We start from the raw sequence: 57,671 nt of genomic DNA on the forward strand, positions 1-57,671 counted from the left end.
AGTAACTCGAAACATTTTTTTATTTCTGAAAACTATTTTTACATTTTTTTTGTTCCAATACCAAGAGGAAAGTTAGAGGTACAAGGTTAGAAGAAAGAAAGAAGTTTTTGGTTTGATGATGGGGCTTTGCCAGCATACCCAGATGGGTGTTGTTGTGGTTGGGATTATATCCAATAGCCACTTTTTAAGCACTAACTCAAGCGGTTTTCGATAATTTTTTACCCCCTAAAACTACAACTTTCTAAATGGTCATTTACAATTCCTGTGGCTTGCAAATGGGCATATACTACGGTGGTACCCATAAATTTGAAGCCTCGTTGTTTCAAATCTTTGCTAATTTGGTCAGACAATGGGGTGCTTGATGGCACGTCTGATAATGTTTTTGGGCGGTTGATGAGGGGTTGGTTATTTACAAATTGCCAAAGATATTGGCAAAAGCTTCCAAATTCTTCTTGTATTTTTATAAAAGCAGCAGCATTTGTTACAGCAGCCCTAATTTTTAATTGGTTGCGTACAATTCCTTTGTCTTGAAGTAATTCGGCAATTTTAGTTTCAGAATAATTTTTGATAATTTGATAATCAAATCCATCAAAAGCTTTTTTAAAATGGGCTCTTTTATTTAAAATAGTGAGCCAGCTTAATCCTGCTTGAAAGGTTTCTAAAATTATAAATTCAAACATTTTTTGATCGTCATGTACTGGTACACCCCATTCGGTGTCATGATATTGTTTGTATAATTCGCTCGACAAACACCAAGGGCAACGGTTATTGTTTTCCATAAAAATAAAACGGATTAGAAGGATAAAGCAAGGATTTTATAGCAAACGATTTGGTGGTTTGTTTGAATTTAGTACAATAAAAAAGGTGGAATGAATCCACCTTTTTTGCCCCAAATCTACCATAAATTTAACCTACTATTTTATGATGTTGTAAAAGTAATATAAGCCTATTTAACCTCCAAATAAATTAGGTAACTAACCTAAAAAAACGATAAAATACACATTTTAACATTTTTAATAGGCTCTAGCATCTTTTCCTTCATAAAAATTCATGAAAGCCCTATTCACTACCCTGTTGCCTCCTGGCGTTGGGTAGTTGCCTGTAAAATACCAATCGCCCAAGTTTTTAGGGCAAGCAAGATGTAAGTCTTCAACCGTTTGAAAAATAATTTTTACTTCGGCTTTGATGTCTGCCGAGGTAAGCATTTTTGCAATTTGGTCTGATATTTCTTGAGGTTCAAAAGGGTCATATATTTGTGTTACATAATTAACCATTTCAGCATCTTTCAAGTTTTCTTGAGCCTTGCATTTGTCGTACACTTCTTGTACAATGTGGTACATGTTTCGTTGTTTCAATAGTTCGAGGGCTGCTCTAAAAGCAATTAAACCTTCGAGTTTTGCCATATCAATACCATAACAATCAGGGTATCTAATTTGTGGAGCCGATGATACAATAACGATTTTTTTCGGATTCAATCGATCCATCATTTTGATGATGCTCATTTTTAGGGTAGTTCCTCTAACAATGCTATCGTCTATAATAACCAAATTGTCGTTTGGTTGTATTACGCCATAGGTAACGTCATATACATGTGCTACCAAATCGTCTCTGCTGGCATCTTCTGTAATAAAAGTTCGTAGTTTGGCATCTTTGATAGCTACTTTTTCCATCCGAATTTTTACTTCTAGCAATTCTTGTAGCGTTTCTTTTGTAAGTTTGTTTCGGTTTGCTAAAATATAATTGTTTTTGCGTTGGTTCAAAAAATCTTGAGCTGCCTCTACCATGCCATAAAAAGAAGTTTCGGCAGTATTTGGAATATAAGAAAAAACGGTGTTATCTGTATCGTCATCAATGGCCTTTAAAACGGCTGGCAAAATAAGTTTACCTAATTTTTTTCGTTCTTGATAAATTTCGGCATCACTGCCTCTTGAAAAATAGATTCTTTCAAACGAACACGCTTTTTTGATGGTTGGTGTCAATATTTCTTGTGTACTTACAAGTCCGTTTTTTTTGATAATCAATGCGTTGCCAGGTTCAATTTCTTGTACTTTGTCAAATGCAACATTAAAAACGGTTTGTATTACGGGTCTTTCCGAGGCCACTACTACAATTTCGTCGTCTTTATAATAATAAGCAGGTCGGATTCCAGCAGGATCTCTAAACACAAAGGCATCTCCGTGACCAAGTAAGCCAGCCATGGCATAGCCACCGTCTAAATTTTTTGAAGCACGATGCAATATTTTGGCCAAATTCAAGTTTTCGGCTATATATGGCGAGGCTTCTCTTTTTGTCAATCCTAAATTTTTACACTCTTGATACAGTTGGGTAACTTCATTGTCTAAAAAATGACCTATTTTTTCCATGACAGTTACGGTGTCTGTCATTTCTTTTGGATGTTGCCCTAGTTCGACCAAGCCGTTAAAGAGTTCTTTTACGTTGGTCATATTGAAATTTCCTGCCAAAATCAAATTGCGGTGCATCCAATTATTCTGACGCAAAAAAGGGTGTACGCTTTCGATACTGTTTTTACCAAAAGTACCATACCGAACATGTCCCAAAAAAAGTTCGCCAATATAAGGGATATTGGCTTTTTGCAAAGCGATATCGTTGGCATATTCGGGGTGTTTGGTAAGCTCTTCGTTGATGCGGTCGTTAATTTGAGCAAATACGTCTTGAATGGGTTGTGCCTGGTTTGATCGCACACGACTAATATATCTTTCGCCTGGCTCAACATCCAATTTTATGCTTGCAAATCCAGCACCATCTTGGCCTCTATTGTGTTGTTTTTCCATCAAAAGATACATCTTTTGAACCCCATAAAAAGCCGTTCCGTACTTTTCTTTATAAAATTCAAGGGGTTTTAATAGCCTAATTAAGGCAATGCCACATTCGTGTTTTAATTGATCGCTCATTTAAAATATTGTTTTAAAAAAAAAAGCCTCAAACAAATTGAGGCTATTAGTTATGTATTGGTTTACCTATAATTTATATGTAAGTGAAACGTTAGCAATACTCATTTTTTGTACATTCAAATTTGTGAATTGATTAAAAAAACCAGGATTGATATCTAACTCTCTCATTCCCATAAAATATTTTGCTTCGATTGAGAATTTTTTATAAAAATTATATGAAATTCCAGCTGTTGGTCCATAGTTGAATTCATACAAATAACGATCTGGTTTTGTTGTTTCGCTTTGTACCCAGTCGCCAATGACTCTACTTCTTGTAAAGTGTGCAATATAACTTACTTGTGGCCCAGCAAAAACACCTAATTTTTCGGTAATTTTATAATTGAAAACCAAAGGAATGTTCCAAGTAGATATGGTTAATTTGTGTAACGCATCTAATTGCCATTCAGATTTTGATCTAAAATAATCAATTTCAGGTTGAAACGATAATTTGCTTGTTAAAGGTACATCAACGGCCAATCCAACTTGGTATCCAACAAATGCTCCTTTCCAATCTGAACTATACATGGGTAAATTAACGCCAGATTTTACAATAAATGATGGGTTTTTGTCTTGAGCTAATGCAACGTTACATATCAATAAAACTAATGTTAAAAGGGATAATTTCTTCATCTTTTTTCGTGTGTATTTGGGTAAATTATTTGAATTATTTTTTTTGTAAAAGTATAAATTTTTTTTTAATTTGAATTAATATGAAGTTAATTTTTTGAATTTTTCAAATCGTTTGGCAATTTCTTCAGAATCAAGTTGCAACATTCTTTCTGTTCCAAATTTTTCCACACAAAACGACGCTAAATTCGACCCATGAATAATAGCATTTTTCATGTTTTCAAACGTAATATTATCACTTTGTGCAATGTAACCTGCAAATCCACCAGCAAAAGTATCGCCTGCTCCTGTTGGATCAAACACTTCTTCTAATGGTAATGCTGGTGCAAAAAAGATGTCTTCGCCCTGAAACAACAATGCTCCATGCTCTCCTTTTTTGATAACTACATATTGTGGCCCCATAGTATGAATTTTGGCAGCTGCTTTTACTAAAGAATACTCGCCAGAAAGTTGTCTGGCCTCTTCGTCGTTTATAGTAATTACATCAACACGTTTTATAACATCGAGTAATTCTGGCAAAGCACAATCCATCCAAAAATTCATGGTGTCCAAAACAACTAATTTAGGCTTGGAGGTCAGTTGGTCCAACACACTGCTTTGCACTAAAGGGTGTAAGTTCCCTAGCATGACTACATCGGTATTTTTGAAATTTTCTGGAACTTTAGGCTGAAAATCGGCCAAAACATTCAATTGTGTATCCAAAGTATCTCGAGAGTTCAAATCGTTGTGATAGCGACCGCTCCAAAAGAAGGTTTTACCCCCTTTTACTATCTCAATGGCCGAAATATCAATTTTTCGAGTGCTTAGCAAATCTAAATATTCTTGTGGAAAATCATCTCCAACAACAGATACAATAGCGGCATCTACATTAAAGTTTGATGCTGATAATCCAATATAGGTTCCTGCACCGCCCAATATTTTATCGGTTTTTCCAAAAGGAGTTTCAATGGCATCAAATGCTACTGTTCCTACTATCAATAATTTACTCATTTGAAATAGTTAATTTTTAGGTTGCAAATATAGTTTTTAAGTTTTGTTTTTTAAAACATTTCATCAAAAAATAAATCAAAAAAAGAATTTTGTTTTATTTGAGAAAGGTATTATTTGCAAAATATTTTAAAGATTAAAACTTATGCCAACTTGAAAATTAAATTGGTTATTATAATAATCAAAACCTGTTGCACTGTTGTTGTATCGTGCAATAGGAAAAGCGGCCTCGCTATATACGCCAAAACCGTCTGTAAAGAAATATCTTGCCCCAACGTGGCCACCAAAATTTTTCAAACTTAAATCCAATCCAGGATATACATCTATTTTTGGGTTCAACTTTAAAACGCTTCCTATGTTGGCATTAAAACGTGCTTTCAAATCGACTCTGTCAGAAAATCCAGCTTTTGACCCCAATACCTCTTCTACAGATAGCAAATAACCTGCAACAAAACCATAAGACATATTTTCTCCAATTCCAAAATCTGATGAAACAGTAATTCCTGTTCCGCCACTTTGAAAATTAACACCAACTTGCCCTTTGACATCTCCTTTTCCTTTAAATGCTTGGGCTTGTATTTGACCTATTGCGGCAAAGGTTGCTATAACTACAATTGCTAATTTTTTCATGTTTAAATGGATTATTTAGTTTAAATTATTTTAATTTTGGTGCAAATGTACTGTTTTTTAACTTAATTCCTACCTTTTTCATTAAAATATAATTCACAAAGCGGTTTACTTTGCCAAAATGTTTTGCTATCCACGTCTAAAATGGTGAGTGGCCCCCAAAAAGCCGCTCCAGTATCTATATTCCAAACATTGGCTTTTTGTAGTGGTGTACTGCTTCCAATTCGGGTTACTGGAGTGTGTCCAATGTATATTTCGTCGTATAACAGTAGCCTTTTGGGATAAGTATCGGCATCGGCACTCATTTTGGGGTCTAATGCTAAAGCCATTTCCCATAATGTTCTGTCCCAATAATACATTTTTGAAAAATATTCATTTGCTACTCCGTTTAAGTTTGTAAACCCTGCGTGGATATACAACCTATTTTGAGGATCTATATAATAATCTACTAAGTTTTCTAAAAAGGCAATATGCTGTTGAATGGTAGCACTAGCTACTTTGGCATAGGCCAATACCGTTGCTTCGCCTCCATGCTGAAACCACATTTTGTTGCTTATTTCTTGAGCACCTGATTGCAACCATTCCAACAAAAGTTGGTCGTGATTGCCTCTTATAAATATACAATTATGACTGTTTTTTAGTTCGATCAAAAAATTTAAAACCTCGGGCGACTGGCTCCAACCATCTACATAATCGCCCAAAAACACCAACTGATCCTCTGGGTTTGCATGAGCGAGTTGTAAAACTTCCTGCAACCCGAGTAGCCCTCCGTGAATGTCTCCAATAACTAATGTTCTCATAATATGAAAAGCAATTTGATTAGCCCACAAAAGTCTTGTTTTTAATTCAAATCTGCAACATTTGGCAATGAAATTAAAGGGCATTCTAAATTATTTTGTTTTGCAAAATGATGTAACACAATTTTATTTTAAATAAATTTCATATATTTGCGTGTTAAAAAATAACCTAAATGATATGATGTTGAAATATTAGGCTTTTTTTGGTGAAAAACACAACTATTATAGCATTGTTTTTTGTTGGTTGTAACTACATTAAACTACAAAACGCAATAGTATATAAGAATTATTATAAATATAAATATACATTTATGAACGAAACCAAAAACATTTCTCGCTCAAGGGCTCAAGAATCGTCGGCTGCAATTGAAAGATTATACATTACTATTCGACATTTATTTAATAGAGGTTTTTATAAACCTATGGGAGTTTCGGGCGAAACTTTAAAAGAAGCTTTGTTGTCCTTACGTCCAGAAATTTATGGTTCTATTGCCGACGAAAAAGTAGAGTTAAATGGTTTGTTGTATGTTATAGAACGTTTGCCCGTTGGGATAGAAGAATGTCGTTTTATCAATTTAACATCAGAAGAAGGGTATTCTAAATCGCATTTTCAACCCATAGTGCCTCCAAAACGTCGCAGAAATTGCTATCGCATAGACGAAGAGCAAATGAATATCGTAATTACAAGGGGGCGATCGGATATTTATGATATTTTAACCCATTTGACCTTTATATTTATTGAATCGCACAAGATAAAAGACCGTATTTTATTGGACGAAAATAATAATGAAGTTACTAGAGATTGGCAAAAAATAGAACAAATTGTTATTCAAAATAAAAAATTAACTCAAATAGACAAAGAAAAAGCCATTTCACATTTGTCAAATATTTTGGGTAGAACATTTGAGGAGGTTTTGGATATTTATGATGATTTTGGCACGTTTGAAAAACCCAATCGTTTCCTACATATTATTTACTGGTTGGGCAAACTAGCCATAGAGGAATCTGTTGAAAACAACAAGCGAACCATTACTTTTAGTCCTATTTTAAGAGAACGTTTGGGGCATCATATTCATGGCGAAATTTGGGCCACAAACATCAAAAAAGTGTTAGAAGCCCATCAATTGTTGCAAAGACCTATACATATTATTAGTGCCAATATGCACTCGGTAATGAACTCCTTGTTTGCAACCTATGTACTTAAAACCAAATTTAAAGATAAGTCGGATTTTGATATTTTTGAAGAACTCAGTAAATCTGGTGCCAACGATGTTCGGAACAAGGTAACCGAATTTGCCTCAAAACATGGTATGATAGCAATACCAGACACATCGGGAACTAACATTGATGTACAAATTTTTGATACTGCCAAAATAGATTGGGCAAAATCAGCGTTTCCAAATGCCAAAACGGGCGAAAAGAAACCCGTGATTATTGTAATGGACTATGCTTTTGGAGAACAAGCCTATGAAACGATTGATGAATTATTGAAACCCTACAAGAAAGACATTTTTTTAAATGTCGAATCGGTTTCAATTATGGGCAAAGCCGGAATTTTAGAAGGTGGTAAAGGCGACATCATGATACCTACGGCACACGTAAACGAAGGTACGGCCGACAATTATCCTTTTGAAAACGAATTAACTCCCGAAATGTTTGACGGAAATGATATTCCTGTTTTTGCAGGGCCCATGATAACCGTTTTAGGAACCTCGTTGCAAAACCGAGATTTGTTGAAATTTTTTCATGAATCAACCTGGAAAGCCATCGGACTAGAAATGGAAGGCTCTTATTATCAAAAAGCCATTCAATCAGCATCAAGAATTAGAAAAAGCATTCACCCAAATGTAAAAGTAAGGTATGCTTATTATGCATCGGACAACCCTTTAGAAACGGGAAGTACGCTGGCATCTGGCGGACTTGGAACAACAGGTGTAAAACCAACCTATTTGATCACTATCAAAATATTGGAACAAATTTTCAATATCAATTAATATTTTAAAATGAATACAAACTCAAATTCAACAACCGATCAAGATATAGATTTATCAGTTTTAACTGATAAAGTAAAATCATTTTTTGGTAACATTGCCTTTTCTTTGTTCAAATGTATATTGTTTTTAAAAAACAATAGTCGTGTTTTTGCCTTTTTAATAATAGGTGGAGGCATTTTGGGCTATACAATAGACCATTTTTCCAAATCATACAGACACGAACTCATCGTTACGCCTTATTATGGTAGTGTTGATTATTTGTACACCAAAATAGATTATTTGCAAACCAAAATCAATCAAAACGATCAAGCTTTTTTTAAATCAATAGGTGTACAAGAGGCTGAAAATGTAAATGAAATCGAAGTAGAACCAATAATTGATTTGTACAATTTTATTAATAATGGCACGGCCGGCAATAAAGATGAAAATTCGCAAAATTTTGAAATGATCAAGTTACTTGCCGAAGAAAGCGACATTAATAAAGTGATAAAAGAAAAACTGACCAGCAAAAATTACAACAGACATTTGATTACCATTTCGACCAAAAAAGTAGTTTCTGAAAAAAATACCATAACGCCATTGTTATTGTATTTGAATAATGATGCTTATTTGAATAAAATCCGAGCGATTTATACGGCCAATGTAAAAGATAAAATTCAAAAAAACGAAGAGGTTATCAAACAAATAGATGGTTTGCTCAACAGTTTTGCTGCCACATCAAATAGTACGCAACAAAACAACAAGCTGGTATATTATAATGAAAACACCCAGCTCAACGAATTAATTGCTACTAAAAATGGCTTAATTAGAGATATTGGATTACAAAAAATAGAATTGATTAATTTAGATTATTTTATAAAAGCCACAAGTACCGTGGTTAATTTGAAAAACACCTCAAAGATATACCAGAAAAAAACAATCTTATTGCCAATAATATTTGTAATTGGCTATATACTGTATAGTTTTTTAAGTTTATTTTATAAAAAACAAGCCGCAAAATTAAACCCTGTTTCATAATAAAAAACCAATCAACCCAAAAATGTAATTATCAACATCGTCAGTTTTTGCAAAGTTTAAAACGCTATTTGGATAATTGCAGAATAACCAATAAAAATAAAAACTTACAAATATGAAAGGAATCATTTTAGCAGGAGGCTCTGGCACAAGGCTACACCCCCTCACGATTGCTGTAAGCAAGCAGTTGATGCCCATTTATGATAAACCAATGATTTATTATCCACTTTCAACGCTGATTTGTGCGGGGATTAGAGAAATACTTATAATATCTACGCCACACGATTTGCCTTTATTTAAAAAATTGTTGGGCGATGGTCAAAAATATGGTTGCCGATTTGAATACGAGGTACAAGAACATCCAAATGGGTTGGCCGAAGCCTTTATTATTGGCAAAAAATTTATTGGCAATGATAAAGTAGCTTTAATATTGGGAGATAATATTTTTTATGGTTCCGGATTGGGAAGACTTTTGCAAAACAACAACAATCCAGACGGAGGCATCATTTATGCCTACCATGTTCATGATCCTGAAAGGTACGGAGTTGTAGATTTTGATAACAACGGAAAGGTGCTTTCTATTGAGGAAAAACCTGCTGTTCCAAAATCCAATTATGCCGTTCCAGGCATCTATTTTTATGATAACGATGTAGTGGCTATTGCCGAAAATATACAGCCAAGCCACCGAGGCGAAATTGAAATAACCGACGTAAACAAAGAATATTTGAAAAGAGGCAAACTTAAAGTGAGTATTTTAGACAGAGGAACGGCTTGGTTTGATACTGGCACTTTTGCCTCGCTAATGCAAGCCGCCCAATTTGTACAAGTGATAGAAGAAAGACAAGGACTCAAAATAGGATCTATAGAAGAGGCCGTGTATCGTATGGGTTTTATAGACAAACAACAACTGGAAGCCTTGGCAGCTCCACTATTGAAAAGTGGTTATGGCACACAATTAATGGAAATAGCAAAAGAATCATAATCGGTTAGCAACAAAAAAACATGAATTTTATACCAACAAAATTAGAAGGGTGCTATATTTTAGAACCCCAAATATATCAAGACGAAAGAGGCTATTTTATGGAAAGTTATAACCAACAAACTTTTCAGGCGGGCATCAATCAAGACATAAAATTTGTTCAAGACAATCAATCATTTTCATCAAAAGGAGTTTTGAGGGGGATGCACTATCAAACGGGTATCCATGCTCAAGCCAAGCTCGTTCGGGTGTTGCAGGGCGAGGTGTTGGATGTAGCGGTAGATATTAGGCCAGAATCTAAAACTTTTGGACAATATGTTTCGGTTTTATTATCGGGCGACAATCAAAAGCAGTTTTTTATCCCACGTGGTTTTGCACATGGTTTTTTAGTTGTAAGCGAAACGGCCACATTTTTTTACAAATGCGATAATTTTTACAATAAAGAATCTGAAGGAGGCCTTATTTTTAACGACCCAACAATTCAAATCGATTGGGAATTTCCAACAAGCGATTTGATTATTTCTGATAAAGATAAAATTTTGCCAACCCTTGAAAATGCTCGAAAAATATGGTAGTACTTGTAACGGGTGCCAATGGACAACTAGGACAATCTATGGCCCATTTGTCTGTTAGATATGCACAAATTGACTTTGTTTTTTGTGATTCAAAACAAATGAATATCACCGATTTTGAAGCTGTAAAAGCCGTTTTCAAATCAGTAAATCCAGATGTTTGTATCAATACAGCGGCCTATACGGCAGTAGATAAGGCCGAATCCGACCAGGAAAATGCCATCAAAATTAATGTCAAAGGAGCACAAAATCTAGCATTGGTATGCAAAGAGTTTCACACTAAATTGATTCATGTTTCTACAGATTTTGTTTTTGACGGACAGCATCAAAAACCTTATACCGAAATAGATATTCCAAAACCAACGGGCGTTTATGGACAAACCAAGCTCGATGGCGAACTGGCTATTGCGGCTGTTTTTAGTCAGTATTATATTGTTAGAACTTCGTGGGTATATTCGCAATTTGGCAATAATTTCATGAAAACCATGCTCCGTTTGGGTGCCGAACGGGATACTTTGTCGGTTGTAGAGGATCAAATTGGAACACCTACTCATGCCCTAGATTTGGCAGATGCCCTAATTCAAATGGCTCTTTTTACCGATCAAAATAATGAGTTCCCACAATATGGAATTTACCATTTTAGTAACGAAGGGCAGTGTAGTTGGTTTGATTTTGCTCAAAAAATATTTGAAATCCATCAAATGTCAATTGATGTGAAACCCATCCCAACGCAAAGTTACCCAACACCCGCCAAACGTCCTGCTTATAGTGTTTTGGACAAAACAAAAATCAAAACAGTATTAGGAATTACTATAAAAAACTGGGACGATAGGCTTAAAGAAACCATTTTATAAAATTGTCACAATAAAAAAATCCGCAATTGCTGCGGATTTTTTTTATCTTATGTATAAATGGAACTAATACCAAATATACATATAAAATAGTTCCGTAGCCCAGCTATGCAANNTATATTTGGTATTAAAAATGATAGTATTTTATTTTTTAAAAATATAAAAAATTACTGCTTTTTTTAGTTGAACTAAACTTTCATGATTTCGGCATCTTTTATAGCCAATACATCATCAATTTTTTTAATATAAGCATTAGTAAGTTGTTGCACCTGATCTTCGGCAACTTTACAAACATCTTCAGAAGTACCTTCTTTTTCCAGTTTTTTAATATCGGTATTAGCATCTTTTCGAGCATTTCTTATACCAATTTTAGCATCCTCGGCCTCTGATTTGGCTTGTTTGGCCAAGTCTCTTCTACGCTCTTCAGTAAGTGGTGGCACACTAATAATCACAACATCGCCATTATTCATGGGATTGAAACCTAAATTGGCAATCAAAATGGCCTTTTCTATGGTTTGCAACATCTTTTTTTCATAAGGCTGAATGGTAAGCGTTCGTGCATCGGGCACATTAATGTTGGCTACTTGAGACAAAGGTGTTTGAGCACCATAATAATCAACAAAAACACCGCCCAACATGGCTGGCGAAGCCTTGCCTGCTCTAATGTTTAGAAACTCTTTTTCTAAATGAGCCAAAGTGCCTTCCATGGATTCTTTTGTACTATCTAAAATAAAATCTATTTCTTCTGTCATTTTATATGCTATTTTATATTTTTCTGCAGTTTGTTTTTATATATTCACAATAGTTCCAATATTTTCGCCTTCGCAAATTTTCAATAAATTTCCTTGCTTGTTCATATCAAAAACTACAATAGGCAATTTATTTTCTTGACTTAAAGTAAAAGCGGTGGTATCCATAACATTTAAACCTTTTTTCAAAACGTCTTCAAACGAAATATAATCAAATTTTATGGCCGACTTGTCTTTTTCAGGATCTGCAGTATATACGCCATCTACTCGTGTACCTTTTAAAATGACATCGGCATTTACTTCAACCCCTCGCAATACAGCAGCCGTATCTGTTGTAAAATAAGGGTTGCCCGTGCCCGCACCAAAAATTACAATCCGACCTTTTTCTAAATGTCTAACGGCTCTTCGTTTGATGTATGGTTCGGCAATGGCTTCAATTTTTAGGGCTGTTTGTAGTCTGGTAAGCATGCCTCTATCTTCTAACGCTCCCTGAAGTGCCATTCCATTTATTATGGTGGCCAACATTCCCATATAATCGCCCTGAACCCTGTCCATACCTGAACTAACTCCCGAAACCCCTCTAAAAATATTGCCTCCACCAATAACAATGGCTATTTCTACTCCTTTATCATGTATTTGTTTGATTTCTTCGGCATATTCGGCTAATTTTGATGGGTCTATACCATATTGCAAATCACCCATTAAGGCTTCGCCGCTCAATTTTAAGAGTATTCTTTTGTATTTCATGGTGTGTATCTTGATGGTGCAAATATAATAATATTCTTTTTTTATTATAAAAAAAATGTATCTAAAAATTTGACAACAACAAATAGTCTAATTCCAATATATTTGGTATAAATTTTTACCAAAAAAAAACTGCTCTGTTTTAGAGCAGTTTGCATTTTTTTTGAATAATATTTTGGAAAAGCTTTTGCAAATACTATTGTTGTTTTTTCATTTCTTTTTCAATCATATCATAAAACTCGTCAATTTTTGGCAATACCACAATACGAGTTCTACGGTTTATGGAGCGGTTTTCGGCAGTATCATTGGCTTTTAGTGGGATAAACTCACTACGTCCTGCGGCAATCAATTGAGCTGGATTTACTTTCAAATCTTTGGTCAAAACCCTGATGATAGCAGTAGATCGTTTAACACTCAAGTCCCAATTGTCCAATAATAGAGCATTGCCAGAAAAAGGTACGTTGTCTGTATGACCTTCTACCATACATTCAAAAGTAGGTTTGTCATTAATTACTTTGGCTACTTTGCCCAGAATTTCTTTGGCCCTGTCGCTCACATTATAGCTGCCACTTTTAAACATCAACTTGTCTGAAATGGATATAAAAACCACTCCTTTTTCTACGTTTACTTCGATATCTGGATCAGAAATTCCCACAGAACTTTTCAAGCTCGTTACCAAAGCCAGCGTAACACTGTCTTTTTTAGTAAGAGCGTCTTGCATCCTGCTGATTTTCAAATCTTTCTCTTTGATAGTTTCCAAGGCTTTTTCAATATTCTGAGCCCCTTTTGTAGATAAGGTGGTCATATTGCCCATGTTGTTTATCAAATCGGTATTGTTTTTTTTCAGGTTATCGTTTTGCTCTCTCAAGCTGGTAAGCGTAGCATTCAAACCTGATTTGTCCTCCAAACACGAATTTAATTTTACGGTTGCGGTGTTCAACAAGTCCTGAATTTCTTTGTTTTTGGTTTCAAGTTCCGCATATTTCTTTTTAGATACACACGAAGTCATCATTGCAAGGGCCGAAAGGCAAATAAAAATTTTTTTCATTTCAGTAAATTTAGTTTATAGCTATGTGAAGCAACAAATTATTAAAAATGTTGCCAAAATATCATATAAGGCATCATGCAAAAATACATTTTTTTATAAACTGAAATGCTTTTTGAAGCGTTAATTTTTTGTGAAAAATATAAACGGGGGGGTTATTAGTTAAATACTACATTCAATTAGTAAGTTATTTATTTACGAAATTTATGAAAAAACTTAATTTATTATATTGGCTTTTATATACAATACAATAAAAGTTGGCTCAGTATTTGCTTCAATAATTACTGATTTTTCAACAATCCCAATATCTCCTTTTTTTGCAACAAAAATAGTTTTTATTTGAGAATTTGTATTTGGTTTGATAATTGTATCACTAATGTTTGCTAAAGTGCAACCACAACTTGTTTTTACATTTTTTATTTTTATAATGTCATTAGATAAATTTCTTAAATAAAAAGTGTTTCTAGCGGTATCACCGACTTTTATATTTCCCAAATATTTTATTTTCTCTACATCAAATTGTACAATCTTTTCTGTCTTATTTTTGCAAGACAATAAAACAAGTAAAATAATAATAAATATGTAATTATTTTTCATTTTTAATTAAGTTGTAAATATTATTATAATTTTCATTGTTTTTTATATTTAAACTGCCAAAATATTTTATTTTTCTATCTTTCCCAACAATTATATAGTTTGGTACACTATTAAAACCTAATTTTGAGAAAATTGATTGGTCGCAATAATAATTTGTGAATGTGAATCCTTTTAAATATTTTTCGCTAACTAGAACATCGTTCCAAGAGTTATAAATATTAATTGAAATAAATTCAATTTGATTATCATTTTCAAAATCATTTTTAACTTTTTCAAATTTAGGAAAAGCATCAATACAATTACCACAAGTTATACTCCATAAATCTATAATTAATATTTTATGACCGTTTTGAATATTTACTTTTTTACCAAACTTATTTTTGATATTCAACTCTGGAAATTCTTTGTTAATATTATCATTTTTATTATAAATAGAGTAGTATAGATTTAACATGTCGCTATAGCAATATATAGATAAAGTAAAAAAAAACACATAAATTAACAATATGATTTTTTTCAAATGGTTGTATTTATGAAGAAATAACCCTGTTGAAGTAGCAATAACATAAATATAATAACCCAAAACGCCAGGCATGGCTATGTTAAGATATATACCACAAATTACAGTGAATGATAATATAACGAAGGGAATAAAAATTAAAAACAAACCCAATTTTTTAAAAGGGTTTGTTTTAATTAAATAATATGTGAAAAATACATTTATAACACCCGTAGTAATAAAATTAGCATATAAACCATGTATTCGACCAATAAAATTAAAGTAATATAAGACAAGTAATACAATAATAAAAGATAACTTGGGTTTCATAAATTTTAATTTTAAAAACATTTTGGGTTTTTTAATTTTTTTAACATGTAATTAGTAGTAAATAAAACATTTACCGTTACAATCAAAAAACATTAGGAATCCACATCCGCCCCAATTCTGTGTAGGTTCACAGTCTGAACGTCTACAAGTTCCAAGACCAGAACAAGACCAGATAGAACCAATATTACATGTACATTTAGATTTTGGGCCAACAATATTATTTTCTAACACAATTTCTCTAGAAATTATTTGATCATTACTTTTATTTGAGAGTGTATAAAAATTATTGTAAATAAATTCTTCAGAAAATACTGCTATTGATTTTTTAAGGAATGTTTTTATATAAACATTTTTAAAAATCTCTCGATTGTCATTCATAGAATCATTATTAAATAAACTAACACTCAATTGACTTTTTAAATCGTTTAATAAATTCAGTTGCTGTTCTGTTAGTTTATCATTATGAATAATTTTTGTCAATCTATCATTCCAAATTTTAAATTTATCTTCTTTGCTTAATAAGTTATACATTATTTTTTGTGAAATAATGTTTTTTTCTTTCAACACTTCGTTTATTTTTGTATTTACTATTTGAGCACTATTTTGAGAATTCGCATTTTCATTATCAGAACACGAAAGAAATGTAAACATGATAAAAGCAAATAAAAACATTAATTTTTTCATGATTGTAAAGTTTTACGCCCAGTTATAAAACTTGGGCAAGTTAATAAAAAGATTTTAGTTTAACAAAGTTTTTTCTCGAGATAATTTGTTGAGGCAAATATCAAATTAACTTTTGGGTAAAAAAACAACTTATACGAAATAAATTATACTTTTAGGAAAAATATTTATACTTTTGCGACAATAACAAATTCATTAAACCATGGAAAGTAATATTATAGCTAAAAAAATTAAAGAAATAAGGTTAGAAAAGAAAATATCTGTTGAAGATATTGCAGTAGCTTTGAATATTTCAGCTAATGCCTATCGTAAAATTGAAATGAATTACACTAAACTCACAATTGACAGGTTATATGATATCAGTAAAATATTAGAAGTTAGTACTGCACAACTATTGGATATTGCTACCAAAGAGGTTTATAAACAGGAAAACAAAGATAATGCCACGGGGTATTTGCAAAAGATTGAACATTTTTATCATGAAAATAAAGAACAACATGAAAAAATGATAGCTTTATATGAAGCACGACTTAAGGATAAAGATTTGGTTATAGAACAGTTGCTCCAAAAGCAATCTTAATGATTATTTTTTATGGTATTTTAAATTTATTAAGCTGAAAATTGTATTTGCTAGCTGAATCTAGCTAACTTTGACACTTATTTATTTGTATAAGTCTGGATTAAACAGTATCTTTGCAGCCAAATATTGGACCAACCTCTGGCGAAACCCGTGAATGTTGAGCTGATAAAACATTAAAATACTAAAAAAATGGCAGATTTATTGAAATTCGTACAAGACGAATTTGTTACTAAAAAAGATTTTCCAGTGTTTGGAGCTGGAGACACAATCACCGTGTATTATGAAATTAAAGAGGGTGAAAAAACAAGAACACAGTTTTTTAAAGGTGTTGTAATTCAAAGAAGAGGTTCTGGACACACAGAAACTTTTACGATTCGCAAAATGTCTGGAGCAATAGGAGTGGAGCGTATTTTTCCAATCAATTTGCCAGCGTTGCAAAAAATTGAAATCAACAAAAAAGGTGCTGTTCGTAGAGCAAGAATTTTCTATTTTAGAAACCTTACGGGTAAAAAAGCTAAAATTAAAGATAAAAGAAGATAAACACTATTTGCTATCGAAAATAGGAAGCGTTATGCCACAAACAAACACAACACTTCCAAAAGCGATATCGATAACAAATAAAGCCTCAACATTGTTGAGGCTTTTTTTTGATATTTTTTAAAAACAATTTTTATAGAATTGATAATTAAGGGATTGTATTTTAAGAAATTCACAATTCAAACGATATAGTGAGCCAAATCATTATTTTTTCAATAAAATTATTTATCTTTGTCCACTAAAAAAATTAAAAAATAAACCAAAAAAGAAACAAAAATATGGCAAAAATTAAAGTAGCCCATCCTGTGGTAGAATTGGATGGCGATGAAATGACAAGAATTATTTGGGCTTTTATCAAAGAAAAATTAATCTTACCTTATTTAGATTTAGATATTAAATATTATGACTTGGGTATAGAAAGCCGTGAAGCTACTAAAGACCAAGTAACTATTGACTCTGCCGAGGCCATAAAAAAATACAATGTAGGAATTAAATGTGCCACTATTACCCCAGACGAAGAGCGAGTAAAAGAATTTGGACTTTCAAAAATGTGGAAATCGCCAAATGGTACAATTCGTAACATTGTGGGAGGTACAGTATTTCGTGAGCCTATTATTATGAGCAACGTTCCAAGATACGTTCAAGGTTGGACAAAACCTATCGTTATTGGTCGTCATGCTTTTGGCGATCAGTACAAAGCTACAGATGTTGTTGTAAAAGGAAAAGGCAAACTAACAATGACTTTTGTTCCAGAAAATGGCGAAACCCAATCATGGGAAGTATATGATTTTGAGGGCGATGGTGTGGCCATGTCTATGTACAACACAGACGAAAGCATTTATGGATTTGCACACTCTTCGTTTCAAATGGCTTTGACCAAAAAATGGCCTTTGTATTTATCCACAAAAAATACAATATTGAAAGCTTATGATGGAAGATTCAAAGATATTTTTGAAGAAGTATATCAAACAACATACAAAGCTGATTTTGAGGCCAATGGCATGATATACGAGCACCGTTTGATAGACGATATGGTGGCTTCTTGTATGAAATGGAACGGAGGATTTGTATGGGCTTGTAAAAATTATGATGGCGATGTGCAGTCGGATACGGTTGCTCAAGGTTTTGGATCGTTGGGTCTTATGACATCTGTTTTGGTAACACCAGATGGTAAAACCGTAGAGGCCGAAGCAGCTCATGGAACAGTAACCCGTCATTATAGAATGCACCAACAAGGCAAAGCTACTTCTACAAATCCAATTGCTTCTATTTTTGCATGGACAAGAGGTTTGGAGCACAGAGGCAAATTAGATGACAATCAGGCACTTATAGATTTTTGTACCACACTAGAACAAGTTTGTATAGACACTGTTGAAAGTGGTAAAATGACAAAAGATCTTGCAATGCTTGTAAAACCAGAAGGACTTACAGAGGCTGACTACCTAACAACTGAAGGATTTTTGGAAGCCATCAAAACAAATTTGGATGCTAAACTAGCATAAATATTTTTTATAAAAGGTTAAAAAAAACCGTTTTCTTTATTGAAAACGGTTTTTTATTTATATCAAACACTCCTATAAAAGAGGCTAATCTATGGGTTCTTTTTTGCTAAAACGAGTCAAAAAAATAGATCCGTAGCCCTTGCTAAGCTACGATTTTTTTGACAATTTTATAAAAGAGTTTGGTATTATTTTTCTAAAGCAAAACGTCGAGCAACTTCGACCCAATTGATTACATTAAAAAAAGCTTCGATATAATCAGGGCGACGGTTTTGATAGTTCAAGTAATAAGCATGTTCCCATACATCCATACCCAAAATAGGAGTACCGCCACAACCTACTCCAGGCATAAGGGTATTGTCTTGATTAGGTGTACCACATACGTCTAATTTGCCCCCTTTGTGTACACAAAGCCAAGCCCATCCAGACCCAAATTGTGTAGCACCCGCCTTTGCAAACTTGGCTTTAAACTCTTCAAAAGTTCCAAAATCTCTTTCAATAGCGGCTAACAAATCACCTGTTGGCAATCCCCCACCGTTTGGCGACATTACTGTCCAAAACAAGTTGTGGTTATAAAAACCACCTCCATTGTTGCGAACCGCAGCATTGTTTTTGTCTAAATTGATTAAAATATTTTCTATCGTTTTGCCTTCCAAATCCGTTCCCGCAATGGCTGCATTTAAGTTGGTGGTATAAGCATTATGATGTTTAGAATGGTGAATTTCCATTGTGCGTGCATCAATGTGTGGCTCAAGCGCATCATACGCATAAGGTAATTGAGGTAATTCAAATGCCATAATTAATTGTTTTTAGGTTTATTAAATTTTATTCAAAATTAAGCAATATTATTTGGATTCAAAATACAGTTGAGATAAAATTATGATAAAATTAGCAATTGTGTTGTAGTACAATATAATACACAGCTTTTTTGTTAAAAAAATAGTTTTTTGATATAGTAAGAAACAGCATTACATAAAACATTTAACACAACAAAATCAAGAGGAACAGATACTGCATCGTGAAACAAATCCAAACAAACAACCTATTTTGTATGCCTTTGTGATAATTGTTACACATCATAAGGAGGCACTGTGCTAACTTTACCAATTTTCAGACAACATTTTTTAATGATTGCTTCACACCCTGAACAACATCATTAACTAAGAAATAATTTTTTATCAAAATGAAAAAACTAATTTTCAGCAATTGGCATTTTATGCGTTGGGTACGTTTGGTAGCTGGTTTGGCTATGGCATACCATGCTATTAGTACGGAGTCGTATTTTTTCTTATTTTTTGCAGGTTTTTTTTTAATACAAGCACTATTTGATATAGGCTGTGGTGCTAACGGCTGTAGTGTACCAAAATCGAATTAATACAAGTTTATGGAACAACAAATCAAACAACTCATCGAAAATAGGGATGCTATATTGATCAATTTCAAGGCGGCAACCTGCGATCCATGCGAAATGATTACACCAACGCTTCAGCAAGTAAAAAAGGCTATTGGACAACGTGTAGCGGTATATACCGTGGATATTGATGAGGTACCTCATTTGGCTAATCAATACCATATCCATTCTTTGCCTATGTTGGTTTTGTTTTTTGAAGGGGAAAAAGTGTGGCAATCTACGGCTGTATTGTCTAAAGAAGCCATAATCAAAAAAGTGTTAGATTATACACATTAAGCGAAGGTTCATTAAAAGACCGTGTTTGCTTTAGGGATAGTATTGGAAATCTTTTAGAAGCCAGCCCCCAAAGGAGGAGTTGTAATGCACGAATATAGTATCTGAATGTGGTAATCAAAAAAGATTATTTAACAATATAATATTTCTTTTGGAGTTCAATGAACGTTGTTTGCAACGGATAGCCCGACCCTTGGGGAACGCCCAAAAAGTTATTTGTTGATGACATGCTGTTTTTTTTGTGTGTGGTGTACCATTAAACGGATATTTGATTTATGAAAATTAGAATTTTCTTGTTACTATTTTACGTAATGACTTTGACAACTTTGCCGTCTGTTCGAGCTATCAAGTTATGGATGGGCCATTCGTGCGAAAAAATGGAGCTAGACAAACCAGATTGTGAAAAAAGTAAATTTATTATGAGTTTACAATTTAATCCGATGCAAATTATAAATGAATTCTTTTTTCATTCTATTTCTTTTTATGATTTACACAATACACCTACGAAAAAATCGTATTACGAAACCCTTTTTATTCAAAAATACCAACATAATATTTGGCATCCACCTAAATTTTTCATTCCATCATGACGTTTAATTTATTTAAATTCGTATAATAAAATACGATTTAACTTATTATTTATTTTAAAATGAAAAAAATTTCTCAATTGCTTTTGGTGCTATTTTGTTTGAGTACAAAGGCACAAACTACTTTTAATTATGATGTAGTTTTAACTCCAATTTCTGTTCCAAATTTACCAGGATTGCATTCGTATGCCTTTGGTCAACACAATGGAAAATGGTTGATTATCGGTGGAAGGAAAGACGGGATTCATGCTCGTCAACCCTTTAATGCCTTTCCAAATGCACAAAATAATTCGACTATTTATGTGGTTGATGTGGCAACCCAACAAGTTTGGACGGCTTCTGTAACTGCTTTATCCACAGGACTTAAAGAACAATTACAAGCTACAAATTTTAATTTTTATCAAGACGAAGACACGTTGTATATTTCGGATGGCTATGCTTTTTCGGCAACGGCAAATGATCATAAAACGTTTGCTAATTTAACAGCGGTTGATGTTCCCAATTTGATAGCTGCCATTGTTGCAGGCACTTCAATTACGCCTTATTTTAAACAAATTACCCATTCAAATTTTGCGATAACAGGAGGGCAACTGGGTAAAATTGGGTCCACATTTTATTTGATAGGAGGGCATCAATTTGACGGCAGATACAACCCAATGAATCATCCTACTTTTACACAAACCTATTCCAATCAAATACGAAAATTTTCTATCAATAATTCGGGAAACAGTTTGAGTTTTTCCAATTATGAAACGGTAACCGATGGGGTTCATTTGCACCGAAGAGATTATAATTTGGTACCACAAGTGTTTCCAGATGGAACATTGGGCTATACGATTTCATCAGGCGTTTTTCAAGTGTCATTTGATTTGCCATTTTTGTATCCAGTTGATATTAAAGCAGATGGGCATTATCCACAGACCAATTTCAATCAATATTTGAGTCATTATCATTCGGGGAAAGTGGGATTATATGATGCGACTTCCAATGAAATGCACAATTTATTTTTTGGAGGTATGAGTCAATATTATTATAATGGAAGCACCTTGATTCAAGATGACAATGTGCCTTTTGTGAAAACAATAAGTCGTGTGAGTAGAAATGGTTCTGGAGCCTTATTTGAGTATAAATTACCGATAGAAATGCCTAATTTAAAAGGCTCAGGTGCTGAATTTATACCAAATAAAAACGTACCTCATTATAGCAATGAAGTGATTCAATTGGCAGCAATTTCAGAAGATGAATTTGTAATTGGTCATATCTATGGAGGCATATTAAGTAGTTCCATTTCTGCCTTTACCGACAATCAAACCTCGAACACCTCCGCAGACCCAACGGTTTATGAAGTGAAATTAGTAAAAAATGAAACTTTGAGCACTGCAGCTATTGATGGGAAAAATCCGTTTAAAGTTCGGTTTTCACCAAATCCAACCACAAAAGATACGATTCAATTGGGATTTGATATGCCCTACGCTGCCACAGTTAATTATATGATCACTACATTAGACGGGAAAGTAGTTGAGGAAGGGGAAATAGAATCGATTCAGGCAGGAAAAACGACTATGAATTTTAGCCTTGCAAAAGCGAAAAATGCCAATATGGTTGTGGTTACTTTTATATTTGATGGAAAATTTTATGTTTCGGAGAAGATAATCAAAGTAAATTAACCATAAAAAAGGCTGATATTTATTTATCAGCCTTTTTTTAATTATTTTAGGTTCTAATAAAAAAAATCTTAATAATTAATAAAAAATAATAAATCTTATTTTTGGTTTCTATTCAAATGTTTTTTAATTCAAAAAAAAATGTGCACTTAAATTTCTTATGAAAATATAGCTTCTTATTTTTCAAATAAAAATGACAAAAATTGGATTATTTGCAACTGGTATTCAACAAACTGATCTAAAAATGAGCCGTACTTGCACAACAAAGACTGTTTTTAGTTTTACAGTAGGCCTTAAATATATTTAATGACGTGTAATAAAGTCAAATTTAAATTAATTTTTTTTGAATTTCAAGTGGTTTTAGTCGTCATTTTAGGTCAACTTTTTTTTGATAAGAAAAAAAATCAAAAAGCCTTTGAGTTCAATCACTTGGCATTCCATGATAAACTAGCTATTGGAAAAAATTATTATTAAAAATGATTCAAAATACAGAAATTATAATTAAAAACTATTACTATATCATGATAAACATTGTATCTAATGCGTTAAGCAAGGGTTTAAATGCTACCTTTGTCTTATCTAATATTAATACATTATAGCATGAAAAAAGTAATTCTATTAACAACTTTATCAGTTGCCTCGTTAGGTATGGCACAACAAACAGGAAAATGTCCTGTTACAGGAATGTCTGGAGCTTCAGAAAAAGAGGGAGCTGGCCATGAAAAGCATGTTCCTTCGGATGGTAAGGGTACTACTCATTCCAAGAGTAACAAAGAATGGTGGCCCAACCAATTGAATTTGGATGTATTGCGTCAAAATTCTAGTTTGTCCAATCCAATGGGTGCAGAGTTTGATTACGCAAAAGAATTTCAAACATTGGATTACAACGCTTTAAAGAAAGACTTGCAAGACTTGATGACACAATCTAATGATATGTGGCCTGCCGATTTTGGAAATTATGGCCCTTTATTTATTAGAATGGCTTGGCACAGTGCTGGAACCTATCGTTCTGGAGACGGACGTGGTGGGTCTAGAGCTGGACAGCAGCGTTTTGCCCCTTTAAATAGCTGGCCAGACAACGTAAACTTGGATAAAGCCAGAAGATTGTTATGGCCAATTAAACAAAAATACGGAAGCAAAATTTCATGGGCAGATTTAATGATTCTTACAGGAAATGTAGCGTTAGAATCAATGGGTTTCAAAACGTATGGTTTTGCTGGAGGTAGAGTAGATGTTTGGGAACCAGAGTCTAACGTATATTGGGGTTCTGAAAACAAATGGTTGGATCATGCAAGAAGCATTGACGGGGATTTAGAAGATCCGTTGGCTGCAACTCAAATGGGATTGATTTATGTAAACCCAGAAGGGCCTGCAGGAAATCCAGATCCGCTTTTGGCCGCCAAAGATATTAGAGAAACATTCGGAAGAATGGGAATGAATGATGAAGAAACTACCGCTTTGAATGCAGGTGGCCATACTTTTGGTAAAACACACGGTAAAGGCCCTGCTAGTAACGTTGGCGCAGATCCAGAAGCTGCGGGTATAGAAGAGCAAGGTTTAGGATGGAAAAGTGCCTACAAATCTGGTAAGGGTACCGATGCCATTTCGTCTGGATTAGAAGTTACTTGGACTGCAACACCAACACAATGGAACTTTGGGTTTTTCAAAATATTATATGATAACGAATGGGAATTAACCAAAAGCCCCGCTGGTGCTCACCAATGGGTAGCTAAAAACGGAAAAGCTATCATTCCTGATGCTTTTGACAAATCTCAAAAACATTTACCTACTATGCTAACAACGGATTTATCGTTTCGATTTGATCCTGAATATGCAAAAATATCAAAACGTTTTTATGATAATCCGAAAGAATTTGAAACAGCATTTGCAAAGGCTTGGTTCAAATTAACGCACCGTGATATGGGGCCAAAAACTACTTACCTAGGGCCAGAAGCTCCAAAAGACGATTTGATTTGGCAAGACCCAATTCCTGCTTTAAATCATGAAGTAGTAAACACGAATGACATCAAAGCATTAAAAGCAGCAATTGCAAAATCTGGTTTAACTCTAAGCGAAATGGTAGCAACAGCTTGGGCATCAGCATCAACTTACCGTGGTTCTGACAGAAGAGGAGGCGCAAATGGAGCAAGAATCCGTTTAGAGCCACAAGTAAACTGGGCTGCAAATAACCCAAAACAACTTGCAAAAGTGTTAGCAAGTCTTGAAAAAATACAGAAAAATTTTAATGCAAAAAGTGCTACTAAAAAAGTATCTATGGCCGATTTAATTGTATTGGCTGGAGTTTACGGAGTTGAAACAGCTGCTAAAAATGCAGGTTACACAGTTCATGTACCTTTTACAGCAGGAAGAATGGATGCCACACAAGAGCAAACAGACGTACAAGGTATGGCAGTTTTGGAGCCAACAGCTGATGGTTTCCGTAACTATTTAAAAACCAAATATACCGTTGCAACAGAGGCATTATTGGTTGATAAAGCACAATTATTAACTTTAACTGCACCAGAAATGACAGTTTTAGTGGGTGGTTTACGTGCAATGAACGCTAATTTTGATGGTGCTAAGCATGGCGTTTTCACTAAAGAAAAAGATAAATTAACCAATGATTTCTTTGCTAATTTATTGGATATCAATACCACTTGGACTGCTATTGATGACTCAAAAGAGGTTTTTGAAGGAAAAGACAGAACAACTGGTGCTGCAAAATGGACAGCTACTCGTGCCGACTTAATTTTTGGTTCAAACTCAGAGTTACGTGCTTTGGCTGAAGTATATGGAAGCAACGATGCAAAAGCAAAATTTGTAAACGATTTTGTTGCCGCTTGGAACAAAGTCATGATGCTTGATTTTTTTACAGCAAAAAAATAAAAAAATCACATTAAATACCAAAAGCCGCCTCCGTTATGAGGCGGCTTTTTTATGAATTGCAAATTTAAAATCTATCTCAAATCAAAATTAACAATAGGTTTGTAACATAAGTCACAGGTTGCAGTTGTGTATCTTCCTACTTTTGTACTATTAAATACAAACAACATGAAGTATATAATAATTTTGATAAGTTCAATATTTATGTTTGGATGTCAAGAAAAAAAAGCACAATCAAACCAAAACCTTTCTGAAAAAAGAGTTGTCCTAACCCATCACGAAGGCAAACAATTAATGGAAACCCACTGTTACACTTGCCACAGTCCGAAGGCAGCAGCGACAGCAGGCAGAATTGCACCTCCGATGATTGCAGTAAAAGAGCATTATTTAAAAGTGTCAAACAATAAAAAAGATTTTATAGCTTTAATACAAAATTTTGTGCAAAATCCAACAACAGATAAAGTTCATTTGAAAGGAGCTTTTGATCGATTTGGTCTAATGCCAAAGCAAGCATATCCTGAAGCAAGCATAGAAAAAATAGCTGATTTTATGTATGATTACCAAATAGAAGCACCAGAATGGTTCAAAGCCCACTGGGAAGCCCATGGCAATAAAAATTGGACACAATCAGAAAATATATATCAGGAAGCGTCTGCCCATAAAACTTTAGATCATATTGGGTTAGACTATGCGCTTGAAACCCAAAAAATATTAGGTAAAAACCTTATGGGAACTATTCAAAAAAAAGGAACATTGCAAGCACTAGCTTTTTGTAACCATCATGCAATACCATTAACAGATAGTATGGCAACAAAATACAATGCCGTAATCAAAAGAGTATCAGATAAAAATAGAAATCCAAACAACAAGGCTAATGCAGAGGAACAAAAGTACATCGAAAAATTTAAAGCTGATATGATTGCCAAAAAAGAAATGAAACCCGTAATTATTGAAAGAGGAAAGCAAGTACAATTTTATTATCCAATAGAAACCAATATGATGTGCTTGCAATGTCATGGAAAACAAATAAAGCCTGAAGTGGGCAATCAAATTAAAAAATTATACCCAAAGGACTTGGCCGTGGGCTATGTAGAAAACAATATAAGGGGGCTATGGAGTATAACATTTAAAAAACAATAAATGAAAAAAGTAGTAATATTATTTGTAAGTTTGATACTATTGAATAGTTGTCAAAACGAAGCTGCGGACAAAACCAGAAAAGAAACAGGTTTAGAAAAATTGATAAATGGAAACAAAAGATTTATCGAAGGACAATCGCTCAACATCCACCATGATTTAAAAGCCGTTACCAATAGTAGTAAAAAACAACATCCCTTTGCAGTGGTGCTTACTTGTTCAGACAGTAGGGTTGATCCAGACATTATTTTTGATCAAGGAATAGGGGATTTATTTGTTGTCAAAAATGCAGGAAATGTAATTTCTGATATAGATTTTGGCACAATAGAATATGCCGTCGAACATTTGAATGTAAAACTCATTGTGGTTATGGGACACACCGATTGTGGTGCTGTAAAAGCTTTTGTGAGCGATAAAAACAAATGTTTCAAAAAACACCACACCCATATTGACGACATTTTGAGTTCCATAGACCATGAAAAGGAAATAAAAGCAATTCCAAAAATAAGCGATAATTATTTGAATAGTTGTATCAAAGCCAATACCTTGCATGCAGCTACCTCGTTAAGCAAAGACGAGTTGATCAAAGAACACCACGTTCAGGTAGTTCAGTTGTTGTATGATGTCAAAAACGGAAAAGTTACCCCATTATAGACACCTTCTTTTGAAAAAAACAACCAAAGATTATCTAATGGTAAGCATACAGTTCCTCTTGTTTGGATTGTATGCTTTTGATGTTTTGCCCCATTTTGAAGCCCATAAAACACTGATTGATATGGGGTTGATACTAACTGTTTTCGGAGTTTTAGTTGTATTGATGGCCGTTTTGCAATTGAACACGAGTTTAACCATATTTCCTACCCCAAAAAGCCATTCGACCTTGTTGTCCAAGGGAGTTTTCAAGTATTCCCGACACCCTATTTATAGCGGTATTTTGATGTTGGCAGTTGGAAATGCCATCTCGCAAACATCATATTATAAATTGATTATCAGCGGATTACTTGTTGTGTTGTTTTATTTCAAATCACAATATGAAGAGCAACAACTAGCTAAAAAATTCCCAGAATACCAAGACTATCAAAAAAAAGTGAGAAGGTTTTTTTGAGAAATTCCGCAATAAAAATATGACTTATTTTATTAAAAATAGTTTTGGTAATTTACATTCTTTAATCTAAATTTGTAACCCTTGAATAAGGTTAAACAATTTGGTTATGAATGAATATATGACGCTTTCAGAAACATCTGACTATATAGGTAAAAGTAAAGAAACATTAAGACGTTGGGATAAAGAAGGAAAGCTAACAGCAGTTCGGGAACCCATGAGCAATTACAGGATGTATAGAAAATCAGACGTGGATACATTGTTTGCCGATTTTCTGGATGAAAACAATCAAGAAACAGTTTCTAATTTTGTAGAACCACATCATGAATATACTGTGCTCGAACTTTTTGCAGGCGCGGGAGGTTTAGCCGTTGGAATGGAAAAGGCTGGCTTAAAATGTGTAGCCTTAAATGAAATGGATAAATGGGCTTGTCAAACTTTAAGAAAAAACAGACCGAATTGGAACGTTTTAGAAGGCGATATCAAATCCTTTAGTTTCACCGAATATGAAAATAAAGTGGATATTGTAACAGGTGGTTTTCCTTGTCAAGCCTTTAGTTATGCTGGAAAAAAATTAGGACTAGCAGATGCAAGAGGCACTTTGTTTTATGAATTTGCTAGAGCGGTAAAAGAAGTAAATCCTCCCATTTGTATAGGCGAAAATGTTCGTGGATTATTAAGCCATGAAAACGGAAAAACCTTGCAAGGCATGATTTCTATTCTGGACGAAATTGGATACAACGTAGTTCCTGTTCAAGTTTTGAAAGCGATAAATTTTAATGTTCCACAAAAAAGAGAACGATTGATTTTAGTTGGAATTAGAAAAGATATTGACATAAAATACGAATATCCAAAGCCTTATAAGAAAATTTACAATTTAAAAGATGCCTTGAAAAAAGGAGAATTATTTGATTGTGATGTACCAAAATCAGAAGGTTCAAAATATCCAAAAAGTAAGATTGATGTTTTAGATTTGGTTCCACAGAAAGGCTATTGGCGGGATTTACCATTAGAGATTCAAAAAGAATTTATGGGCGGAAGTTTTCATCTTGGAGGTGGAAAAACGGGTATTGCCAGACGTATTGGTTGGGACGAACCTTGTTTGACTTTAACTTGTAGTCCAGCACAAAAGCAAACCGAAAGATGCCACCCAGAAGAAACAAGACCGTTTACCGTTAGAGAATATGCCAGAATACAAACTTTTCCCGATGATTGGGAATTTGAAGGCTCTGTGGCACAGCAGTATAAGCAGATTGGAAATGCCGTTCCAGTGAATCTAGGAAAAGAAGTAGGTTATTCAATTGTTAAATTTTTGAATAGTTATTATAATTTAATGAAAAAATAAAGTATGAAAAATGAAATCTCAGGCGTAATCAAAATAGGTCAATTGAAAAGAATTCAACAAGTTTTACATGAAAATTGGAAAGATGACAATCGATTTGAAAACATTAATTGGCAAGAAAAAATAGATTTTGTTAAAAAAGGAAGGGGAAATTTAATCCCTGTCTATATTACTGTTGATTTTATAATTCAAAATCCTATCCATCAATTGCAACATTTCGGTTTGAATTCTAATATTATTCAGGTTAAGAAAAACATTGAACTTATTTTAAAATATTTGCTTTTACAAGAAAATTATAACTGATCAAACCCTAAATAATAACTATAATTTTCAAAGGTAATTTGATCTAAAATGGTTCTTTTTGAAATTTCTGTTTCTATTTTAATTTCCTCTAAAGCCGAGTTTTCTTTTTCTGTTGCTATTTTTTCAATGGATTCTAAATAATCATTTATTGCAATTGGTAAGCTTTTATACAATTGAAAAAGAGCATCATTTTGACCTGAAAGTAATGCGTAAAATTGGTCGCCTGAAATTTTATAAACCCTACTATGTCCGTATTCTTTTCCGTTTATATCTCCTTTCCAAAGTTCACAAAAACTCGTTTTTGCTAAAACTTGTACCCAATAACATTTAGATTTTTTATAATCATCCGCATATCTAGATAGCTTTTGAAATAGTGCTTCGGCAGAACTACTATTCATAGTATTGTGTTTGTTTTTAATATCTGCAAACAAACTATTATCCGTTGCCTTAATGTCAAACCCACTCAAATTGCCCACTTCAAAACCTGCAATTCCGCCCAAAATTTGTTCGTGAAAAGTGCCTATTGAATTGTTGATGGATTTGTCAATTTGTCTCAATATTTCTGCCCGAATCAAGCTTTCTTCGTCAATAGCATTGAATTTGGCATCAAAAGTTAATTTAATGGTATCTACTTTATTGGAATAAAAATGCTTTTTTGAAACATTATTTTTGGCTTTCAAATAAGCGGTATGTAAATTGGCTACACACTTTAAAAAATGATCATCAGAAACAAAATCGACATATTTGTTTTTCATGTGGCTGTTTTTTAGGCAAAATTACATTTTTTTTCTGGTGTTGCAAGTGTAATCCATCTAAATGGGCATTGCAAAATAAATAATTGCTTTTCAATACAATCTAAAAAGATGTTTAGTATTTTTGCTAAAAAAATGATTTCAAATGATTAGTATTATACCTTCCGAACTCTCGGTTTCCGAGCTCCAAGGCTACCTTCAGGGGGCAGTTGCTCCTAGACCCATTGCATTGGCTAGCACCGTTGATGTGTTGGGATGTCCCAACTTGTCGCCTTTCAGTTTTTTCAATATTTTTAGTGCCAATCCGCCAATATTGGTGTTTTCGCCTGCCCGCCGTGTTCGAGACCACTCGCTCAAACATACCCTTATCAATTGCGAGGCCACAAACGAAGTGGTTATTAATGTTGTGTCTTTTGATATGGTACAACAAATGTCGCTCTCTAGCACAGAATATCCATCGGGGGTAAACGAATTTTTAAAATCTGGATTTACTCCAATAGCATCGCATGAGGTTAAACCTTTTAGAGTTTTGGAAAGTCCCATTCAATTGGAGTGCAAGGTAAACGAAATCAAACCTTTAGGCACACTAGGAGGAGCAGGGCATTTGATCATTTGCGAAGTAGTCAAAATACACATCAACCCCTCGATTTTGGATGCAGAAGGGAGCATCGACCCCGAAAAAATAGATTTAGTCTCTCGATTAGGCAAAAACTGGTATTCTCGTGCCAAAGAAGGACTTTTTGAAGTAGCAAAACCCTTGGTCAATTTGGGTATAGGCGTAGATGCCATTCCGATGGCTATTCAAAAAAGTACCGTATTTTGTGGCAACGATTTGGGAAAATTAGGAAATATAGAAATTTTGCCAAATTCAGAAGAAATTAATACATTTGTACAAGAAAATTTAGAGATGCAAAATTTTTTGAAAACATCTAGCGAAAATGCAGTTTTTGAAAAAGCCAAAGCTTATTTGGACCAGAATCAAGTCCTTATGGCTTGGAAAGTTCTTTTAGCATATCAACAATAGAATCAGAATTATTTAATATATATCAAAATGGAAGTTATCGGAAAAATCAAAGTCATTAATCCAGAGCAACAGGTTAGTGCGTCGTTTAGAAAAAGAGAAATCGTGGTTGCTACAGAAGAGCAGTATCCGCAGTATATTTCAATCAATTTTGTTCAAGATAAATGCGATACTTTGAACAATTTTCAAATTGGTGAAGACGTTAAAGTTTCAATCAATTTGAGAGGAAGAGAATGGGTAAATCCTCAAGGCGAAGTCAAATATTTTAACGACATACAAGGATGGCGAATCGAAAGATTGGCAGCACCAGGAGCTCCAGCACCTCCACAGTATCAGCAACAAGCACCTCCACAGTATCAGCAACAAGCACCCCCACAATACCAGCAGCAAGCTCCTGCGCAGCAATTTCAGCAGGCACCCCCTCAAGCTCAAACATTTCCTCCAGTAACCAACTTTACAGAGGAAGAGCACGATGATTTGCCTTTTTAATACCAACTCATTTAAGGCATCCTAATCAGTAAACCCAAACCATATTGTGTTCCAACTTGAGGATACAAAAGGGCTTGGGTTTTTTTATTTTTATGAAATTGTAACGATTTGAAAGGATTCCAATAGGATACTGCGAGTCCTATTCCCATTCCAATTCCAGCACCTGTCAATACGTCCGAAGTATAATGTTTGTTGTTTGCAATTCGAAGCAATCCTGTTGCAGTTGCAAACAAATAGCCACTACTAGCATACCACAAATTACTATCTTTATATTCATAAAACAATATAGAGGCATTAGTAAAAGCCGTTGCAGTATGTCCCGAAGGAAAACTCAAGTTATTGGAGGCATCTGGGCGTTGTGCCGAAAAACTGTGCTTCATCGTTCCAACGACCGTTCCCATAATCAGGTTAGCAACAGCAAGATTTATACTTTGATGCAAAACATTGTTTTGGGGCTTAAAACCCAAATAGCGTCCACCATAAACTTGTACTAGAGGCACAAATTGGGTATAGTTGTCTATTTTTGTTTGAAAATCCTGTCCAAAAATAGTCCTTATTTCTGTTTGTAAGTGTTGATTTTCATTTGTATGCAACAATAAAAACCCGCTAGAAATCAAAGCTGTTGGTACAATAAAAAATTTGAAATGACAGGTTTTTGACGGCTTAAAATTTTGGATACTGTCTGTTTGTTGGGCAAAAAAAGTTGCTACGTTCAAAATAAAAAAAAGAATTAGCCATTTTGTTTTCATTTGTTGATGTGATTTAGAATGGATTTTGTCGAAAATCAGTAGGACTACCAATAGATTAAAAAATGATTTTGGCTCCAACTAGATTATACCCAAAATTCCTTGAAGCATTGAATTTTAGACTGTATTTTTTAACTTCTTGCGGTTTTGCCAAAGTTTTTTTGATTTTAGAATTGGCAATATTTTTGCCAATTACATAACCCATAACCAATGCAATAGGATAATCAGAAACCCAATGTACTTCGCTTTGAACCATTTGAAAACCCAATACACCTATCATCGAAAAACCAAGGGGACGAATCCACTTTTTTTCAGGATAGTTTTCCATAATTACATACAAAGCCGAGGTGGCTGTCATTAAATGTCCAGAGGGCATGGCATCATAGTTTGGAGTGTTTTGAGTATATGCAATAAAACTTGGAAACGGATTCCAATCGCCTCCTGGATTGCCACTAGCAAGGGCTGGTGATGGACTTTGTCTGCCGGTTATCCTCTTGATGGTTTGGCTATACACTCCAGAGGTAGCAAGACTTTCAAACAAACCTGCTGCTGTATTCAAAGCTCTTAAATCGTGGGCAATCCAGCCATAAGTAGCAAAACCCATACTTAATAAAATAGGCGTTGTGCCATTGCCAATGAGATAAATTCCCGATGTTACATTTGGTGGAATATTAGACAATGGGCCAAAATTTTGATAATGAGCCGTTTTTTCCATATTTAATTTCTCGCCAAATAGCCTAGATTGATCGGTTAGCCTTTGATCCATCGGCAAAATGGCCACTGTAGCAAGAGTAGCACTTCCAAGGGCTATCAAATGATTTTTTTGCCCAAAATCTACAAATGTACCCGCCACGTCTTTTGGAATATGTGTAATAAAATCAAATAGTTTAGGCTTTTGGTATTCATAAACATCGCCGTTTTCAAACGTATAACGTTGTGTTTTTACTACTTTTGATAAGCTATCAACTTGTTGTGCAGTAGTAGTTACTATTTGTGTTAATAATATAAATACAAGAAAATACTTAATTTTCATTTTCATTTTTTTAACAAAAATATTCATTTTAAATGGATCTTTCGCTTAAAAACAACTTAAACCATACTTATTTATGTTTGTTTTAAATAAGAACAATCCTTTTTTATTCAAAAACAGGAATTATTAAAGTTCAAATAAATAATTTGTACCAAAAACATACTACTTTTGGCACTTATTCGTTGTATAAAGTATGTTGAAATTTTATTTGAAAGTCATTTTATTTGTTTGTTGTAGCACAGCTTATGCTCAAGAAACTTTTATATTGCAAAAAAATAAAAAAATACTTGTTTTAAAAGATAGTATTTATTTAGAAAAAAACAGTATCAATCCCTCTTTTTTTGAACTGAAAAATGCTCAAAATCAAATTTTAGACACCTCTTATTATCATATTGATTTTCAAAAATCGTTATTAATTCTTAAACCTAAATTTCAAAAAAGTACAGATTCAATACAAGTGAGTTATCAAAAATGGCCCGATTTTTTAACAAAAAAATATGCTTATTTTGACGACAATAGAATTGTAAAAAACGAATATGGCGACCAATTGTATAAAAGTAAAGACGACCAATTAAAGCCATTTAAACCATTAGATGGACTAAATACTTCGGGTAGCATTAGCCGTGGACTCACTATTGGAAACAATCAAAACTCGGTTGTAAATTCAAACCTCGATTTGCAAATTACAGGAAAAATAGCCCAAAATATCAGTCTAAAAGCCTCAATTCAGGACAGTAATATTCCCCTAAAAAACGATGGATATTCGCAAAGGCTTAACGAGTTTGATCAAATATTTATTGAACTTCAGGCACCACAATGGCAGGTTAGGGCTGGAGATTTGTTTTTGGAAAACAGACAATCCACTTTTTTAAATTTCAATAAAAAACTACAAGGCGTTTCAACCCAAATAACAACCCATAGCCAAGATGCAAAAACCAATATCTATGCCTCGGCAGCAGTAGTTAGAGGGCAATATGCAAAAAGCAATTTTGTAGGACAAGAAGGCAATCAAGGGCCCTACAAACTTAGAGGCAGCAACGACGAATTGTATGTATTAGTCATTGCAGGCTCTGAACGTGTTTTTGTAAATGGAATTTTATTGGAACGAGGCGAAAACAAACAATATGTTATCGATTATAATGCTGGCGAAATTAGATTTACAGCTTTGTATCCTATAAACTCCGAAATGAGAATTGCAGTCGAATACCAATATACAAATCAAAATTTTACCCGATTTGTGGCTTATTCTGGCGTGCAACACGAAGCTAAAAAATGGCAGTTGAGTAGTTTTATATACTCTGAAAATGATGTAAAAAACCAACCCTTGATGCAAAACCTATCAGCAGATCAAGTATCATATTTGGTGGCCGCTGGCGACAATCCAAACCTGATGGTGGCTCCGTCGGCCTTTTTGGATACGTATTCTAATAATAAAATTTTATACAAAAAAGTCATCCAAAACAACGAAACTTTTTTTGAATATTCTAATAATAGTACAGACGAGTTGTATCAAGTAAAATTTTTATTGGTAGGCAACAATCAAGGGCATTACAGGTTGGAAAGTGCCAATGCTATTGGCAAAATTTACCAATATGTTGCACCCATAGGCGGCATACTTCAAGGAAATTATGAGCCAATAGTCAAATTAGTAGCTCCTATAAAACTTCAAATGGCTACTGTTTTTGGGAAATATAATCCAAACGACAAAACAAATATTAGCTTTGAAGTAGCTGTGAGCCAACACGATCAAAATTTATTTTCAAATCTTGATGATGCAAATAATATTGGCTTGGCCAGCAAATGGCACCTCAAGCAACGGTTGATCAGCAAAAAATGGCAATTGGATGCGTTGGCCAATTTTGATATTATACAACAACATTTTAAACCCATCGAAAGGGTTTTGTCTATAGAGTTTAACCGTGATTGGAGTTTGCCAGCAGTAGGAGGGGAGCAACAATATTGGGTTTTGGGGCTTCAGGCAACCCACCCACAAAAAGGATTGCTGCAATACCAATATGAAAATTTGGCTTTTGGCAGTTCATTTTCGGGGAACAAACACCTTTTTTTGGCTCAAATGCGACATCAAAAATGGCACATTTTTCAACAAACCAGTTATTTGCAAAGCCATAGTACGGAGGCCAACACCCTTTTTTTTAAAAACGACAGCAAAATAACTTATACGATACAACAAAATCGTTTTGGATTGACTTCCAAGACAGAAAACAACCAACAAAGGCTATGGAATACCAATACATTATCAGTACTAAGCCAACGATTTAATGCTTTTTCGGGTTTTGTTTCAAGGGGCGATTCTACCAAAGTTTTTGTAGAGTTGGGGTTTCAAAAACGATTCAACGACAGCCTTCAACAAGGTATTTTGAAAAGAGTCAATCAATCCACAACTTATTATATCAAATCAAAATTAATTCAAAACCAAAATCAACAGTTGTCTTTTTATCTGAACCATCGAACCCTTGCTTTTGAAAATATTTTACAAAAAAAAGAAACCGCAATTAACTCTAGGATATTATACAACGGCACTTTTTTGAATCAATTGATACAAAACACCTTTGGTTATGAAACCCAGTCGGGCAGCGTTCCTCAACAAGAATTTACGTACATAGAAGTACCCCCAGGACAAGGAGTTTATGCTTGGAACGATTACAATCAAAATGGGATTCAGGAACTACAAGAATTTGAAACAGCTCCATTTCCAGATCAAGCCAAATATGTAAGGGTGTTTTTGCCAAACCAAATTTTTGTTAAAACACATCAAAATAAACTAACAGAAAATTTGATTATCAATCCAAGTGTTTGGCAAAATAAGTTTGGAAGCCAATCAATTTGGACACGATTTTACAACCACACCAACCTTTTGGCTGAACGAAAAATACTGCAATTATCAGATCATTTTGATTTGAATCCTTTTGGAAATTCAAATCAAGCTTTGAGTATAAATACTCATTTGCGAAATGCCCTTTATTATAACAGAGGCAAACAGCAGCACACTATAACCTACACTTTTTTGAAAAGCAATATCAAAAATTGGTTATCTGTTGGCTCGGTCGAAAACCAAAACCAGTTGCACCAATTGCAATACGAACATTTGATACAAAAAAGTTGGCTTGCCGCTTTTCAGGTCAAATCGAGTATTGTTGAGGTCAATTCAGAAAATTATACCAGTCGAAATTACAAAATCAAAAGTTTTGATTTGATGCCTTCCCTACGGTATTTGTTTTCCAAAACAACCAATTTGGATTTTATTATGGCTTATCAGCAAAAAGAAAACGTCCTTTTGGGTTCAGAAACTTTAAAGCAAAGCCATCTGGGATTGGTTTTTTCGTATATGGGTCAAAGCAAAACATCGGTTAGTGCCGAAACTCATTTTTATGACAATCAGTTTCAGGGCAATCCCATTTCGCCTGTTGCTTTTCAAATGCTCGAAGGGCTTCAGGCTGGACAAAACAGCACCTGGCGACTGATGGTTCAAAAAAATATTACCCAATATTTGAATCTTAGCATACAATACCAAGGCAGAAAATCGGCCACCTCGCAAACCATTCATACTGGAAATATTCAGTTAAAAGCCTTTTTTTAAAAAAATGTGGCTCGATTTTTGAAAGATGTATTTTTGAATCAAAAAAATGATTAATTTTATATTATAATTTAAAAAATCAAACACAATGAAAAAGTTACTATTATTAGCCATTTTCGCTTTATTTTCAAACTCATTTTATGCACAGGATGTGGCAGGAATGGCTACCAAAGCTAAAAAAGCCAAAAAAGAAGCCTCGACAAAAGTAGTTGAAGCCAAAAAAGATGCTAAAGCTGCCGAAACTAAAGCTAAAAAAGACGCTGCAGATGCAGAGGACAAAGCTAAAAAAGATGCTAAAGCTGCCGAAGCTAAAGCTAAAAAAGACGCCAAAGCTGCCGAAGCCAAAGCCAAAAAAGAGGCAAAAACCGCCGAAACTAAGGCAAAAGAAATGCCAAAAGCTGCTGATACTAAAGCCAAAAAAGAGGCAAAAACCGCCGAAACTAAGGCAAAAGAAATGCCAAAAGCTGCTGAAACTAAAGCCAAAAAAGAGGCAAAAACTGCTGAAACCAAGGCAAAAGAAATGCCAAAAGCTGCTGAAACTAAAGCCAAAAAAGAAGTAAAAGTTACTGAAACCAAAGCCAAAACCACTGTTACAAAAACGACAGACAAAGTAACAGGCGAATACAATGGAAAAAAAGTATATACAGGACCAAAAGGAGGCAGATACTACATTAACGACAACGGAAACAAAACGTATATTGCTAAAGATAAATAGTTTGTATTCCTATAAAAGTAAAAAAAACCGCAATTCCAAAAGGATTGCGGTTTTTTTGATGTGGAGAATATCGGATTCGAACCGACCACCTCTTGCCTGCCAGGCAAGCGCTCTAGCCAAATGAGCTAATCCCCCAATGCGGTGCAAATATAAACATATTTTGGATATGTACAAAAAATAATGGGTTTATTTAATTAAAAATGCCAATCAACATTTCTTTAAGCAAATCGCCCATTGGTATAGAATTGCCGCCAACACCTTTGCTCTTCACGTCTATATCACGTAGGGTAGCCACAATGGCACTTACTTTTCGCATCGGATAATTTTTTAGGGCTATATCGTAATCTTTCACGAAATATGGATTGATTTTTAATACGACCGCTACATTTTTGGAACTCTTGTCTTTCAATCCATGATATTGAAGCAATTGTACAAAATAACTAAAAATCAAACTTGTTGTAGCTACAATGGGATGTTCTTTAGGATTTTCGGCAAAATAATGGGCTATTTTATAGGCTTTTACTTGATTGCGTTCGCCAATGGCTTTTCTAAATTCATATACATTAAAATCTTTGCTAAAGCCAATATTGTCTTCAATAATTTTGGGTGTTATTGCAGCACCAGAAGGCAAAATGATTTGTAATTTTTCTATTTCGTTATTAATTTTGTTCAAATCAGTACCCAAAAATTCGACTAACATGGCATTTGCCTTGGGTTCTATCGTAAGGTTTTTGCCTTTCAATACACGTGTGATCCACAGGCCAACTTGATTTTCATATAATTTTTTGCTTTCAAACACCAAGCCATTTTTTTCGATGAGTTTGGTTACTTTTTTGCGTTTGTCTAGGGTTTTATATTTATAACAAATCACCAAAACCGTAGTAGCCATGGGCTGTGCAGCATAGGATTCGAGTTTGTCTATAGTTCGGCTCAGTTCTTGGGCTTCTTTTACAACAACTACTTGGCGGTCGGCCATCATGGGGTAGCGTTTGGCACTCCCAACAATGTCTTCAATGGTAACATCTCGGCCATATAAAACCGATTGGTTGAAACCTTTTTCGTCTTCAGATAATACGTTTTTTTCTATATAATCAGATATTTTATCTATATAATACGGTTCCTCACCCATCAAAAAATAGATAGGTTTTATATTTCCTGCCTTAATATCGTTTACTATTTTTACTGCTTCGTCCATAATGCTTTTTTGGGCTATCCCAATACTGATTTTTTTAATAAAAAAACAAAATTACAACAAACCTTAATACAGGCACTTTATAATTCCTATATTTTTATTTATTTTTGTGCCATGCAAGAATTAAACTTTCCTGTTTTTGAATTTAGATTTAAAAAAATAGCTAATAAAACGGCTATTTTTGATGAAATCAGAAAAAAATTTATAATCCTTACCCCCGAAGAGTGGGTGCGACAACACGTGGTTCAATATTTGATACAAGTTTTGCGGTATCCAAAATCGTTGATAAATGTTGAAAAAGTATTGAAAATCAATAATTTAACCAAAAGATATGATGTTGTCGTTTTTCAAAAAGATGGATCTATTTTTTTGCTTGTGGAGTGTAAAGCCCCACAAATTAAAATTTCGCAAGACACATTCGACCAAATTGCCCGCTACAATTTGACGCTCAAAGCCCAATATTTGATGGTAAGTAATGGATTGAATCATTATTTTTGTAGCTTGGATTTTGATGCAGAAGCTTATACTTTTTTGTCTCAATTGCCTTTAATGAACCAACCTAATTGATTTTTTTATGATAGCATCACCATTAAAAATTGCCATTGTCATTTTAAATTGGAACGGCAAAACACTTTTAGAACAGTTTTTGCCCTCGGTACTTCAATTTTCGGATGGAGCAACGGTTTATGTAGCCGACAATGCCTCTACAGACGATTCTGTTTTATGGTTGCAAAACCATTATCCAGAGGTTCAGATCATTCAAAATGCTTATAATTTTGGTTTTGCACAAGGCTATAACGAAGCTTTGCAGCAGGTAGATGCCGATGTGTATGCGCTAGTAAATTCTGATATTGAAGTTACCCATAATTGGCTGGTCCCTATTATACAAACCTTTGAAAATGAACCAAATACTGCAATAATTCAACCGAAAATTTTGGATTTCAAAAAACAGAAATATTTTGAATATGCAGGAGCAGCTGGTGGTTTTATAGACCGTTTTGGTTTTCCATTTTGTAGAGGTCGATTTTTTGACACAATAGAAGAAGATTGTGGACAATACAACGACAATACCACAATATTTTGGGCTTCGGGGGCTTGTTTTTTTATACGAAAACCTGTTTTTGATTCCTTAAAAGGTTTTGATCCTGATTTTTTTGCACACCAAGAAGAAATTGATTTGTGTTGGAGGGCTATCAACCAACATTATCATATCAAATATGTGAGTCAATCCACGGTGTACCATGTGGGAGGAGCAACATTAGAACAAGGAAATCCACAAAAAACGTATTTGAATTTTAGAAATTCATTATTGATGCTTACAAAAAACCTTCCTCAAAATCAGTTATATAGCACCTTGTTTTTTCGATTGATTTTAGATGGATTGGCTGGAATACAATTTCTTACAAAAGGCAAATGGAGTCATATATGGGCAATTATCAAAGCTCATTTTAAATTTTATCAAATGTTTGTCCGGTTTTACAAAAAACGGAACAATCCTACAATACAAACATATTTTAAGGTACAGAGTATTGTATATTTATATTTTATAAAAAGGCAAAAAAAATATTCGGATTTGAAAAAAAACTAGTTCAACTGATATGGAATTTTAGAAAAATAAAATAGGATAAAAAAAAAGGCTGTACAATATTTTTTGTACAGCCTTCTCATAATTCTATTCTACCAGAGTACTTGCGTTTTTATTGAAATAATTTCAGTATTTGTTAATGCCGTAGCAACCAAGTTACATTGTTGATCACCATAAACCATAGAAGATGTCAGTTTATAAATGCCATGTCCTGGTGTCAAACTAAAGCTATCTGTATTAGGTGGAGTAGTAGCTATTGATGTGGTACCGTTAGAATAAGCACTTGATAAATGAACAGCTGTAATTTTAACAAAAGTGTTGGCGTAGCAAATTAAATATTCATCTGCAAATGTTTTATAATTGCCATGTGATCCAGACACGGTTACTTTATAAGTACCAAAAGCCGCAACAGGTAAAGTAACCACTCCATTAGTAGCCACGCTATCAACTCTTTTGGAGGTCCCCATTGTTACTACTTTACCAGAGGCATTTACTCCTAAAGCTGCAGTGGTGGCAGTAGATGTGTTTACAGACGCAGAGGTAAGTTTGGTTAATTTAAGGCCACTATCATCTGCTGTACCAGAATCTATTTCTAATTTAGTAGAAGGTGAAGATGTACCAATTCCCGTATTTCCACTAACTAAATCTGAATAAAACACTGTAGCGTCAGTATTATAATTTCTAATAGCAAAAGCTCCAGAACCTGAGGCTAGTTTTGCCCAAGAACCTGAGGCATTACCGATAGCAACATGACTAAAATTATTCAAAGTTTGACTACTCGTAAATCTAGCTACTTCTTTTACGGATGATTGAACATCTAATTTTGCTAAAGGACTTGTTGTTCCAATACCTACTCTGTCATTCAAGGCATCTAAAGAAAATGTTCCACTATCAATATTGTAGGCATTGACTTTTGTATTATCTGTTGAAAATATTATAGTTTTATCTTCCATTACAACATTTCTATTTCCAGCAAGAACACCATCAACTGAATAAAAAGTAGGTAAGTTTGTAACAGAAGGCGATATCCATTGTGGTGCTGCAGAAGTCCCTTGGCTAAATAACAATTGACCAGTTGTTCCAGCGTTGCCCCCAGGCATTAACTTTCCGGATAATTTAATATTACCAGTTACATCTAATTTTTCCGTGGGGCTTGTAGTTCCTATCCCTACATTTCCAGTAGCGCTAATTCGCATGGCTTCAGATGTAACATTTGTTTCAGATGCAATACTGAACCCTAACCCTACACCTTTATCAGACGGGCCTCTTAGGATATCAATACCACCTGTTGCAACATACCAAGACAATTTTATTCCACCTACAGAGGTATAGGTTCCAGTTCCTGCTTTGCCATACATTTCTATAGAAACGGGTTCTCCAGCACCATCGTTTGTTGTAGTTGGTGTAAATTTCCCGCTACCATTAACAAGTAACTTATTTGTTCCTGGTAGTACACCAATACCTACTCTTCCAGCAGCATTAATAAAAAAATCATTGGCTTGTTGTGCAACTGTAGGGGCTCCTGTTGCAGCATTATCTTTTGACGCATCCACATTAAAAACACCTTGAGGATTGGTTGTACCTACTCCTACTTGTGCGTAGGTACCAGCTGCAGATAGCAGCAAAATTAACAATAGTAATTTTGTTTTTTTCATTATATATATTAAATAATTGATTTGTATTGACAAGATTTTTAAAAAAAAGCTGTCAAATTATATGTTTGACTAATAATAATCGCTAAAATTTTCAATACCTCAGCTATAGTTGAAATTATTCACAGCTAAAGGGGGCTAAATTGTAGATAGAATAATAAATGAGTCTAGCATTTTTTAGGTGTCCTTACAAGGGCGAGTGTTAAATCCAATCTTTTTTTGGCACAATAAGCCTCAAAAAAAGGATTTCCACTACCATCCCTAACGCCAAAAATGCTGTAATTTATAAAATTTAGCCCTAATGTTATACTTTTGGAGGGTTTTCATCAAAAGGCAGAACCCAATTGTTGAATTTGTTTGTGGGGGTACAAATGTCTTTGCGTGTATCTAATTCAAAATAAATGACTATCATGTCCAATTTAGGGTTCAAATCCCAATCCAAAACGGATTGTTGGTTAATTAAACTGGTTTTGAAAGGTTTGAATTTAGCATTTTTAAAAAACAAATACTGTTTTTCTTTATTAATTGGTGCTGTTTCGCTAATTACATTTTTCAAAATAGGGTTTGATAAAATCTTTTTTTCATTAAAATCATTACATTTTCCCTGATTTGAAATACTAGCAATGGCTATTTCAACATGATTACCCGTTTCAATATGCACTGCATTTGGTGATGAAATTAAAATACGTTTGTCGTTTGTGGTACGACAAATTAAGTTTTGAGTTCGGTTTGATTGCATTTCAATAGTACCATCTCCTGAAATGACCGAATGGTCCAAAGTTAAGTCCATGTTTCGAATCACTACATTTTGTTGAGCTATATAAACAACTCCTTTGATATATACTCCAGCAGAATCTATCGCATGTTGTCCAAACGACAAATGCGAAACGACAAATGCAATCAAAAGGAATAATTTAGATTTCACGACAAAAGTAATGTTTATAATCCATTGATTTAAAGATACAAATATACATAAACTGTATTTGATTTTCCAAATAGGCGTTTTTTGTATTTATTTTTAAATGGCATTTTTTTTGCATTTAATGATTTGATTTTCGGAAATATATTTCTTTAATGATCAAAAATGGTGCTTTCAGCGTTAAAAAAAATAAATTTATCGATTTTGTGTACTCGGTTTATAATTTATTTGTTTTAATGTTTTTTTTAAATTACTTCAATTATATTGTTTTTTATTAATTTATTTATATAAATATTAAAACAAATAGGATATAAAAAATCATTTTTTTTGTGGAAAGCATGATTTAAGATAATCTGATGGGGTGATATTTTCAATTTTTTTAAAAGCTTTATTAAAAGTCGATTGGTTTTTAAATCCCGAAATAGTTGATAAATAAGTTACTTTGAATGTGTCATTGTCTTTATTATTCAAAAGTGATTTAAAATAATCTATTCTGTATTGATTGATAAAGTCATTAAAATTCATATCGGCATATTGATTAATAGCTTTTGAAACATAAGAGGAATTGGAATTCAAATATAAAGCAAGGCTAGATAATGTTAGTGTGCTATCTAAAAATTTTTGCTCTTTCTCTATACTGTATTTAATTTTATCAAATAAATTTTTGATTTGTTCATTGTCAAATACAGTTTCAGGATTCAAATTAGAATATGTAAGCGTTGTATTTTTAATGGATGTTATAGATTTAGTTATTGGTAAATTCTCTTGTTCATGCTCTTCTCTGAAAATGAAATATTTGTAATTATTATTCTTAAATAACTCACTATAAGTAATGAATTTTAAGGTTAATATAAGAATTAAGATTGTATATATGGAAGTATTCATATTAAAATAAAAATAATAATCATCGCTTACTATAGACAATTCATCAAGGTTATTGATATAATTAAAACAATTATATTTCAAAATTATTAAATTTAAAATAGTCAATAAACTTACAATAAATAACCATTTATAAAAATAAGACCTACTTGTAATGTTGTAAGCTACTATTCCTACTGAAAAGTGCCAAGTAATTAAATGCGGTGATAGTTTTAAATAGAAGAAAGTACCTAAAAAAACAAACATTATAGTAAAATTTGTATAAAATAATAAACTAATATTTGTTAATTGATAATAATATAAATAGATTAAATATAAAATATTAAATAGTATAAAAATGGTATATCCTATAAAATAGAATTTAATATCCATCAAATAATAAAAAGTAGCATTAATAGCTAAAAATACAAACAAAGACAGAAAGTATATCTTGAATAAATTTTTTAGTTTTGAGAGTTGAATTAGCATAACTTGGTCAATATTGGCTGTAAAACAAGGATATTTTTGATTTTGTTTTAGTTCTCGAATAGTATTTTAACATAAAAAATGGTTCTTTATAATGAATACGTAAAAATGAAATTATAAAAAATAAATTAAAAACAAAAAAGAATCTAAAAAACAACATTAAAAACCCTCATCATAATTATTTTATATCATAAAAAAATGCTCATTATAATGATTTTATAAAAACACTTGCGTTATTTTTTTTTACTACAAATGTTTGTTTCATCTTTGCAATGACAAAAGTAATACAAAAAATTAATTTAAAATCAATATAAAATATGAAAAAATGATTCTTATGATTTTTCTTCTTATTGGATATGACAATTTTTGCTCATGTTGTGATTAGTTTAAGAGTACAAAAATGTATATTATCCATAAAAGTGTTATAGACGGAAACAAAAAATATTAAATTTGCCCCCAGATTATTGACCAATGAATATAGTAACCCAAATCGAAAAATTACAAAAAAATATTTAAAATAATGAAATAAAAGCAACTACAATTTGCTACTCAAGTAACCTAAAAATCATACGATCATTTCGTATAAAAAAGCCACCAGATTTAACAAATTAAATGAAGCCTATTGATGAACCACCAAATCCTACCAAAGCATTAATGTAAATTAATGTAAAAAATCCCGATTTTGAATCAGCTCAAAATCGGGTTATTTTAAAAAAAAGTATTTTAGTTTACCACAGCAACTGTGTTTTTACAGAAAGTACTTCAGTATTAACCAGTGCTTTTGCAGATATAACATTAGTATTACCTGAAACATTAAAAGTTATGTTGTATAATCCATGTCCAGGAGCAAGGGTTGCACTAGAAATATTTAATGCGCTAGCTGCTAAAGCATCATCTGTAGTTCCGTTTGATACTGAATAAACAGTATTGATATGTTTTACAGACATTTTAGTTACGTTGTTAGCATAAGATACTATATATTGGTCTGCAAAGGTTTTATAACCACCAAATGAACCTGAAACGGTTACTTGATAACAGCCAAAGGTGCTTACGGCAACATCTACAGTTCCGTTTGTTGCAACACCATCTGTTTTTTTAGAAGACCCAAGAGGCACTACTTTTCCTGTTGCATCAACCCCAATAGCAGCCACAGAAGCATTTGAAGAGGTAGAGGCAAGTGAAGTAAGTTTGGTCATTTTGAAGCCACTGTCGTTGGCAGTTCCAGAATCTACTTCTAATTTAGTTGACGGAGAAGCGGTACCAATACCTGTACTTCCTGTTACTAAATCGGTATAAAAAACAGTCGCATCATTAGAATAATTTCGAATAGCAAAAGCCCCTGAGCCAGCAGCAAGTTTTGCCCAAGCCCCCGTATTATTACCAATGGCAATATGACCAAAATTAGTCGTTGTTTGACTGCTTGTAAAACGAGCTACTTCTTTTGCAGACGATAATACATCTAGTTTTGCATTCGGATTAGTTGTTCCAATCCCTACATCTCCAGACACAGCTTTCACAGTTAGTCTAGCCACTTGAGTATTGTCTGAAGAGGCAGTACCTGTTGTTAATTGCAAGTCCAATAATCCTGTATTTGCAGATCCAGAAGGCAATACACTTCGAATACCTGTAAACCAATCTTTTGAATGCCCTAATTTAATTTGAGCCGCCATAACATCTGAAGAAGGCGGAACCGTAACATTTGAAAACAATCCTATTTCTGCAGCATTTGTTGAACTAATTACAGTCAAAGCCTCAGTTGGATCTGTTGTACCAATACCTACTTTTCCTGCCGAAGGATTCAATGCCAAAGGCAATCCAGTTGCTCCAGTTTTATTTTGAGACTGTATATAGGCTCCATAAGGCGAATTGGCTAAAACTCCAAAATCCAAAGCGTGGTTTGAACTGCCATCTACTCTTAGTATAGCATTAGTAGCATCCACATTTTGAGCAGAAGGTTGATTGTTGGTTCCTTTTACAACAAGTTTATTCAATGGAGATATTGTTCCAACACCTACATTTCCTGTAGATAAAACAACAAGATCATTGGCTTGTTGTGCAGTTGTAGGTGTTCCCGAGCTTGCATTATCTTTGCCTCCATCGACATTAAAAATGCCTTGCGGATTGGTTGTTCCAACTCCTACTTGTGCATAAGTGCCTGCTGCTGTAAGCAGCAAAAATGTTAATAGTAATTTTGGTTTTTTCATTGTATAGTATATTAGATTAAATTTATGAAATCAAGTTGACTTACCTTTTTTAAAAAGCAGCCAAAAAAAATATTGTATTAAAAATTGTAATTTAAAGGGTGTACTGCCCAGGCAATTAGGTACGATGATATAGTAATCGTTTAAAGTTCTGGAGATGGTAATTTATGGTATATTAAAGCTTTGCAAATTGATATTTTTGAATTTTTGTTATAACATCCTCTATGTATAGTGAATGATACAAAAATTTCAATTATAGTACATTATCAAGTAGTTAAATCCAATAAAATCAATGAATTTTGGAAATAATTTCATGACAAAATGAGAATATCATCCTCAAACTATGAAAAATATAGGCTTTACTAACTCCGACTTTAGTATTAGTTAAATTATAGGTGGATTATCTTTTAATGAAAGTGTCCAATCTTTGAAGTTATTTGTGATGCCACAAATGGATTTGCGAGTATCAAACATCAATACCGCTATCTGTATATCCAATAACGGATTTATAGCCCAATCTAAAACCAATTGTTGGTTAATTAAACTGGGTTTGATGGGTTTGATTTTGGTATTTTTAAAAAATAAGTATTGCTTGTCTTTGTTGGTCGATGCCGTTTCACAAACTACATTTTTTAGTATAGGATTTGTTCGTTTTGATAAAATTTTTGCTTCACTTGCTGGATTCATCTTATTGAAATCAGATAGATACACTATTTCAGTATCAAAACTATTATCATTCTCAATGTGCAGTACGTTTGGATTTGAAACCAAAATACGTTTGATGCTTGCCGATCGACAGGTTAAGGTTTGTATTTTGTTAGATTGTATTTCAAAAGTGCCTTCGCCAGATATAGTTGAATGATCTAAAGTGATATCCATGTTTTGAATCACTACATTTTGGTTAGCAATATAAAAAATGCCTTTGATATAAACATTCGAGGAATCGTTCGCTTGTTGTGCAAACGACAACTGCGAGATGACAATTGTTATCAAAAGGAATAATTTAGTTTTCAAAGACTTATTTTTCTTTATTTTGCTAATTATAATTTTTATCTTGGTACAAAATTACATTTTTTTTTTGATTTACCAAATAAGAATATTTCATACTTACATATAAATCAGGTGTTTTAGAATTATACCTTTTTGATTATCAAAAAAGAGGCAATCTAATTTAAACAACATGTATTTTTTGTCGATAAAAATATGCACTTTATCGATTTTTTGATTTCAAATATAAAATGTAAAATTTTATTAAAATTTTACATGTATTTATAATTTTTATAAAAATAAAAGATTAAGTTTTAAAATAAATGATATTATGTGTCATAAATTTACAAAAAATTTATGTTAGATGCACTAAAAGAAAATGAAAGATTTAAAATCTGATTATATTTATCAAATATATTATATACATTTTACTTGGTCTTTGGGCTAATTTTTTCAAAAAAACTAAGCTAAAAACAAATATAACATATTTTTGTATAAAAATATGTTGATACCTTTGGATTATTTAGAGCCTGATTTTAAATTAATAAACAAGATTATATAAAAATTTACGAGTTGCTTCCACGTAGTTTTTCCGTTATTTCAAAAAACTTACTGCAATTGTATGCTTCAAATATAGATTTTATCTCCTTGGTAATGAATAGTTTATGCTAAAAAACGCAATCTATTTTGATCAATTCTATCTAAACATTCTGTTTCTATTATATAACATTATTTATGCTTGTTATTTTATATAAAATTAATTAAAATAGTTCTTTAGTATAATTTGCAAACAAGCAAAAAACTTAAAAACACCCTATGGCACATTTTTGCCTATGTTGTGTTCCCAAATATGAAACCAATCTTCTAATTCCAACTCTATTTGCAAAGCCAAAACGGCTGCTTGTATCCTACTTGGCGTAGTAGTACCCAACACGGGTATGATGGCGGCAGGGTGTTTGAGTATCCAGGCCAGCAGGATGACATCTGGCGTGGTGTGGTATTTTTTTGCCAATTGTGTAACAAATAGTCTCAATCGTATCGAGGTGTCGTCTGTGCCTTGCAATACACTGCCCAGCGGATTCCAAGCCATTGGCACAATATTTTGGGCTTGCATATAAGTCAAACTGCCATCGAGCATGGGGGCAATATGGCTGGCCGAAAATTGTATCTGGTTATATTCAACTGGTATTTTGGATGCAATGAGCTGCGTTTGCCAATCGGTAAAGTTCGACACCCCAAAACTTATGATTTTACCTTCTGTTTGGAGTTTTTGAATTGCATTGGCAATTTCGTCGGGCTGCATCAACGGACTAGGTCGATGGAGCAACAATACATCTAAATAATCAGTTTGCAAATTTTGGAGCGAATTTTCTACAGATTGTATGATGTGATGTGATGAATAATCATAGTGCTTGACTATTGTTTTGCGGTTTTCGGCAGCTAGTTGAATGCCACATTTACTAATAAATTGTAGCTTTTCTCTGTTTATTTTGCTTTCAGAAAAAGCCTTGCCAAAAGCCGCTTCGGTAGTATAACTGCCATAAATATCGGCATGATCAAAAGTCGAAATGTTGTGTTCTAAACAGGTATGTAACATGTCTATCATTTGATTGGTATTCCAATTTTTGCCCCATGCACCCCATGTCATGGTGCCTGCAACTAGTTTTGAGATAGGTTTTTTCATCGTTTTTTTGTTTGAGTTCTTAAAATTAAACCAAAAGAATCATAAAACAAGCATAAATTTAGCATCGGTCTTAAAGTTTTAACCAATTTTTAACATTATACTTCTAAAAAAAATATCAATTTGCACTCGTAAACAGACAGAAGTCGAAAATTCAAAAAATAAAGAGATTAAAATGGAAGAGCATAGCACATCATTAGACATTAGAGCCATCAACGAAAAAATCGAAAGAGAAAGTGCTTTTATCGATTTGCTTACTATGGAAATGAACAAAGTAATTGTAGGACAAAAATACATGGTCGAACGGTTGTTGATTGGACTTTTAGGACAAGGTCATATCTTATTAGAAGGGGTGCCTGGATTGGCCAAAACATTGGCCATCAATACCCTGTCTCAAGCCGTGCACGGCAGTTTTAGTAGAATCCAATTTACGCCAGATTTGTTGCCTGCCGATGTAGTGGGAACAATGATTTACAACATCAAAGACAATGCTTTTTCTATCAAAAAAGGGCCTATTTTTGCAAATTTTGTACTTGCCGACGAAATTAATCGTGCACCAGCCAAGGTACAATCGGCCTTGTTGGAAGCCATGCAAGAAAAACAAGTTACCATTGGCGATACTACCTTTAAGCTAGAAAAGCCATTTTTAGTTTTGGCCACACAAAACCCTGTCGAACAAGAAGGGACTTATCCGTTGCCCGAAGCACAAATGGATCGTTTTATGCTTAAAACGGTTATCGATTATCCAAAAATGGAAGACGAACGATTAGTGGTGCGTCAAAACCTGAAAGGGGCATTTGAAAAAGTGAATGCCGTAGTATCTGTGGAACAAATTTTAAGAGCTCAAAGTGCTGTTAGAGAGGTATATATGGACGAAAAAATAGAAAAATACATCCTCGATATTATTTTTGCAACCCGCTACCCCGAAAAATACAAACTCGAAAGTTTGAAGCCCTTAATTAGTTTTGGAGCTTCGCCTCGTGGCAGCATCAATTTGGCAATAGCCGCAAAATGTTATGCGTTTATCAAGCGTAGAGGCTACGTAATTCCAGAGGATGTGCGTGCAGTAGTTCATGATGTATTGCGTCATCGAATAGGAATTACTTATGAAGCCGAGGCCGAAAATGTAACCTCGGTAGATATCATCAACAAAATTGTAAACGAAATTGAAGTACCTTAATTTTTTGTTTCAAATATAAAGCTTCAAGTTTAAAAAAAAACTTGAAACAAGGAATACCTGAAACCTGAAACCAAGCAGCAATGGAAACAAAAGAGTTACTGAAAAAAGTTCGCAAAATAGAAATAAAAACCCGACGATTGAGCAATCACATCTTTTCGGGCGAATACCATACGTCGTTTAAAGGCAAAGGAATGACTTTTGCCGAGGTACGTCCTTATCAATATGGCGACGATATTAGAGCTATCGATTGGAACGTAACGGCCCGCTACAACGAAACACACATCAAGGTTTTTGAAGAAGAACGGGAACTTACTATGCTATTGATGGTAGATATTTCTGGTTCTGAAAGTTTTGGTTCCAAAAACCAATTTAAAGAAGAAATTGTTACCGAAATAGCCGCAACAATGGCTTTTTCGGCTACACAAAACAACGATAAAATTGGACTTATTTTATTTTCTGACCAAATAGAGCTGTATATTCCGCCCAAAAAAGGCAAATCACATGTGTTGAGAATCATCCGAGAGATGATTGAATTTGAGCCCAAAAGCAAAAAAACCAACTTGGCACAAGCACTTCAATTTTTGTCGGGAACTCAAAAAAAGAAGGCCATAGTGTTTTTAATCTCAGATTTTATGTCTCAAAATTATGAACACCCCCTTAAAATTGCCAGCAAAAAGCACGACATTACAGGGATTAGAGTATATGATGCCCGAGAAGAAAAAATGCCCAATTTGGGTGTAGTTGCCATGCAAGATGCCGAAACGGGTGTTACCCAATGGATAGACACAAGTGCCCAGTCGGTGCGGTTGAATTATGAAAAACACTACCATGAAAATGTACATTTTTTTAAAGATACTTTTAGAAAATGCGGTGCAGGCACTGTTCAAACTAGAGTTGATGAAAACTATGTTACCAAATTATTAACGTATTTCAAATCAAGGTAAAATTGATCCATTACAAATTGGTTTTGCTATTTTTATAAAATGAAACAAAAATTATCCTTATTAATGCTTTTTGTAAGTACTATTTTGTTGGCACAAGACAAAATGGCTACTTCCATAGATGCTACCCAAAAAAAAATTGGAGCACAATTCAATATTACGCTCAAAACTACGGTCGATACGGGAACGGTAGTTGTTTTTCCTAAAGACAAAAAATGGGGTTCGTTTGAAGTAATTCGGGTTTATGTAACCGATACCATTCAAAAAGATGCTCAATATGAATTGATAAAAAAATATGGACTAACCCAATTTGACTCAGGACAATATGTTATTCCAAAAATGAAAGTATTGATCAACAACAAACCCTTTTGGACAGACAGCCTCAAAGTGAAAGTTGCCGATGTTGTTGTAGATACACTCAAACAAAAAATGTTTGACATCAAGCCCATTGCAAGTCCTGAATCAAACAACAAAAACTGGTGGAAGTGGCTCTTGGGCCTGCTGCTCATTGGGGGCATTGTAGCCGCAGTGTATTATTTTATCAAGAAAAAACAAGCACAAAAACTAGAAAATGTGGGGTATGCTTCGCCTATTGAAAAAGCTATTGGCGAACTCAAATTGCTAGAAAAGAAAGGACTTTGGCAGAAAGGCGAAATCAAAACCCATTATAGCGAGCTAACAGACATTGCCCGAGAATATATAGAAGAGGTCATGGAAATTCCAGCCAAAGAAAGTACTACGGCAGAATTGATTTTGGCACTGAAAAAGGAAACAAAAACTAAAAAATTAGCCCTTTCAAAAGAAACAATCCTTGGTTTAGAAAAAGTGTTGAAACAAGCCGATTTGGTCAAATTTGCAAAAGTGTTGCCCGATGACGATTTTATTACCGCCGATCAGCAACGCATAGAAAACGTGATTATTGCAGTACATCAATCGATTCCAACCGAAACCCCTTCGGAAACAGATCATTTGGACAACAACATTCAAAAAGAAAAATTACAAAGAAAACAAAAAATCAAACGCATTGTCATCTCTGTATTGGTAGCTATAATGTTGCTTTTTGCAACAACCATTTATTTTATTGCCACCCGAGGATTTGATTATGTAAAAGACAATGTGATTGGACATCCAACCAAAGAATTATTGGACGGACAGTGGGTATATAGCGAATATGGCATTGGCAATGTAGGGCTAGAAACCCCAAAAGTGTTGCAACGCATGGACATTAGCAAGCTTATTCCAAAAGAAGTTTTGGACATAACAAAAGACGGTTCCATGTTTGGATATGGTAGTTTACTCGATAGTTTTTATGTATTGGTAACATCTACGGCCTACAAACAAGAAACGGAAATGGATTTGAAAAAAGCTATCGAAGGTACTTTGCAATCATGGCAAGCCGTTGGGGCACAAAATATTGTTCAAAACCAAGAAGACTTTCAAACCAAACAAGGAGTTCAGGGTGTAAAAGCCACTGGAACAATGGAAGTTATGGATCCTGTGTCTAAACAAAAGCAAAATACGATTTTTGAAATTATCGTTTTTAAAGAAAATGGAGGCTTTCAGCAAGTGGTTATTGTACACAAAGGAGGCGATATGTATGGCAATCAAATTGCAAACAGAATTATAGAATCTATCGAAATCAAAAACACAAAATCATAATGGAAAAAGTAACTTTTTTAAATCCAGGTTTCTTTTGGTTGTTTTTGCTTTTGCCATTTGCCATAGCTTGGCATTTTTGGAAAAAAAATCAAAATGCACCAACGCTAACGGTAAGTGCTATCAAAGGTTTTGAAGGGAGTACTACGCTAAAAATCAAGCTCAGACCAATATTAATAGTCTTGAGAATGTTGGCTTTGAGCGCCATTATCATTGCTATGGCCCGTCCACGAACGGTGGACATTAGCAATCAAACCAAAATTACAAAAGGGATAGACATTGTAATGGCCATAGACGTGTCGGGTAGTATGCTGGCCAAAGACTTGAAACCCAATAGGATGGAAGCACTAAAGGACGTTGCCGAAGGATTTGTATCCAACAGACCCAACGACCGTATTGGGCTAGTAGTATATGCCTCTGAAGCTTATACCAAAACACCCGTAACAAGCGACAAAGCCATTATACTAGAAGCCATCAAAGGCATAAAATACGACCGTGTGCTACAAGACGGAACAGGAATAGGTATGGGACTAACCACTGCCGTAAACCGACTTAAGGACAGCAAAGCCAAAAGCAAAGTGGTGATTTTATTGACGGATGGTGTAAATAACAATGGATTTATAGAACCCGAAACCGCATCAGACATTGCCCGAGAATTTGGCATAAAAGTATATACTATTGGTATTGGCACCAATGGGAATGCCGAATTTCCGTATGCTATTGCTCCAAATGGCACTTTCTTGTTTAGAATGATGCCTGTAGAAATAGACGAAAAACTATTGAAAAGTATTGCCAAAAACACAGGAGGCAAATACTTTAGAGCCACAAGCAACAGCAAGCTCGAGGCCATTTATAACGAAATAAACAAACTAGAAACAACCGAAATTGAAGAGCTGAAATTTTATGATTATGATGAAAAATTCAGGCCATTTGCATTATTAGCCTTTATGGCATTAATTGTAGAATTTGGTTTAAGAAAAACAATTTTCAAAAGTTTTATTTAACAACGTAATGCCATCAAAGCGACTGTTTTTTTAACATAAAAAAACAATAAAAGATAAAGTAATGTACGATTTAGACGAAAAAAAATATTTTTATTTGTTGCCCATCATCTTGATGTTAGGGGTCTTGTTTTTCTATAATCAAATATGGAAAAAGAAAAAGCAACAAGAATTTGGCGATTTAGATTTAGTTCAAAAATTAAGTCCAAACCATTCGCAGTTTAAACCCATCCTCAAATTTGTAGTTTTTAGCATAGCCCTACTTTGTTTGGTTATTGCGCTTGTCAATCCAAGGATTGGTACAAAAATGGAAACCGTAAAACGAGAAGGTATCGACATAGTGTTTGCATTAGACGTTTCAAAAAGTATGCTTTGCGAAGATATTGCTCCAAACAGGCTCGACAAAAGCAAACAATTGGTATCCCAAATTATTGGGCAATTGGGCAACGACCGTATAGGAATAGTGGCTTATGCGGGCAGTGCTTTTCCTGTTTTGCCTATTACAACAGATTATAGCGTTGCCAAAATGTTTATGCAAAGTGCCAATACTGATATGGTATCGTCTCAAGGAACATCATTAGAAGAAGCCATAAAACTAGCATCAACATTTTATGACGATAAAAAAACCAGTAAATTATTGATTCTTATTTCTGATGGTGAAGACCATTCTGAAGGGGCCGAAGCCGCTGCCGAAGCTGCCAACAAACTTGGAATGAAAATTATTACCATTGGCGTTGGTACAGAAAACGGAGGAAAAATTCCTTTGAAACAAAACGGTGTGTTACAAGGATTTAAGAAAGACAATCAAGGAGCCGAAGTAATAACCAAACGCAATGTAGCAGGATTAACCAAAATTGCCAAAGCCACAAAAGGAGGCTACGTGGACGGCAACAACACCAAAGAAGTTTTAGAATACATCAAAAATGCGTTGAACAACATACAGAAAACAACATTTGAAGCCACACAAATGGCAGAATTTCAGGCCCAATTCCAATGGTTTTTAGGTATTGCATTGGTATTGCTTTTTGTAGATGTTTTCTTTTTAGAAAGGAAAACAAAATGGATAAAAAACCTGAATTTGTTTAATGAAAAATAATTTGATACACATGAAAAAACAAGCAAAGATAATATTGTTGCTCACATTTACCCTGTTGCTAAATAGTATAAGTGTGTGCGCACAAAACAAAGATATTACCACAGGCAATGACTTGTTTCAAGCCAAAAAATATACAGATGCCGAAGCCAATTATCGATTGGCAAACAGCAAAACAACACAAAAAAACATTCCTACATACAATTTAGGTAACGCAATTTATGTTCAAAAACAACATGGCGAAGCTAAACTAGCATTTAATAAAGCAGCCAAAACCGCCAAAGTATTTCCAGAAAAACACAATGCTTATCATAATTTGGGCAACGCTTGTATGCAAGAAAAAAATTATGAAGAAGCGGTAGAAGCTTATAAAAATGCCCTTCGGAATAATCCAAATGACGAAGAAACCCGATATAATTTTGCATTGGCAAAAAAAATGAATAAAGAACATCCCAATCAAAATAAAGACAAAAACAAAGACAAAGATAAAAACAAAGACAAGAAAGACGATAAAAAGCAAGGCGACCAAGACAAAAAAGACAATCAAGGCGACCAAGATAAAGACAAAAAAGACGGTAAAGGCAACGACAAAAAAGACAACAAAGGACAAAACCCAGACCAAGGCGAGCCAAAAGAAAAACCAGGAGAAATATCTAAACAAAGGCTTCAAAACTTGATGGAGGCCGTAAACAACGAAGAGAAAAAAGTACAAGACAAAGTCAATGCACAAAAGGTAAAAGGCAAACCAAAACAAACAGAAAAAGATTGGTAGGAAGCTTTGTATTAGAACAAGAATGAACAAGTAAAAATGAAAAAATATTTATTAATATTACTTATATGTAGTCAAAGTATTTTGGCTCAAATGCAATTTGAAGCTAAAGTATCGAAAACCACACTTGGAATCAACGAGAATTTGAGGGTTGATTTTTCGATGAATTTTGATGGAGACAATTTTGTACCCCCAAATTTTCAGGCAGATGGTTTTCGGGTGGTTGGCGGACCAAGCCAACAGGTTAGTCAAACTTGGGTAAATGGAAGAGGTACTTTTAATAAAGCCTATTCCTATTACTTGTTGCCCCTTCAAAAAGGGGTTTTAACATTAAAATCGGCCACGATCGAATACAACGGGCAAGTGTTCAAATCGAATCCCGTAAAAATTACAGTTACCAACGCCGTGCAACGACCAAGAGACCCAAGCGAACAGCCGCAACTGTCGGCAGACACAGAGTTGCACTTGGTAGCCGATGTTTCTAAAACCAATCCTTATATCAACGAACCCATAACGGTGGTGTATAAATTGTATTTTAGTAACAATATTGGAATTACCAATTTTTTGGAAGCCAATAAACCAAAATACAATGATTTTTGGAGTCAGAATATCGAAATCAAAGAGCTACAATTAGAACAAGCCAAATTCAAAGGCGAAGACTACCGGTATGTAGTGTTGAAAAAAGTAGTTTTGTATCCACAAAAATCGGGCAAACTCGAAATAGAGCCACTTGCTATTGATGTAGATGTGCAATTACCAACCAATAGGCGTAATATTTTTGGTCAAATAATGATTGTCGAAGATCAAAAACGGGTGTCGGCAGGTAACAAAGTGATCAACGTTAAACCCCTTCCTGAGGCAGGCAAACCTATTGATTTTACGGGTGCTGTGGGGCAATTTGCCTTTAAAGTAACGCCATCTAAAACGAGTTTGAAAAGTGGCGAAAGTTTGAATTTGAATGTAAGTGTATCGGGCAAAGGCAATTTGAAATTGTTTTCGTTGCCCAAACCAGTTGTGCCAACCGCCCTCGAAATGTATGATCCAGAACACACCGAGAACATTACCACCCCTTTGAGTGGCATGACGGGCAGCATTACAGACAAATATGTTATAGTACCCCAATTTAAAGGCAAATATCCTGTAAAACCAATGACTTTTTCCTATTTTGATCCTAGTTCGGGCACCTATAAAACCCTTACATCGCCCGAAATTATGGTAGATGTACTCGAAGGACCAGAATATGTATCGACTACTCCTGTTGTAGGAATTGGTAAAGCCAATAAGGTAAAAAATCTAAAAATGATAGACAATTTGACCAAAACCCAATGGATTTCTACAAAACGAAACGACTTTTTGGGTTCTGCAAAATGCTATTTATTTTTGCTATTGCCATTGCTAATGATTCCAATTATTATTTTCTTGAAAAAGAAGAAAGAAGCTTTAGACAGCGACATTGTGGGCAATAGAATCCGAATGAATCAAAAATTGGCCAAAAAATATTTGTCGCAAGCCAAGAAACAATTGCAAAACAAAGCCGCTTTTTATATTGCATTGGAAAAAGCCATGCACAACTTTTTGAAAGCCAAGCTGCATCTTGAAACAACCGAAATGAGCAAAGAAAACATCGAGGCTTTGTTGCTGGGCAAAAGTGCAAATCCCGAAACGGTAACTGCCTTTTTAGACCTTACAGAAAATTGTGAAATAGCCCGATATGCTCCATCATCTGCTGCTAGTATCCAACAGGATTATGATAGAGC

General features: G+C 33.9%; 54 protein-coding genes and 1 tRNA gene (1 of these 55 running past the window's edge). 31 read left to right on the forward strand and 24 right to left on the reverse strand.

Annotation, left to right across the window (positions count from 1 at the left end; genetic code table 11):
• Positions 1–218: 218 nt before the first annotated feature.
• The 6 genes from B0A58_RS03465 to B0A58_RS03490 all read right to left on the reverse strand — a co-directional run bounded on the left by B0A58_RS03465 (position 219) and on the right by B0A58_RS03490 (position 5,992).
• On the reverse strand, positions 219–779 hold the full coding sequence (locus tag B0A58_RS03465; RefSeq protein ID WP_014085386.1) for a DNA-3-methyladenine glycosylase I: 561 nt from the start codon (positions 777–779) through the stop codon (positions 219–221).
• 234 nt (positions 780–1,013) lie between these two features.
• Positions 1,014–2,912, reverse strand: a complete 1,899-nt coding sequence (locus B0A58_RS03470) for an amidophosphoribosyltransferase (protein WP_014085385.1) — start codon at positions 2,910–2,912, stop codon at positions 1,014–1,016.
• Between the two features lie 66 nt (positions 2,913–2,978).
• Positions 2,979–3,581 carry a porin family protein gene (locus B0A58_RS03475; protein ID WP_089079904.1) on the reverse strand — a complete coding sequence of 201 codons (603 nt, stop codon included), beginning with the start codon at positions 3,579–3,581 and terminating at the stop codon, positions 2,979–2,981.
• Positions 3,582–3,656: 75 nt separating this feature from the next.
• Positions 3,657–4,568: a PfkB family carbohydrate kinase gene (locus B0A58_RS03480; RefSeq protein ID WP_014085383.1), complete on the reverse strand. Its 912-nt coding sequence runs from the start codon at positions 4,566–4,568 to the stop codon at positions 3,657–3,659.
• Between the two features lie 126 nt (positions 4,569–4,694).
• On the reverse strand, positions 4,695–5,195 hold the full coding sequence (locus tag B0A58_RS03485; protein ID WP_089079905.1) for a DUF6646 family protein: 501 nt from the start codon (positions 5,193–5,195) through the stop codon (positions 4,695–4,697).
• Positions 5,196–5,257: 62 nt separating this feature from the next.
• Positions 5,258–5,992, reverse strand: a complete 735-nt coding sequence (locus B0A58_RS03490; protein ID WP_089079977.1) for a metallophosphoesterase — start codon at positions 5,990–5,992, stop codon at positions 5,258–5,260.
• A 308-nt stretch (positions 5,993–6,300) separates the two neighbouring features.
• On the opposite strand from B0A58_RS03490, the gene B0A58_RS03495 reads away from it, so the two are divergent.
• The 5 genes from B0A58_RS03495 to rfbD all read left to right on the forward strand — a co-directional run bounded on the left by B0A58_RS03495 (position 6,301) and on the right by rfbD (position 11,402).
• Entirely contained in the window at positions 6,301–7,983 is a 1,683-nt protein-coding gene (locus B0A58_RS03495; protein WP_014085380.1) for a DUF6909 family protein, read from the forward strand.
• Positions 7,984–7,992: 9 nt separating this feature from the next.
• Positions 7,993–9,000: a hypothetical protein gene (locus B0A58_RS03500; RefSeq protein WP_014085379.1), complete on the forward strand. Its 1,008-nt coding sequence runs from the start codon at positions 7,993–7,995 to the stop codon at positions 8,998–9,000.
• Positions 9,001–9,112: 112 nt separating this feature from the next.
• A complete protein-coding gene (rfbA, locus tag B0A58_RS03505; protein WP_014085378.1) occupies positions 9,113–9,979 on the forward strand; it encodes a glucose-1-phosphate thymidylyltransferase RfbA in 867 nt (288 codons plus the stop codon).
• Positions 9,980–9,999: 20 nt separating this feature from the next.
• The gene (gene rfbC / locus B0A58_RS03510; RefSeq protein ID WP_014085377.1) at positions 10,000–10,551 is read left to right on the forward strand and encodes a dTDP-4-dehydrorhamnose 3,5-epimerase; all 552 of its coding nucleotides are present in this window, start codon (positions 10,000–10,002) and stop codon (positions 10,549–10,551) included.
• On the forward strand, positions 10,545–11,402 hold the full coding sequence (gene rfbD / locus B0A58_RS03515; protein ID WP_089079906.1) for a dTDP-4-dehydrorhamnose reductase: 858 nt from the start codon (positions 10,545–10,547) through the stop codon (positions 11,400–11,402). The genes rfbC and rfbD overlap by 7 nt, the downstream gene beginning before the upstream one ends.
• A gap of 185 nt (positions 11,403–11,587) precedes the next feature.
• Here the strand turns inward: rfbD and frr are convergent, their stop codons facing one another.
• The 6 genes from frr to B0A58_RS03545 form a co-directional block, all read right to left on the reverse strand.
• Complete coding sequence (frr, locus tag B0A58_RS03520; protein ID WP_089079907.1) at positions 11,588–12,151, reverse strand: ribosome recycling factor; 564 nt, start codon at positions 12,149–12,151, stop codon at positions 11,588–11,590.
• Between the two features lie 36 nt (positions 12,152–12,187).
• Positions 12,188–12,895, reverse strand: a complete 708-nt coding sequence (gene pyrH / locus B0A58_RS03525) for a UMP kinase (RefSeq protein ID WP_089079908.1) — start codon at positions 12,893–12,895, stop codon at positions 12,188–12,190.
• Between the two features lie 193 nt (positions 12,896–13,088).
• A complete protein-coding gene (locus B0A58_RS03530) occupies positions 13,089–13,940 on the reverse strand; it encodes an OmpA/MotB family protein (RefSeq protein WP_014085373.1) in 852 nt (283 codons plus the stop codon).
• Positions 13,941–14,153: 213 nt separating this feature from the next.
• Entirely contained in the window at positions 14,154–14,534 is a 381-nt protein-coding gene (locus tag B0A58_RS03535) for a DUF1573 domain-containing protein (RefSeq protein WP_089079909.1), read from the reverse strand.
• The gene (locus B0A58_RS16245) at positions 14,524–14,988 is read right to left on the reverse strand and encodes a TlpA family protein disulfide reductase (protein ID WP_133063065.1); all 465 of its coding nucleotides are present in this window, start codon (positions 14,986–14,988) and stop codon (positions 14,524–14,526) included. Before B0A58_RS16245 ends, B0A58_RS03535 begins: the two co-directional genes overlap by 11 nt.
• Positions 14,989–15,414: 426 nt before the next feature.
• The gene (locus B0A58_RS03545) at positions 15,415–16,047 is read right to left on the reverse strand and encodes a bacteriocin fulvocin C-related protein (RefSeq protein ID WP_089079911.1); all 633 of its coding nucleotides are present in this window, start codon (positions 16,045–16,047) and stop codon (positions 15,415–15,417) included.
• A 199-nt stretch (positions 16,048–16,246) separates the two neighbouring features.
• On the opposite strand from B0A58_RS03545, the gene B0A58_RS03550 reads away from it, so the two are divergent.
• The 3 genes from B0A58_RS03550 to B0A58_RS03560 all read left to right on the forward strand — a co-directional run bounded on the left by B0A58_RS03550 (position 16,247) and on the right by B0A58_RS03560 (position 18,663).
• Positions 16,247–16,624: a helix-turn-helix domain-containing protein gene (locus tag B0A58_RS03550; protein WP_089079912.1), complete on the forward strand. Its 378-nt coding sequence runs from the start codon at positions 16,247–16,249 to the stop codon at positions 16,622–16,624.
• Between the two features lie 189 nt (positions 16,625–16,813).
• Positions 16,814–17,164: a 50S ribosomal protein L19 gene (gene rplS / locus B0A58_RS03555; protein WP_014085367.1), complete on the forward strand. Its 351-nt coding sequence runs from the start codon at positions 16,814–16,816 to the stop codon at positions 17,162–17,164.
• A gap of 275 nt (positions 17,165–17,439) precedes the next feature.
• Positions 17,440–18,663, forward strand: a complete 1,224-nt coding sequence (locus B0A58_RS03560; RefSeq protein WP_014085366.1) for an NADP-dependent isocitrate dehydrogenase — start codon at positions 17,440–17,442, stop codon at positions 18,661–18,663.
• A 185-nt stretch (positions 18,664–18,848) separates the two neighbouring features.
• Here the strand turns inward: B0A58_RS03560 and B0A58_RS03565 are convergent, their stop codons facing one another.
• Positions 18,849–19,457 carry a superoxide dismutase gene (locus B0A58_RS03565; RefSeq protein WP_014085365.1) on the reverse strand — a complete coding sequence of 203 codons (609 nt, stop codon included), beginning with the start codon at positions 19,455–19,457 and terminating at the stop codon, positions 18,849–18,851.
• Between the two features lie 386 nt (positions 19,458–19,843).
• Here B0A58_RS03565 and B0A58_RS03570 point away from each other — a divergent pair, with 386 nt between their 5' ends.
• The 10 genes from B0A58_RS03570 to B0A58_RS03615 all read left to right on the forward strand — a co-directional run bounded on the left by B0A58_RS03570 (position 19,844) and on the right by B0A58_RS03615 (position 29,362).
• Positions 19,844–20,035, forward strand: coding sequence for a hypothetical protein (locus B0A58_RS03570; protein WP_089079913.1), 192 nt, complete (start codon positions 19,844–19,846; stop codon positions 20,033–20,035).
• A gap of 9 nt (positions 20,036–20,044) precedes the next feature.
• Entirely contained in the window at positions 20,045–20,347 is a 303-nt protein-coding gene (locus tag B0A58_RS03575) for a thioredoxin family protein (RefSeq protein WP_089079914.1), read from the forward strand.
• A 272-nt stretch (positions 20,348–20,619) separates the two neighbouring features.
• On the forward strand, positions 20,620–20,934 hold the full coding sequence (locus B0A58_RS03580; RefSeq protein WP_133063066.1) for a hypothetical protein: 315 nt from the start codon (positions 20,620–20,622) through the stop codon (positions 20,932–20,934).
• Between the two features lie 59 nt (positions 20,935–20,993).
• Complete coding sequence (locus B0A58_RS03585; protein ID WP_089079915.1) at positions 20,994–22,598, forward strand: hypothetical protein; 1,605 nt, start codon at positions 20,994–20,996, stop codon at positions 22,596–22,598.
• Between the two features lie 597 nt (positions 22,599–23,195).
• Positions 23,196–25,481: a catalase/peroxidase HPI gene (gene katG / locus B0A58_RS03590; RefSeq protein ID WP_089079916.1), complete on the forward strand. Its 2,286-nt coding sequence runs from the start codon at positions 23,196–23,198 to the stop codon at positions 25,479–25,481.
• A gap of 165 nt (positions 25,482–25,646) precedes the next feature.
• Positions 25,647–26,618, forward strand: coding sequence for a Tll0287-like domain-containing protein (locus B0A58_RS03595; protein ID WP_089079917.1), 972 nt, complete (start codon positions 25,647–25,649; stop codon positions 26,616–26,618).
• Positions 26,619–27,269, forward strand: a complete 651-nt coding sequence (locus B0A58_RS03600) for a carbonic anhydrase (RefSeq protein WP_089079918.1) — start codon at positions 26,619–26,621, stop codon at positions 27,267–27,269.
• Between the two features lie 10 nt (positions 27,270–27,279).
• Positions 27,280–27,720, forward strand: coding sequence for a methyltransferase family protein (locus tag B0A58_RS03605; protein WP_186809151.1), 441 nt, complete (start codon positions 27,280–27,282; stop codon positions 27,718–27,720).
• A 106-nt stretch (positions 27,721–27,826) separates the two neighbouring features.
• Positions 27,827–29,062 carry a DNA (cytosine-5-)-methyltransferase gene (dcm, locus tag B0A58_RS03610; protein ID WP_089079920.1) on the forward strand — a complete coding sequence of 412 codons (1,236 nt, stop codon included), beginning with the start codon at positions 27,827–27,829 and terminating at the stop codon, positions 29,060–29,062.
• 3 nt (positions 29,063–29,065) lie between these two features.
• Positions 29,066–29,362, forward strand: coding sequence for a hypothetical protein (locus tag B0A58_RS03615; RefSeq protein WP_089079921.1), 297 nt, complete (start codon positions 29,066–29,068; stop codon positions 29,360–29,362).
• Here B0A58_RS03615 and B0A58_RS03620 read toward each other — a convergent pair.
• Positions 29,353–30,117: an Eco47II family restriction endonuclease gene (locus tag B0A58_RS03620; RefSeq protein ID WP_089079922.1), complete on the reverse strand. Its 765-nt coding sequence runs from the start codon at positions 30,115–30,117 to the stop codon at positions 29,353–29,355. The genes B0A58_RS03615 and B0A58_RS03620 overlap by 10 nt on opposite strands.
• 142 nt (positions 30,118–30,259) lie before the next feature.
• On the opposite strand from B0A58_RS03620, the gene B0A58_RS03625 reads away from it, so the two are divergent.
• On the forward strand, positions 30,260–31,138 hold the full coding sequence (locus B0A58_RS03625; RefSeq protein WP_089079923.1) for a flavin reductase family protein: 879 nt from the start codon (positions 30,260–30,262) through the stop codon (positions 31,136–31,138).
• 27 nt (positions 31,139–31,165) lie between these two features.
• Positions 31,166–31,624: a DUF3127 domain-containing protein gene (locus tag B0A58_RS03630; RefSeq protein WP_089079924.1), complete on the forward strand. Its 459-nt coding sequence runs from the start codon at positions 31,166–31,168 to the stop codon at positions 31,622–31,624.
• Between the two features lie 11 nt (positions 31,625–31,635).
• Here the strand turns inward: B0A58_RS03630 and B0A58_RS03635 are convergent, their stop codons facing one another.
• Entirely contained in the window at positions 31,636–32,373 is a 738-nt protein-coding gene (locus B0A58_RS03635; RefSeq protein ID WP_089079925.1) for a phosphatase PAP2 family protein, read from the reverse strand.
• A gap of 55 nt (positions 32,374–32,428) precedes the next feature.
• The gene (locus B0A58_RS03640; protein WP_165766284.1) at positions 32,429–33,409 is read right to left on the reverse strand and encodes a phosphatase PAP2 family protein; all 981 of its coding nucleotides are present in this window, start codon (positions 33,407–33,409) and stop codon (positions 32,429–32,431) included.
• 184 nt (positions 33,410–33,593) lie between these two features.
• On the opposite strand from B0A58_RS03640, the gene B0A58_RS03645 reads away from it, so the two are divergent.
• Positions 33,594–36,998 carry a hypothetical protein gene (locus B0A58_RS03645; RefSeq protein ID WP_089079927.1) on the forward strand — a complete coding sequence of 1,135 codons (3,405 nt, stop codon included), beginning with the start codon at positions 33,594–33,596 and terminating at the stop codon, positions 36,996–36,998.
• Positions 36,999–37,083: 85 nt separating this feature from the next.
• Positions 37,084–37,710, forward strand: a complete 627-nt coding sequence (locus B0A58_RS03650; protein WP_089079928.1) for a hypothetical protein — start codon at positions 37,084–37,086, stop codon at positions 37,708–37,710.
• A gap of 61 nt (positions 37,711–37,771) precedes the next feature.
• Here the strand turns inward: B0A58_RS03650 and B0A58_RS03655 are convergent.
• A tRNA-Ala gene (locus tag B0A58_RS03655) sits at positions 37,772–37,845 on the reverse strand.
• 55 nt (positions 37,846–37,900) lie between these two features.
• Positions 37,901–38,905, reverse strand: coding sequence for a DNA polymerase III subunit delta (holA, locus tag B0A58_RS03660; protein WP_089079929.1), 1,005 nt, complete (start codon positions 38,903–38,905; stop codon positions 37,901–37,903).
• Between the two features lie 111 nt (positions 38,906–39,016).
• On the opposite strand from holA, the gene B0A58_RS03665 reads away from it, so the two are divergent.
• Both B0A58_RS03665 and B0A58_RS03670 read left to right on the forward strand, forming a co-directional pair.
• Positions 39,017–39,469: a type I restriction enzyme HsdR N-terminal domain-containing protein gene (locus tag B0A58_RS03665; RefSeq protein ID WP_014085349.1), complete on the forward strand. Its 453-nt coding sequence runs from the start codon at positions 39,017–39,019 to the stop codon at positions 39,467–39,469.
• A 7-nt stretch (positions 39,470–39,476) separates the two neighbouring features.
• Positions 39,477–40,490 (forward strand): glycosyltransferase family 2 protein, encoded by a 1,014-nt coding sequence (locus B0A58_RS03670; protein ID WP_089079930.1) that lies wholly within the window; start codon positions 39,477–39,479, stop codon positions 40,488–40,490.
• A gap of 89 nt (positions 40,491–40,579) precedes the next feature.
• On the opposite strand, the gene B0A58_RS03675 is transcribed toward B0A58_RS03670, so the two are convergent.
• The 6 genes from B0A58_RS03675 to B0A58_RS03700 form a co-directional block, all read right to left on the reverse strand.
• Complete coding sequence (locus tag B0A58_RS03675; RefSeq protein ID WP_089079931.1) at positions 40,580–42,142, reverse strand: hypothetical protein; 1,563 nt, start codon at positions 42,140–42,142, stop codon at positions 40,580–40,582.
• Positions 42,143–42,443: 301 nt separating this feature from the next.
• Positions 42,444–43,064: a hypothetical protein gene (locus B0A58_RS03680; protein ID WP_089079932.1), complete on the reverse strand. Its 621-nt coding sequence runs from the start codon at positions 43,062–43,064 to the stop codon at positions 42,444–42,446.
• A 312-nt stretch (positions 43,065–43,376) separates the two neighbouring features.
• Positions 43,377–44,186 (reverse strand): helix-turn-helix domain-containing protein, encoded by an 810-nt coding sequence (locus tag B0A58_RS03685; protein ID WP_165766285.1) that lies wholly within the window; start codon positions 44,184–44,186, stop codon positions 43,377–43,379.
• 947 nt (positions 44,187–45,133) lie between these two features.
• Positions 45,134–46,609: a hypothetical protein gene (locus B0A58_RS03690; RefSeq protein ID WP_089079934.1), complete on the reverse strand. Its 1,476-nt coding sequence runs from the start codon at positions 46,607–46,609 to the stop codon at positions 45,134–45,136.
• Between the two features lie 381 nt (positions 46,610–46,990).
• Entirely contained in the window at positions 46,991–47,620 is a 630-nt protein-coding gene (locus tag B0A58_RS03695; protein ID WP_089079935.1) for a hypothetical protein, read from the reverse strand.
• A 787-nt stretch (positions 47,621–48,407) separates the two neighbouring features.
• Positions 48,408–49,277: an aldo/keto reductase gene (locus B0A58_RS03700; protein WP_089079936.1), complete on the reverse strand. Its 870-nt coding sequence runs from the start codon at positions 49,275–49,277 to the stop codon at positions 48,408–48,410.
• Between the two features lie 172 nt (positions 49,278–49,449).
• Between B0A58_RS03700 and B0A58_RS03705 the strand changes: the two genes are divergently transcribed.
• From B0A58_RS03705 to B0A58_RS03735, 7 genes are all read left to right on the forward strand, one after another.
• A complete protein-coding gene (locus B0A58_RS03705; RefSeq protein ID WP_014085341.1) occupies positions 49,450–50,454 on the forward strand; it encodes an AAA family ATPase in 1,005 nt (334 codons plus the stop codon).
• 80 nt (positions 50,455–50,534) lie between these two features.
• The gene (locus tag B0A58_RS03710; RefSeq protein WP_014085340.1) at positions 50,535–51,398 is read left to right on the forward strand and encodes a DUF58 domain-containing protein; all 864 of its coding nucleotides are present in this window, start codon (positions 50,535–50,537) and stop codon (positions 51,396–51,398) included.
• Positions 51,399–51,437: 39 nt separating this feature from the next.
• Positions 51,438–53,054 (forward strand): hypothetical protein, encoded by a 1,617-nt coding sequence (locus tag B0A58_RS03715; protein ID WP_165766286.1) that lies wholly within the window; start codon positions 51,438–51,440, stop codon positions 53,052–53,054.
• Positions 53,054–54,055 carry a vWA domain-containing protein gene (locus B0A58_RS03720; protein ID WP_014085338.1) on the forward strand — a complete coding sequence of 334 codons (1,002 nt, stop codon included), beginning with the start codon at positions 53,054–53,056 and terminating at the stop codon, positions 54,053–54,055. Before B0A58_RS03715 ends, B0A58_RS03720 begins: the two co-directional genes overlap by 1 nt.
• A gap of 61 nt (positions 54,056–54,116) precedes the next feature.
• Positions 54,117–55,148: a vWA domain-containing protein gene (locus B0A58_RS03725; protein ID WP_089079937.1), complete on the forward strand. Its 1,032-nt coding sequence runs from the start codon at positions 54,117–54,119 to the stop codon at positions 55,146–55,148.
• A gap of 10 nt (positions 55,149–55,158) precedes the next feature.
• Positions 55,159–55,917 (forward strand): tetratricopeptide repeat protein, encoded by a 759-nt coding sequence (locus tag B0A58_RS03730; RefSeq protein WP_089079979.1) that lies wholly within the window; start codon positions 55,159–55,161, stop codon positions 55,915–55,917.
• 36 nt (positions 55,918–55,953) lie between these two features.
• A protein-coding gene (locus B0A58_RS03735) for a BatD family protein (protein ID WP_089079938.1) crosses the window boundary here: on the forward strand, positions 55,954–57,671 show its 5' portion. It continues 55 nt past the right edge of the window; the window shows 1,718 of its 1,773 coding nt (coding positions 1–1,718); the start codon lies at positions 55,954–55,956; its stop codon lies off the right edge, out of view.

The organism is Flavobacterium branchiophilum NBRC 15030 = ATCC 35035 (genome assembly GCF_002217205.1).
GTDB lineage: Bacteria > Bacteroidota > Bacteroidia > Flavobacteriales > Flavobacteriaceae > Flavobacterium > Flavobacterium branchiophilum.

Excerpts from the sequence above, each read along its gene's own strand:
- B0A58_RS03465 (WP_014085386.1), bottom strand. The coding sequence starts at position 779 with ATGGAAAACAATAACCGTTGCCCTTGGTGTTTGTCGAGCGAATTATAC.
- B0A58_RS03470 (WP_014085385.1), bottom strand. The coding sequence starts at position 2,912 with ATGAGCGATCAATTAAAACACGAATGTGGCATTGCCTTAATTAGGCTA.
- B0A58_RS03475 (WP_089079904.1), bottom strand. The coding sequence starts at position 3,581 with ATGAAGAAATTATCCCTTTTAACATTAGTTTTATTGATATGTAACGTT.
- B0A58_RS03480 (WP_014085383.1), bottom strand. The coding sequence starts at position 4,568 with ATGAGTAAATTATTGATAGTAGGAACAGTAGCATTTGATGCCATTGAA.
- B0A58_RS03485 (WP_089079905.1), bottom strand. The coding sequence starts at position 5,195 with ATGAAAAAATTAGCAATTGTAGTTATAGCAACCTTTGCCGCAATAGGT.
- B0A58_RS03490 (WP_089079977.1), bottom strand. The coding sequence starts at position 5,992 with ATGAGAACATTAGTTATTGGAGACATTCACGGAGGGCTACTCGGGTTG.
- B0A58_RS03495 (WP_014085380.1), top strand. The coding sequence starts at position 6,301 with ATGAACGAAACCAAAAACATTTCTCGCTCAAGGGCTCAAGAATCGTCG.
- B0A58_RS03500 (WP_014085379.1), top strand. The coding sequence starts at position 7,993 with ATGAATACAAACTCAAATTCAACAACCGATCAAGATATAGATTTATCA.
- rfbA (WP_014085378.1), top strand. The coding sequence starts at position 9,113 with ATGAAAGGAATCATTTTAGCAGGAGGCTCTGGCACAAGGCTACACCCC.
- rfbC (WP_014085377.1), top strand. The coding sequence starts at position 10,000 with ATGAATTTTATACCAACAAAATTAGAAGGGTGCTATATTTTAGAACCC.
- rfbD (WP_089079906.1), top strand. The coding sequence starts at position 10,545 with ATGGTAGTACTTGTAACGGGTGCCAATGGACAACTAGGACAATCTATG.
- frr (WP_089079907.1), bottom strand. The coding sequence starts at position 12,151 with ATGACAGAAGAAATAGATTTTATTTTAGATAGTACAAAAGAATCCATG.
- pyrH (WP_089079908.1), bottom strand. The coding sequence starts at position 12,895 with ATGAAATACAAAAGAATACTCTTAAAATTGAGCGGCGAAGCCTTAATG.
- B0A58_RS03530 (WP_014085373.1), bottom strand. The coding sequence starts at position 13,940 with ATGAAAAAAATTTTTATTTGCCTTTCGGCCCTTGCAATGATGACTTCG.
- B0A58_RS03535 (WP_089079909.1), bottom strand. The coding sequence starts at position 14,534 with ATGAAAAATAATTACATATTTATTATTATTTTACTTGTTTTATTGTCT.
- B0A58_RS16245 (WP_133063065.1), bottom strand. The coding sequence starts at position 14,988 with ATGTTAAATCTATACTACTCTATTTATAATAAAAATGATAATATTAAC.
- B0A58_RS03545 (WP_089079911.1), bottom strand. The coding sequence starts at position 16,047 with ATGAAAAAATTAATGTTTTTATTTGCTTTTATCATGTTTACATTTCTT.
- B0A58_RS03550 (WP_089079912.1), top strand. The coding sequence starts at position 16,247 with ATGGAAAGTAATATTATAGCTAAAAAAATTAAAGAAATAAGGTTAGAA.
- rplS (WP_014085367.1), top strand. The coding sequence starts at position 16,814 with ATGGCAGATTTATTGAAATTCGTACAAGACGAATTTGTTACTAAAAAA.
- B0A58_RS03560 (WP_014085366.1), top strand. The coding sequence starts at position 17,440 with ATGGCAAAAATTAAAGTAGCCCATCCTGTGGTAGAATTGGATGGCGAT.
- B0A58_RS03565 (WP_014085365.1), bottom strand. The coding sequence starts at position 19,457 with ATGGCATTTGAATTACCTCAATTACCTTATGCGTATGATGCGCTTGAG.
- B0A58_RS03570 (WP_089079913.1), top strand. The coding sequence starts at position 19,844 with ATGAAAAAACTAATTTTCAGCAATTGGCATTTTATGCGTTGGGTACGT.
- B0A58_RS03575 (WP_089079914.1), top strand. The coding sequence starts at position 20,045 with ATGGAACAACAAATCAAACAACTCATCGAAAATAGGGATGCTATATTG.
- B0A58_RS03580 (WP_133063066.1), top strand. The coding sequence starts at position 20,620 with ATGAAAATTAGAATTTTCTTGTTACTATTTTACGTAATGACTTTGACA.
- B0A58_RS03585 (WP_089079915.1), top strand. The coding sequence starts at position 20,994 with ATGAAAAAAATTTCTCAATTGCTTTTGGTGCTATTTTGTTTGAGTACA.
- katG (WP_089079916.1), top strand. The coding sequence starts at position 23,196 with ATGAAAAAAGTAATTCTATTAACAACTTTATCAGTTGCCTCGTTAGGT.
- B0A58_RS03595 (WP_089079917.1), top strand. The coding sequence starts at position 25,647 with ATGAAGTATATAATAATTTTGATAAGTTCAATATTTATGTTTGGATGT.
- B0A58_RS03600 (WP_089079918.1), top strand. The coding sequence starts at position 26,619 with ATGAAAAAAGTAGTAATATTATTTGTAAGTTTGATACTATTGAATAGT.
- dcm (WP_089079920.1), top strand. The coding sequence starts at position 27,827 with ATGAATGAATATATGACGCTTTCAGAAACATCTGACTATATAGGTAAA.
- B0A58_RS03615 (WP_089079921.1), top strand. The coding sequence starts at position 29,066 with ATGAAAAATGAAATCTCAGGCGTAATCAAAATAGGTCAATTGAAAAGA.
- B0A58_RS03620 (WP_089079922.1), bottom strand. The coding sequence starts at position 30,117 with ATGAAAAACAAATATGTCGATTTTGTTTCTGATGATCATTTTTTAAAG.
- B0A58_RS03625 (WP_089079923.1), top strand. The coding sequence starts at position 30,260 with ATGATTAGTATTATACCTTCCGAACTCTCGGTTTCCGAGCTCCAAGGC.
- B0A58_RS03630 (WP_089079924.1), top strand. The coding sequence starts at position 31,166 with ATGGAAGTTATCGGAAAAATCAAAGTCATTAATCCAGAGCAACAGGTT.
- B0A58_RS03635 (WP_089079925.1), bottom strand. The coding sequence starts at position 32,373 with ATGAAAACAAAATGGCTAATTCTTTTTTTTATTTTGAACGTAGCAACT.
- B0A58_RS03640 (WP_165766284.1), bottom strand. The coding sequence starts at position 33,409 with ATGAAAATGAAAATTAAGTATTTTCTTGTATTTATATTATTAACACAA.
- B0A58_RS03645 (WP_089079927.1), top strand. The coding sequence starts at position 33,594 with ATGTTGAAATTTTATTTGAAAGTCATTTTATTTGTTTGTTGTAGCACA.
- B0A58_RS03650 (WP_089079928.1), top strand. The coding sequence starts at position 37,084 with ATGAAAAAGTTACTATTATTAGCCATTTTCGCTTTATTTTCAAACTCA.
- holA (WP_089079929.1), bottom strand. The coding sequence starts at position 38,905 with ATGGACGAAGCAGTAAAAATAGTAAACGATATTAAGGCAGGAAATATA.
- B0A58_RS03665 (WP_014085349.1), top strand. The coding sequence starts at position 39,017 with ATGCAAGAATTAAACTTTCCTGTTTTTGAATTTAGATTTAAAAAAATA.
- B0A58_RS03670 (WP_089079930.1), top strand. The coding sequence starts at position 39,477 with ATGATAGCATCACCATTAAAAATTGCCATTGTCATTTTAAATTGGAAC.
- B0A58_RS03675 (WP_089079931.1), bottom strand. The coding sequence starts at position 42,142 with ATGAAAAAAACAAAATTACTATTGTTAATTTTGCTGCTATCTGCAGCT.
- B0A58_RS03685 (WP_165766285.1), bottom strand. The coding sequence starts at position 44,186 with ATGTTTGTTTTTTTAGGTACTTTCTTCTATTTAAAACTATCACCGCAT.
- B0A58_RS03690 (WP_089079934.1), bottom strand. The coding sequence starts at position 46,609 with ATGAAAAAACCAAAATTACTATTAACATTTTTGCTGCTTACAGCAGCA.
- B0A58_RS03700 (WP_089079936.1), bottom strand. The coding sequence starts at position 49,277 with ATGAAAAAACCTATCTCAAAACTAGTTGCAGGCACCATGACATGGGGT.
- B0A58_RS03705 (WP_014085341.1), top strand. The coding sequence starts at position 49,450 with ATGGAAGAGCATAGCACATCATTAGACATTAGAGCCATCAACGAAAAA.
- B0A58_RS03710 (WP_014085340.1), top strand. The coding sequence starts at position 50,535 with ATGGAAACAAAAGAGTTACTGAAAAAAGTTCGCAAAATAGAAATAAAA.
- B0A58_RS03715 (WP_165766286.1), top strand. The coding sequence starts at position 51,438 with ATGAAACAAAAATTATCCTTATTAATGCTTTTTGTAAGTACTATTTTG.
- B0A58_RS03720 (WP_014085338.1), top strand. The coding sequence starts at position 53,054 with ATGGAAAAAGTAACTTTTTTAAATCCAGGTTTCTTTTGGTTGTTTTTG.
- B0A58_RS03725 (WP_089079937.1), top strand. The coding sequence starts at position 54,117 with ATGTACGATTTAGACGAAAAAAAATATTTTTATTTGTTGCCCATCATC.
- B0A58_RS03730 (WP_089079979.1), top strand. The coding sequence starts at position 55,159 with ATGAAAAAACAAGCAAAGATAATATTGTTGCTCACATTTACCCTGTTG.